Genomic DNA, 53843 nt, shown 5'->3' with positions numbered 1-53843 from the left:
GACCTGCGCCGGTTCAATGTCGGCCGGCTCCAGGAAGCGGGTGAAGATGTCCAGCCGATCGCGTTCCACCGGGTAGGTGATCAGGGTTTCGCTGAGCAAATCTTCCGGGACGATGTACGGCTTGTTCGCCAACCGATGCTGGTTGGCCACTGCGAGCATCGCTTCGTAAGTGAACAACGGCACGTAGGTAATCCCGGCCAGTTCCAACGGGTCGGACGTCACCACCAGGTCCAGGTCGCCACGGGCCAGGGCCGGCAGCGGAGCGAAGGAAAAGCCCGACGCCAGGTCCAGCTCGACTTCCGGCCAGGCATCGCGGAACTGGTCGATGGTCGGCATCAGCCACTGAAAGCAGCTGTGGCATTCGATCGCCATGTGCAGCCGTCCGGCGGTGCCACCGGCCAGGCGTGCGATGTCACGTTCGGCACCGCGCAGCAGCGGCAGGGTCGCGTCGGCCAGTTGCAGCAGGCGCAGGCCGGCGCTGGTGAACCGCACCGGTTTGGTTTTGCGCACGAACAGCGGCATGCCCATGCGCTCTTCCAGCTCTTTGAACTGGTGGGACAGGGCGGACTGGGTCAGGTGCAGACGGTCGGCGGCGTCGACCAGGCTGTCGGCCTCGCGCAAGGCGTGCAGGGTTTTCAGGTGACGTATTTCGAGCACCGGGGGGCTCCATGAGTAAATTTTGTGATCAACACGAAAAGGTTGAGTTTGTCTCATGTTGGGTTGGCTGTCGACAATAGGGCCATCTTTTATAGGGAGAAACTCACCATGGCCTTGGCCCACACACTCGGTTTTCCACGCATTGGCGCCGACCGCGAGCTGAAAAAAGCCCTTGAATCCTACTGGAAAGGCGACCTCGATCAGGCCGGGTTGCAAAGCGTCGGCCGTGAACTGCGGGCCAGACACTGGCAAGTGCAGAAAGACGCCGGCATCGACCTGCTGCCCGTGGGCGACTTCGCCTGGTACGACCAGGTGCTGACGCACTCGCTGACCTTTGGCGTGATTCCCGAACGCTTCGACAGCACCAAGGATGCGCAAGGCCTGCCGACCCTCGACACCTTGTTCGCGATGGCCCGTGGCGCCAGTGCAAAGTGCTGCGGCGGTGAGCCAGCCAAGACGCACCATGCGCAGGAACTGACCAAGTGGTTCGACACCAACTACCACTACCTGGTCCCGGAATTCAGCGCTGACCAGCCGTTCAAACTGAGCTGGGAGCAGCTGTTCGACGAAGTCGACGAAGCCCACGCCCTCGGGCACAGCGTCAAGCCGGTGATCATCGGCCCTTTGACTTATTTGTGGCTGGGCAAAACCAAAGGTAACGACTTCGACAAGCTCGAGCTGCTCGAACGCCTGCTGCCGCTGTACGGCGAAATCCTCAATCGGCTCAAGGCCCAAGGTGTGGAATGGGTGCAGATCGATGAGCCAATCCTGACCCTCGACCTGCCTCAAGCCTGGAAAAACGCTTTCGAACGCGCCTATCACATCCTTCAGTATTCGCCGCTGAAGAAACTCGTGGCCACCTACTTCAGTGGCCTGGAAGACAACCTCGGGCTGGCCGTGAGCCTGCCCGTGGACGGCTTGCACATCGACGCGGTACGGGCGCCGGAACAACTGGGCCAGGTACTCGATCGCCTGCCGACTTACAAAGTGCTGTCGGTGGGCCTGGTCAACGGTCGTAATGTCTGGCGCTGCGAGCTGGAACAGGCACTGGCGCAACTGAAACCGGCGCAAGAGCGTTATGGCGACAACCTGTGGGTCAGCAGTTCGTGCTCGCTGTTGCACAGCCCGGTGGATCTGGACCGTGAAGACACACTCGACGCCGAGCTGAAGAGCTGGCTGGCGTTCGCCGTACAAAAGTGCGGTGAAATCGCCGTGCTGCGGGATGCGCTCAACGACCCGCAAGCGCCGAAGGTCCAGGCTGCGCTGGCGCAGAACCGTGCCGTGCAGGCCAGTCGTGCGCAGTCGCCACGCATCCACAAAGCCGAGGTGCAGGCCCGCGTCAGAGCCATTTGCGACACCGACAGCCAGCGTCATTCGGTGTTTGCCAAGCGTATCGAGTTGCAACGCGAACGTCTGAATTTGCCGGCTTTCCCGACCACCACTATCGGCTCGTTCCCGCAGACCGCATCGATCCGTCTGGCGCGCCAGTCGTTCAAACAGGGCAAGCTCTCGGCCAACGATTACACCGACGCCATGCACAGCGAAATCCGTCATGCGGTGCAAATCCAGGAACGTCTTGGTCTCGATGTGCTGGTGCACGGTGAAGCCGAGCGCAACGACATGGTCGAGTACTTTGCCGAACAACTCGACGGCTACCTGTTCACCCGTTTCGGCTGGGTTCAGAGCTACGGTTCGCGCTGTGTGAAGCCGGCGATCATCTACGGTGACCTGAGCCGTCCGAAAGCCATGACTGTCGACTGGATCAGCTACGCGCAGAGCCTGACCGACAAGGTCATGAAAGGCATGCTGACCGGGCCGGTGACGATGCTGATGTGGTCGTTCCCGCGTGAAGACGTGTCGCGCAAAGTCCAGGCGCAACAATTGGCGCTGGCCCTGCGCGATGAAGTGGTCGACCTGGAGCAGGCCGGGATCAAAATCGTCCAGATCGACGAAGCGGCGTTCCGCGAAGGTTTGCCGCTGCGCCGGGCGCAATGGCCGGAATACCTCGACTGGGCGGTGCAAGCGTTCCGCTTGAGCGCGTCCGGCGTGCGTGATGAAACCCAGATCCACACCCACATGTGCTACAGCGAATTCAACGACGTGATCGAATCCATCGCGGCGATGGACGCGGATGTGATCACCATCGAGACCTCGCGTTCGGACATGGAATTGCTGGAAGCCTTCAAGGCCTTCGACTACCCGAACGACATCGGTCCGGGCGTCTACGACATCCACTCGCCACGGGTGCCGGACACCACCGAGATGGTCAAGTTGATGAGTAAGGCGGTGCAGCGGATCCCGGCCGAACGGCTGTGGGTCAACCCGGACTGCGGCCTGAAAACCCGCGCCTGGCCGGAGACTGAGGCGGCGTTGGTGAATATGGTCGCCGCCGCGCGGCAGTTGCGTAATCAGTTGGCTTAAGGACGCCATCGCGAGCAGGCTCGCTCCCACAGTTGATCGGTGTCGTACACAAACTCTGTATCCGACATAAATCCTGTGGGAGCGAGCCTGCTCGCGATGAACGATAACGCGGTCTACGAATCGACCGCTCGGCACTCTTCATCAAACTGTCACGTAACTGTGGCAGCGCGCTTTAACAAAGTTCATCAGACTCGCTCTCTACTGGGGTTCTGCGTTTCGGTGTTTCTTCATGCGGGTACGATTTTTTTCAACTGCGGTTTTTCTGGCCGCGCTGCTGTTCGGCTTACCGTCCTTGGCGGCATCGCGCTGCGATATCAATGTGCCGACCGAACGGGTCGATCTGGCGCAGGTGAGCCTGGCGTATCAGAGCATCGGTCGTGCGTCCGATCCTGCGTTACTGCTGGTGATGGGCTTGGGTGGCCAGTTGATTCACTGGCCGGACGAGGTGGTGGTGGCGCTGTGCGAGCAGGGTTTCCGGGTGATTCGCTATGACAATCGCGATGTCGGACTGTCGACCTGGCGTCAGGCTCCGGCCAACGCCAACCTGACCTTTGAGGTGCTGCGCTACAAGCTCGGATTACCCGTAGCGGCGCCGTATAGCCTGACCGACATGGCGGACGACGCGCTCGGCCTGATGGATGCGCTGCACGTGGAGCAATTCCATGTACTGGGCGCGAGCATGGGCGGGATGATCGCCCAGCACATGGCGGCCATGGCACCGCAGCGGGTCGAGAGCCTGACGCTGATCATGACCAGTTCCGGCGCAGAAGGGCTGCCGGCGCCGAATGCGGCGCTGGTGCAATTGCTCTCACGGCGCAGTGCACCGAACCGCGAGGTTGCACTGGAGCAACAGGCCGATCTGCTGGCCGCGTTGGGCAGTCCGCAGGTGAGTGATGATCGTCAGGCGCTGTTGCATCAGGCCGCGGTGGCGTACGACCGGGCGTTCAATCCTGAAGGCGTGAAACGCCAGATCATGGCGATCCTCGCCGAGCCGAGCCGGGTGGCGCTGCTCAACCAGTTGCGGGTGCCGACGCTGGTGGTGCATGGCACCGCTGATCCGCTGTTGCCGGTGATGCATGGCATTCATTTGGCGGCGCATATCCAGGGCAGTCAGTTGAAGCTGATTCYGGGGCTGGCTCATCGTTTTCAGGAAGCGTTCAAGGCGCCATTACTGGCGGCGGTGTTGCCGTACCTGAAAACCCATCGTGAGGACACCTCGCATTGGGCGCAGATCAATCCGGTGCAGGCACCGAATCTGTTGTAAAACGTTTGTAATGGGCAAGAGCCCTGTGGGAGCGAGCCTGCTCGCGATGACGGAGTATCAGCCGACATCTATGACAATAGTGTCATCGCCATCGCGAGCAGGCTCGCTCCCACAAGGTTGGGGACGTGGCCGATTTCAGCGGACGATTTTGTCCACGTGAATCCCGAGTTTTTTCAGCCGATACCAGAAGCTGCGCTCCGAGATACCGATCAGTTGCGCGGCGGCCGCTTGTACGCCATTGCTTTGTTGCAGGGCGGCAAGAATGTAGGACTTCTCGACTTCCATCAGCGCGGCGTCAAGGTCTGGCGGCACGCCAGTGCCTTCGTTGAGGGCCACGCGGGCGCCGTCGACGGTGGGCCTTGAGGCGAACAGGTACGCCGGCAGATCATCTTCCTCGATGACTGAACCCGAGGCCACGATGGTTGCTCGTTCAACGCAGTTCTGCAGTTCGCGGATATTCCCCGGCCATGAATAATTGGCCATGGCCTGCAAGGCTTCCGGGCTGAAACCGGTGATCCGCTTGCCGGCGGTAGCGCCCAGGGTATGAGCGAAGTGTCGGGCCAGTGGCGCGATGTCTTCGACCCGTTCACGCAGGGCGGGCAGGGGGATCGGGAACACATTGAGGCGATAGTAGAGGTCTTCGCGAAACTCTTTGTTGGCCACCGCTTCCAGCAGGTTCTTGTTGGTGGCGGCGATCACTCGCACATCGACTTTGCGCTCGCGCGGGTCGCCTACCGGCTCGATCACTCGCTCCTGCAAGGCCCGGAGGATTTTTGCCTGCAAGGCCAGCGGCATGTCGCCGACCTCATCGAGAAACAGCGTGCCCTTGTCGGCCTGCATGAAGCGCCCGACCCGGTCCGTCACGGCGCCGGTGAAGGCGCCTTTGCGATGGCCGAACATTTCACTTTCCAGCAACCCTTCGGGGATCGCTGCACAGTTCACTGCGACGAAGGGTTTGTCAGCGCGGTTGCCATGTTTGTGGATGGCCCGGGCGACCATTTCCTTGCCAGTACCGCTTTCGCCGGTGAGCAGAATGGTCGCATTGCTTTCGCGTACCGAATCCACTGCTTGCAGCACTCGACGGAAGGTCGGGCTGTCGCCCACCAGGCTGTCGATCTGCTGGTGTTCTTCAAGCTCGGCGCGCATGCGCTGGTTGTCTTTGAGGATGTCGCGAAATTGCAGGGCCTTGTTGACGGTGATGTCCAGCTCATCGATGTCGAACGGCTTGGCAATGTAGTCGAAGGCGCCATTGCGCATCGATTGCACGGCATTTTTCACCGTGCTGTAGGCCGTCATGACGATCACCGGCAGTTGCGGATAACGCACTTTGATTTCCGCCAGCAACTGCGGCCCGTCCATTCCAGGCATGCGCCAGTCGCTGATCACCAGGTCGATGTTTTCCTGTTCCAGCACCTTGAGCGCATGCAGGCCATTGCTGGCGGTGAACACCTGGATGTCGTTCTGGCTCAGGGCTGAGGCCAACAAGTCGCAAAGCTTGGGCTCATCATCGACCACCAGAATGTTATGCGTCATCACTGTCCTCGTCGTCGCTGTCGTCTTCACCGTTGGCCGGAATGTACAGGCTGAATGTGGAGCCGGCATCTTTTTCACTGATGCATTCGACCCGTCCGTCATGGTTTTCCATGATCGAGAAGACTTTTGCCAGCCCCAAGCCTGTACCTGAAGCCTTTGTGGTGACGAACGGTGTAAAAATCCGTTCGAGCATGTCCGGTTCGATGCCCTGGCCGGTGTCGGAAACACTGATGACGGTGTATTCCTTATCGGTGGTTATGCCCAGGGTCAGGCGGCCGCCGTCAGGCATTGCGTCTATGGCATTGATCACCAGGTTCAGGCAAGCCTGTTTGAGCTGTCGTGCGTCGGCATAGATGGTCGCGCCGGGGGCGGTATCTTCGATTCGGGCGTCGATGTTGTGAGTCGCCAGTTCCGGGGCGCAGAACCCGACCAACTCATCAATCAGCGGTCGCACCGGTTGGGTGGAGCGCATGGGCGCGTTGGGCTTGGCAAAGTCGAGGAAGTCGGTGATCAGGTCGTTGATTCGGGTGACCTCGYTGACCACGTATTCAAGATGCCGTTTGTCGGTTTCGGGCAGGTCGGCGCGACGGTGCAACAATTGGGTCGCGGTCTTGATGATGCCCAGCGGGTTGCGGATTTCATGGGCCAGGCCCATGGCCACTTCACCCAGGGCGTGCAAGCGATCGCGGCGGCGCAGTTGCGACTCCAGGTGCTGCAACTCGCCGAGACGTTCGGTCATGTGGTTGAAGGTGCTGCTCAGTTCGGCCAGTTCGTCGCTGCCATAAACCGGCACTCGCTGACGATAATCGCCGTCGATCACCGCCCGAACGCCTTTGGAGAGCGCGCGCAGGGGCTGGGTCAGGCGTTGCGAGACCAGCCAGCCGACACCCAGCGACAGCGCCGAACTGAGGATGAAAATCAGGATGAACAGGTTGCTCTGGTTCACCAGCCCGACCAGGCTGTTGTGGCGCAGCAGGCCACTGAAGATCACCCCCTGAAGTTCACCGCTGTCATTGAGGATTGGCCGATAGATGCCGCTGTAGTTTTTGGTGAACTGTTCGATCGGATTTTTCGTGGTGCGCAGGATCTGCTCGATGTCTTCGGGCACCTTCATGGGGTGATCTTCGAAGCGCTGGGTCGCGAAAATTTCCGAGAAGTCATCGGCCTTGGCCAGGTACAACCGCAGGTCAAGGGAATGCACATCGGCGACGCTGGTGAGAAAGCTGCTGTCCAGGTAGTTGGCGAGGACCAACTGATAATCGACCCCAGCCTGGGTTGTCTGGAAGGTCGAGACCAGGATGCCGGTGGACGCGCCCGTGACCTGAATGGTTTGCAGGACGGCTTTGGGCGCGGTGTTGATTTGCTGGACGATGTCGTCGGCCACGGTACTGAACAGCACTTTGTGATCGCTGGTGCGCACCAGCGCCACGACGTCGATGCCCATGGCTTCGGCAATGTCGGCGCTGAGGCGGTCCTGCCGGGCCGAGAGCTGGTCGTTGATCGGGCGGATGTGGCGCAGTAACAACTGGGCGACCCGCGTGTTTTCGCGGAGGATTTCCCGGACCTCGTCTTCGACGATCTTGGTCGACTCCTGCAACCAGATGCGCACGTTGCTATCGAAGATCTGTGACAGCGTGGTGGCCGCCAGTTCCGCTGCGATCATGGTCGGGATCACGCTGACCAGCCAGAATGCCAATACCAGCTTGCGTTGCAGGCTCCAGCGGGAGATGGCGAAGGGCAGGGCTTTACGGCGTCGGACTTTGATCATCAGGTTTCGCTTATCGCAGCAGCCATGGCAGGGTCGGATTTATCCGGTCGGACAAACAGTTTCACGAGTTTCAATACTGTATTGAGCAACCCGTTGCGGTGGTGAAAAAACAGCGTATTGCCTTCGAATTTACAACCGAGCCGCAGCTTACTGGCATAACCGGCCTGGCCGCACTCATACAGCGGGATTTTGTGTTGAATACAATAGTCGACATTGGTCAGCCAGCTTCTGAAGTACAGGTTGTACTCACGGGTCTGTTCCAGGTCGTGGGCAAAAAATTTGTCCACCAGTCGATGTTCGTCCAGCAACACCAGGTTGAACGCCACCAGTTGCTCGCCCACCCAATACAGCACGCACGCGGCACGTTGGTCGAGGTGTTCGAGGATACTGGTGAAATACGCTGCGGACAGTCGTTCGAACTCCAGATCACTGCGCGCCAGGGTGGCTTCATACAAACGCATCATCTGGGGCAATACATCGTCGACCGAGCGTCGCCATTCGATTCGCGGGCCTTGCGCCCGAAGTTTTCGGCGCAAGTCCTTGCGGGTGGATTTGCCCAGTGTGCCGAGATAGGCATCGAGTGAGCCGAACGTGATCGGCAATACCGCACTCGGTAAACCAGGCATGGTTTGCAGCCCGGCCTCGCGGCAGACGTCAATCCACTGCTGATCGTGGCTGGGTGCATCCTTGACCGCCAACAGGCCGATACCCGCCTGGTTGGCATCGTTACGAGCCAACGTCAGTAACTGACGCAGCAGCGCCGGACGTCGGTCTTCGGTGATGTGGCTGGCGGTGCTTGCGTGGCATTGCTCGGTCACTGGCGAGCCCAAGGCATACAAGCGAATATCCAGCACGCCCGGCAACCATTGGCGCAAGCGTTGCGTGATGCGTTTGCCGATGCCCTGCACCGTGGTGTCGAGCGAGTACTGGGTGGTAAATGCCGCGGCTGCGGCAATCAATGCGCTGCCTTCATAGAGTGCAAGGTAGCGCCACTGGAAGTCGGTGACCCCCGCCTGTTCAACGGCCCGGTAATAATCCCAGTCCTCCAGTTCCCCTGGGAAACAGTCATTCCAGGCGCAGCGTTCAATGGCCTCGATAGTTGAAAAGGCTTGGGCGGTAATCACGTCTTGTCCTTAAGCTACGCCAGTTGTCGATACTCTTCACGCTCGCCGGGCTTTATGGAGAGCTGATGGACAAAGTCCGCGCTCAGGTCCACGACACGGCGGTATTCCAGGTCAACTGTGATCATGTGATAGCAGTTGTCCAGCAGGATCTTGGTGACCGGGCCGCCGAGATGGCGTTCGACGTAATCGGCGTTCCAGCGGCTGGTGATGTCGTCTTCGATGGAGTGCAGCACCAGGGCCGGCGTCTTGATCGACGGCATGCGTTTCTTGACCACGGCATTCATCCGGTGCAATTCGCGCACGGTGACGCCTTCCATGGTCAACAGACCGGCATTGCTGCTTTCGCCGTCCTTCATCTGACGTTCGACGATTGCCCGCAGGCGCTCGTTCTTGATGCCATAAGGTGGCTTCTCTTCGAAGCTGCACATGCGCACGCCATACGGAATCTTCATCAACAAAGGCGTCAGGAACGCCAGTTTGTGGATGCTCCAGCCGTCGTAGCGCAGGGTGGTTGAATACATCAGCAGGCCGGCGACCTGTCCTGGATGCTCGGACGCGACGTACATGGACATGACCGCGCCCATGGACAGACCGCCGACGAACACCTGTTCGTGCTTCTGGCGAATGCCCACGAATGTCTTGCGTACACCTTCGTACCAGTCCTGCCAGCCAGTGGCTTGCAGGTCGGCGTTGTCACCGCAGTGCCCGGCCAGGGTTGGCACGTACACCGTGCAACCCGATTTGGCCAGGCCAATGGCAACCCGACGCAACTCCGTCGGGGTGCCGGTCAGGCCGTGGATCAACAACACCGCGACCTCGCCACTGCCGAGAACGAAACCGGTACTACCTTCGCCGAGATCGATCTCTGTTTGGTTCATCGTTTCATGGCCCGGTTCAGCAATTGCTCGAGCAGTTTCAGGCCCAGGTCGATTTCCGCGTAGCTGATTTCCAGCGACGGGGCCAGGGTGATCACGTTCTTGTAGTAGCCGCCCACGTCGAGGATCAGACCCAGTTTCTGACCGTCAACCACCATATCGCCCTTCATGCCTTCCTCGACCATGTAGTCCAGGGTCGCCTTGTCCGGGGTGAAGCCGTCAGTGGTGCAGATTTCGCAGCGCAGGGCCAGGCCCAGGCCGTCGACGTCGCCGATGATCGGGAAGCGTTTCTGCAGCTCTTGCAGGCCTTCGAGGAAGTACTTGCCCTTGGCCATGACCATCGAGCCGTAGTCGACTTCGTGGGTCATCTTGAACATTTCCAGACCGACTGCAGTGCCCAGCGGGTTGGAGGCGAAGGTGGAGTGAGTCGAACCTGGCGGGAAGAGCTTAGGGTTGATCAGCTCTTCGCGAGCCCAGATGCCGCCCAGTGGGTTGAGGCCGTTGGTCAGCGCCTTACCGAAGACGATCACGTCCGGCTTGACGTCGAAGTGTTCGATCGACCACAGCTTGCCGGTACGCCAGAAACCCATCTGGATTTCGTCGACGACCATCAGAATGCCGTGCTGATCCAGCACTTGCTTGAGTTCGCTGTAGAAGTTCATTGGCGGAATCACGTAGCCGCCGGTGCCCTGGATCGGCTCGACGTAGAAGGCTGCGTATTCGCTCTGGCCGACTTTAGGGTCCCACACGCCGTTGTATTCGGTTTCGAACAGGCGGGCGAACTGCTGCACGCAGTGGCTGCCGTATTCTTCCTTGGTCATGCCTTTCGGGCCACGGAAGTGGTACGGGAACGGGATGAAGTTGGCGCGTTCACCGAAGTGACCGTAGCGACGACGGTAGCGGTAGCTCGAGGTGATCGACGAGGCGCCGAGGGTACGGCCGTGGTAGCCGCCTTCGAAGGCGAACATCAGGCTCTTGCCGTTGCTGGCGTTACGTACGACTTTCAACGAGTCTTCGATGGACTGYGAACCGCCGACGTTGAAGTGCACGCGGCCGTCGAGGCCGAACTTGTTCTTGGCGTCGACCGCAATCATTTCCGACAGCTCGATCTTGCCTTTGTGCAGGTACTGGCTGGCGATTTGCGGCAGGGTGTCGATCTGTTGTTTCAGGGCGTTGTTCAGGCGCGGGTTGGCGTAGCCGAAGTTGACCGCCGAGTACCACATTTGCAGGTCGAGGTAGGCCTGGTCGCTGGTGTCCCACACGTACGAGCCTTCGCAACGGCTGAAAATGCGCGGTGGTTCGATGTAGTGAACTGTGTCGCCGTAGGAGCAGTACTTGGCTTCTTTTTCCAGAAGAATCTGGTCTTCTGGTGTAGCAATGCGGATATCAGACATGGTGGAAGAGTTCCTGATTTTGTAGCGAGAGTTCAGAAGAGGTTTCAAGCGTGAAGGAGGTGGCGTTAGCCGCATTGCCGGCCGGCAGCTTGGCCAGCAAGGCCGGAAGTTCGGCGAAGCTGTCGAAGCGGGCATAAGCGATGCCATTGCGTTCGCAATGTTCGGCCAGGCGGTCCTTGGCAAAGACGAAGTCGGCGGTGGACGCCACGCACATGTCGGACTGACCGTCACCGATCACCAGCACGCGTTTGCTGCTGGGCGTGGATTTGCATTTGCAGTTGCCGGAGGCCGCACGACAGGCGTCACTCGAATACGGGAAGTCGATGCGCCAGCTGTTGTTGTCGACCTGGCGCAGGCGGTTGGCGAGGATCGGCAGGAGGCTGACGTAGTTGCGTGCCAGAATCCGCGCGATACCTTGTTCGATGCCGTCACTGACGACTTCGATGGAAGCACCCAGGCCGACCACGTGGTCGACAAAGTCCGGGAAGTCGGCATCGATTTCGACGCTGTCGAAGAACCCGAGCAGTTCATCGGGAGTTGCCTTGACCAGCGAAAGCTGGCGGCTGAGGCATTCACGCGAACCGATAGCACCGCTCAGCCACTCGTCTTCGATCGCTTCCCAGCTCGGGTCGGCGAAACGTTGGAGAATGCTGTCGATTACGTCGGTTCGGGTGATGGTCCCGTCGAAATCACACACGATATGCCAATCAATCATCTGCATTACCTATTGGGCAGGGGCGCGCTGATGCGCTTGCAACGGGGTAGAGCAGGGACTGTRCCAAGTTGTTTCAAGCCCTGTGGGCTAGGGCTCTGAGATATGCTGGGCAGGAAATATGTCCGGCTAGCTACAATTTTTGTAGGTTGCTACAAACAACATGAGTKCTTGCGCAGCAAAGTCGACCTGGGAGTTGATGCGCGCCTGTACTGATAAGGAATCGCTTTATGTTCAGGATTACCTCTGCTGTATTCACTGCCTTGCTGGGCCTTGGCGGCTTTTGCGCCACCGCGCAGGCTGCCGGGATAACCGGTGAGGCGGGGCTCGGCATGAGCAATCAGCCCTATGACCCGACGGGTAGCCGTTATGAAACCGTGCCGGTGCCTTACTTCGATCTGGACTGGGGCGATGTCAGCCTCAGCACCGACGACGGTTTGACCTGGAGCGCCTTGAAAGCCAATGGTTTCAGTGCCGGGCCGTTTCTCAACTACATTCCGGGCCGCAACTCCAATGGCACGCTGCGGGGCCTGCACAATGTGTCGGCCATGGGCGAGGCCGGTGGTTTCGTTCAGTACAGCCCGGCTGATTTCTGGCGCATTTTCGCTTTCGTCGGCCATACCGTGGGGGCTAATCGCGGCCAGGGTGGTGTGCTCGGTCGGGTGGGCGGGGAAGTGGGTTATCCACTGGGGCTGGGGATCATTGGCAGTAGCGAATTGAGCGCCAGTTTTGCCGATCGCCAGCAGACTCAGACGTTCTTTGGTGTTTCCGCAAAAGACGCCCGGGATTCGGAGTTCCGTCCGTACAAGGCCAGTGGCGGCATGCAGAATGTGGCGTTGACCCAGAACTTCGAGTTCCCGCTGGCCGCAAAGTGGTCACTGGTGACAAGTGCCACCTGGAAGCACCTGACCAATTCCGCGGCGGACAGCACTATCGTCAAACAAGAAGGCCGCGTGAACCAGGGCGAAGTACAGGCGGCGATCAGCTACAAATTCAATTGACCATCCCCTGTAGCAGCCTTCGACAGCTGCTACAGGTAAGTTTGGTCTGCCGTTTGCAATAGTTATGGAGAACTCAATTTCTCAGGAGTGCTTCATGGCTCGTCCCGTGTATCGTTTCCTTGCCTATTCGCTGTGGGACCTGGTCCCGATTGCGCTGGGTGTGGCTCATCTGGCGTTTGTCCTGTGGTTGGTGCTGGCCTTCCATGACCTGTCGTGGTGGGCCATTGTGCCGCTGGCGCTGGTCTATGCCGTGAGCCTGTCGTGGAGCATCAACAGCATTTCCCACAATCAGATCCACAACCCGTACTTCACCCTTGGCTGGATGAATCGGGCATTCGATCTGTTGTTGTCGGTCACCATCGGTTTCTCGCAGACGCTCTACCGCGACATCCACAATCGCCATCACCGTGGTAATTCAGACTTGCCGGATGCGCACGGAAAAACCGTCGATCCGCTGTCGATCTACCTGCGTGGCAAGGATGGGCAACCCGAGAACCCCTGGTCGTACACCTTTCTCAGCTTTTTCCGCGATGATCCCAAGCCGTTCTACGAAGAAATGCAGCGCAAGCGGCCGAGCGATGCGCGCTGGGTCAAGGTCGAGATCTATGTGACGGTGGCGGTGTATGTGGCGCTGGCGTTCTATGACTGGCATGCGGTGTTGCTGTTGCTGCCGTTCTGGTATCTGGGCCAGGCACTGTCGTCGCTCAATGGGTATTACGAGCATTTTGGCGGCAATCCGGACTTGCCGATCGCCTGGGGCGTGAGCAGCTACAGCGTGCTTTACAACCTGATCTGGATGAACAACGGCTATCACGCCGAGCACCATTACCGGCCGAAAATGCACTGGACCCAGGTCAAGGCATTCCACCGCGAAATTGCCGAGCAGCAACGTGCGGCAGGGGTGAAGGTGATCCCGGTGTCACACGGTTTGGGCTTTCTGACGGCCCACCGCAAAGGCTGACCCAAAAGCACTTTTGTGGCGAAGGGGTAAGTTAAGCCGCGACACGATCCGTAGCAGTTGGCGAAGCCTGCGTTCGGCTGCGCAGCAGTCGTAAAATCAGACACCACATTTTTTCAGGTTAACCGTGGTGGCAGGGTTTGCGGCCGCTTCGCGGCCGAACGCAGGCTTCGCCAGCTGCTACAGGGAGTGTGCTAAGCCTGAATAGGGTGAGCCCCTCGCCACAGGGAAATGCGTTGTTCTTAGGCCTCTTCGCCTTCCGCCAGCAACGCTATCCCGCCCATGATCACTGCCACGCCCAGCCAGTGCAGCAGGCTGATATGTTCGCCGAGGCCGAGCCACGAGCCGAGCAGCACGCCGACAAACACCAGTGAACTCAGTGGAAACGCCAGCGACAGGCTGCTGCGCCGCAGGATCAACATCCAGACGAAAAACGCCCCGATGTAGCAGGCGATGGCCGTCAGCACCCCAGGATTACCGGCCACGGCGGCCAGCCATTGCAGGTTGAAGTCCATCTGCCCCAGTTGATCGCCACCGACTTTGGTGGCGATCTGACCGCCACTTTCAAAACCGATCAGCAGCATCCAGAGCACCACAGTGCCCAGACGTCCGTGCAACCAACCCATAGTGCTGTTCCTTTCCATCATCGATTGAGCGTCAGACATGGGCGACACACACGAGCATCACGCCCGCCGTAATCACCACGGTGCCCAGCCAGCGCCGGCGGCTGACGGTTTCACCGAGCACCACTTTGCCCGCCAGTACCACGCCGCAATAAGCCAATGCCGCGGATGGGAACAACAGGCTCAGCGGCGCGCGGGACAGGGCTTCGAGCCAGACAAAGAACTCGATGGCGTAGGCGCCGATCCCGCACCAGAGCAACGGCGCGTTGAACACCTGGCCCCAGAATGCATTCAGTCGAAAGCCGCCTTCGAGCTCCGGTAAACGGTCCAGGCCCAGCTTGAAACAAAGCTGGCCGATGACGTCCAGAACAATCGAAAACGCTACCAGTAACACCACGGTCAAGGTCACGGGAATAACTCCTCGAACAGGCTGATCAGCGCCTGGTTGGTTGCCGCATTTCGCAGCAGATCGTCTTCGCTCCAGCGCTCGGGGGACGGCTGGTCGGATTTGGCTTCCCAACGCTTGAGCGCGTTGCTGAAGGCTGGTTGGGCGAACTCGCCGCAGACATCGATGCCGAGGATTCGCTTGCTCGCGGCCAACATCCGCAGGGCTTGCAGCAAGTGCGTCAGCCGCATGCCACCCTGATCCCAGTTGGTCGCGGCGTCTTCGCTGGCCAGCACATCCTTGTCGATGGTAATCCACACCGCTTCGGTCGGCAGGCTCTCGATCAGTTGCTGGAGAAACACCGGCCAGTCGAGGTCGGCCAGGTTACGCCAGTGCAGCAGGTTTTCCCGCTGTTGATGCCCGGCACCATCGCCGATGAAACCCCAGACCTGGGACGGCGGATGCTGCCAGGGGAACAGCTGCAAGTCGCCACGCTTCAGCGCGCCGACGTTACCGCCACGCAGTTGCGGGTTATGCAGGTCATCGCTGCACGGTCCGAGGGTGACGATGCGTTTGATGTTCGGCAGCTTCAGTGCCCGGTTGACCCATGAACCGCAATGCCGACGCGGCGCGAAACGCACCCAGTCGGGATGGTTGTCGAAATGAATCAGGCTGACTGGCTCGGTAATTTCGGCGAGAAAAGCCGGAGTCAGGTGGTGGTAGTCACCGGAACCTATAAAGAAAATTTCCGGCTGCGGCCCCGTATGGCGGGGCCGTTCGCGCAGGCGTTCGGAAAAGCGTCGATAGTTTTTCTCGCTGGACCACAAACGCAGTTTGGGGCCCAGATCGAGCAGGTCCAGACGTTTCGCGCGCCCGCTTTCCAGCAGGCGGGCAATCGGCGCCTGGGCTGTCAGGCTATGGTCGAGGTCCAAGATATTCAAAACGTATTTTTACCCATGGCAGCGCCCCTCCAAAGCCGGTGCAGTCGATCGCGAGCGCAGGCCGGGCGGGCTTTAGGGGTTAAATGCAAGGGACGGGCCAGCCACGATCGGAACGCTGTTCCATTGTGGTCAGGCGTGAACGCGGACCCAAACGGAAACCAACACCGTTGCCGCCATCAGCCACGCAAGCGCAGCCACCGCCAGCGAGGCCTCCAGTCGCAGCCGATCCACCATCACATACAACGTCGCCAGATAAACGAAGTACGGAATGATCGACCACATGCCAAATACGATGGTGGTCTTCAGATCGTCCAGCGAGCGGCCCTTGCCGACGATGTAATGGGCAATCAGGGCAAAGGTCGGAAACAGTGGCACCAGGCCTGCGATGTAATAGTTTCTGGTTTTGGCGAGGAAGGCGAGGATCACCACCACCGCGGCGCCCAGTGCAGCTTTTAACAGTAGATCCACGAAAACTCTCGCAGTGGGTTAGTGGCTCAAGCCGTATTTTTTAACTTTGTCGAACAGCGTGGTCTTGGCCATTCCCAGTTCCTGGCTGGCCTGGGTCAGGTTGCCGCCGCTGCGCTGCAAGGCATCGTTGAGCAGGTTGCGTTCGAAGGCTTCCACCGCTTCGGAGAACGCCAGGCCCTGGGCGGTGCCGCCGGTGCCGGACTTCTTGAAAGCCGGCAAACCCAGGGCAAATCGCTCGGCGACGTTGCGCAGTTCGCGCACGTTGCCGGGCCAGTCGTGGCTCATCAGGTTCGACAGGGTCTGGTTGTCCAGTTCAGGCAGCGCACGGTCAAAGCGCAGGGACGACTGCTGCAAGAAGTGTTCGAACAATTGCAGGATGTCTTCGCGACGCTCACGCAGCGGCGGCAACTCCAGCGTCACTACGTTCAAGCGGTAATACAGGTCGCTGCGAAACTGACCGGCGCGGCTCAAGTCGTCGAGGTCGGACTTGGTCGCCGCGATCACCCGGCAGTCGACCGCGACGCTCTGGTTCGAGCCGAGCCGCTCCAGCGTGCGCTCCTGCAATACCCGCAGCAGTTTGATTTGCAGCGGCAATGGCATGCTTTCTACTTCGTCGAGGAACARCGTGCCGCCRTCGGCGTGTTCGATCTTGCCGATCCGSCGTTTKCCGGCACCGGTGAATGCATTCGCTTCGTGACCGAAGATTTCACTTTCGAACAGGTTCTCCGGCAGGCCACCGCAGTTCAGCGCGACGAATTGCTTCGACTGACGGCGGCTGAAGTCGTGCAGGCAACGCGCGACCAGTTCTTTGCCGGTGCCGGTCTCGCCTTCGATCAACACGTTGGCCGAGGTGTCGGCGACGTTGGCGATCAGCTCGCGCAGGTGCTGCATGGCGGGCGAGCGCCCGATGATCCGCCCCTCCAGGGAATCACGCTCGGCCAGTTGCCGGCGCAGTGAGGTCACTTCGCGGGCGAGGCTGCGTTGCTCCAGGGCGCGGCGTGCGACGTCGACCAGGCGTTCGGGGGAGAACGGTTTCTCCATGAAGTCGTAGGCGCCTTTTTGCATCGCGCCAACCGCCATCGAGATGTCGCCATGGCCGGTAATCAGCACTACCGGCAGGCTGCGATCGCGGGCCTTGAGGCGGTTCAGCAGTTCCAGGCCATCGATGCCCGGCAGGCGAATGTCGCTGATGACGATCCCGGCAAAGTCGTCGCCGACCCGCGCCAGGGCCTCTTCTGCGCTGCCAACGCCTTCGCAGGGGATATCTTCCAGCGCCAGCGCCTGCTGGCAACCGAGCAGGACATGGGGATCGTCTTCGACGATCAGCACACTAAGGTCGTTGTTCATATCGGCTCGGCGGGAAGGGGGCTTACCAACGGTAAGCTGAGGACGAAAGCGGTACCACCGCTGGCCGGGTGCTCGACGCCGAGATGACCGCCGGTGGCGGCCGCCAGGCTCGCCGACAGGGTCAGGCCAAGGCCCAGGCCCTGCTCGCCGGGTTTGGTGGTAAAGAAAGGTTCGAACAAATGCTTGCGGGCTTCGGCGTCGATACCGTGGCCGTTATCGCGGACGCGCAGGCGATATTTACCGTCGACAACCTCACCTTCCAGCCATAGTTCGGGCAATGGCTGCGCTTGCATAGCGTCCAGGGCGTTGCCGATCAGGTTGACCAGGATCTGTTCCAGGCGGGTCTGGTCGATCTGTACTTGCACGTCGCTGAACTCGCGGTGCAACAGCAAACGAGCGCTTTCAAGGCGTGCGCCGAGCAACTGCAAGGCGGCATCTACCGCTTTACCGAGGCTGGCCTGGCCCTGATCGTCGCCGCGCCGGGCAAAGGAGCGCAGGCTGGCGGTGATCCGGCCCATGCGGTCGATCAGATCGTTGATGGTTTTCAGGTTGGCACTGGCGATGTCCAGCTGACCGCGCTCGAGAAAGCGCACGGTATTGCCGGACAAGGTGCGCAACGCGGCCAGCGGCTGGTTCAATTCGTGGGCAATGCTGGTGGACATCTGGCCGATGGCCGCGAGTTTACCGGCCTGTACCAGTTCGTCCTGAGCCCGACGCAAGGTTTCTTCAGCCTGGCGCCGTTCGCGGATCTGGCTTTTCAGGCGCTCGTTGCTGGCCCGCAGGTCGGTAGTGCGTTCGGTAATCTTGCGTTCGAGCTGATTGTTGGCTTCTTGCAGCGCTTCGCGGGCGGCGAGGCGGGTGGCGATGACTTTGCGCCGTTCGTTCCAGGCAATCAGCAGGAACGCCACCAGCGCGAAGGCCACAGCGACCAGGATGCCCTGGTTGATCGCTTCCCGACGCAAATCCCCGAGCGGTGTGAGCAGGGTGAAATTCCACGGTGTATCGCTCAAGGAGCGGGTCTGCGACAGGTAACTGATTTCCTGCTCATCCGAGACCAGCTCGGCGTTGGCCGGGAAGGTGATTTTCTCCACGCCTTCGGACAGCCGCTCGCGGGCCAGCGGTTCCAGTTCGTTGAGCGGGTACCAGTAATATTGCAGGCTGCGGGCCAGGCGTTCCTTGGTGTCGTCGCTGAGCGGGCGAACCGACTTGAGCCGCCGCGCCGGGTCGCTGGACAGGATGATGATGCCATTCTCGTCGCTGACGAAGGCTTCCAGGCGTGCCCGCTGCCAGCGTTCTTCCATGGCTTCGAGGCGGACTTTGACCACTGCGACGCCGATGATTTTGCCTTGTTCCTCCAGGCCGTGGGCCAGGTAGTAGCCGGGCTCGCCGTTGGTGCTGCCGATGCCGTAGAAACGACCGGGCTGACCGCGTACGGCATTCTGGAAATACGCACGGAAGGACAGGTCTTCGCCGAGGTAGCTGTCGACATCGCGCCAGTTACTGGTGGCCAGTACCCGACCGGTGGTGTCCATCACGTAGATTGCCCGACTGCGGCTGCGCCGGTTCAGGCCTTCGAGGTAATTGTTGACCGCTTGCCGGTGCTCTGGCGTAGGGTCGGTCAGCAGCTCTGAAACACCCGATTCGAGTTCCAGCAGGCTGGGCAAGTAGGTGTATTTGCTGATCTCGCTTTCGACCGCGCGGGCGTGCAGTTCCAGCTGACGTTGACCGTTCTCGCTCAGGCTGCGAATACCGTAGTGCTCACTGACCCAGAACCATCATCGTTGACTGTTATACCGTCTTCGCGAGCAAGCCCGCTCCCACATTGGGCGGCGGTGGTATTGAGCTTGTACTCGATCCCGGTTTTTTAGTGCTGCAGAATCTTGTCGAGGAAGTGCTGCGCACGGTCGGAGCGGGCGTTGATGTCGCCGAAGAACTCTTCCTTCTTGCAGTCTTCGATGATTTTGCCCTGATCCATGAAGATCACCCGATCCGCCACTTTACGGGCGAAGCCCATTTCGTGGGTGACGCACATCATGGTCATGCCTTCGTGGGCCAGTTGCACCATCACGTCGAGTACTTCGTTGACCATTTCCGGGTCGAGCGCAGAGGTCGGTTCGTCGAACAGCATGACGATCKGGTCCATCGCCAGTGCACGGGCAATCGCCACACGCTGTTGCTGACCACCGGAGAGCTGGCCCGGATGCTTGTGGGCGTGAGCCGAAAGGCCGACGCGCTCAAGCAGTTGCAGACCCTTTTTGGTGGCTTCTTCCTTGCTGCGGCCCAACACCTTGATCTGCGCGATGGTCAGGTTTTCGGTGATGGTCAGGTGCGGGAACAGTTCGAAATGCTGGAACACCATGCCAACGCGCGAGCGCAGTTTCGGCAGGTCGGTCTTCGGGTCGGCGATGGAGGTGCCATCGACCACCACGTCGCCTTTCTGGAACGGTTCCAGGGCGTTGACGCATTTGATCAGGGTGGATTTGCCGGAGCCGGACGGCCCGCACACCACAATCACTTCGCCTTTTTTGACCTCGGTGCTGCAATCAGTCAGTACCTGGAAGTCGCCATACCACTTGTTGACCTTCTTGATAGAAATCATACGGCAAACCTTTTTTGCAGACGCTTGACCAGCCGTGAGGCGGCAAAGCTGATTGTGAAGTACACCAGACCTGCGACGATCAGGAACTCATTGGCGCGGCCGATGATGTCGCCACTGGCCCGCGTAGCATTGAGGAAGTCCACCAGGCCGACCGTGTAGACCAGCGAGGTGTCCTGAAACAGGATGATGCTTTGTTGCAGCAACAGCGGGGTCATCTTGCGAAACGCTTGCGGCAGGATGATCAGGCGCATCATCTGGCTGTAGCTCATGCCCAACGCCTTGGCTGCACCCATCTGACCTTTGGGAATCGACTGCACACCGGCCCGGACGATTTCGCAGAAGTACGCCGCTTCGAACATCATGAAGGCCACGATGCACGAGGTGAACGCACCGATCGGCGTGTCTTCGCCGGTGATCCAGCGCAGCACGAACGGTACCGCCAGGTAGAACCAGGTGATCACCAGCAGCAGCGGGATCGAGCGGAAGTAGTTCACGTAAGCGCCGGCAATGTTCGACAGCAGCTTGCTGTGAGACAGCCGCATCAGCGCCAGGAGAGTGCCGAGGATGATCCCGCCGACGACGCCGAGCACCATCAGTTGCAGGGTCATGACCATGCCGTTCCACATGCCGGGGACGGCCTGGACGACGCCACTGAAATCGAGATCCATTATTTACCCCCCACGGAAATCAGGCCGGGCACCGCAACTTTCTTCTCGACCATGCGCATCAGCAGCATCAGGCTCATGTTCAGGGTGAAGTAGATCAGGGTGGCCAGGGTGAAGGCTTCGAACAGGTTGGCGGAGAACTCTGCGGTCTGTTTGGTCTGCGCGAGCAGCTCCATCAGGCCGATCAAGGAGGCGACGGAGGAGTTCTTGAACACGTTCAGGAATTCCGAGGTGAGCGGCGGAATGATGATCCGGTAGGCTTGGGGCAGCAGCACATTCCAGTAGATTTGCGGCAGCTTGAAGCCCATGGCACGGGCAGCCGATTCCTGGCCACGCGGCAGCGCCTGGATACCCGTGCGCACTTGCTCGCACACTCGGGCGGCGGTGAACAGGCCCAGGCACACGACGACGCTCAGGTAGGCCGAGGTGGTCGGGTTCAGGTCCTGCTTGTACCAGTCCTGCAGGTTTTGCGGCAACAGGTCGGGCACCAGGAAGTACCAGATGAACAGCTGAACCAGCAGCGGTACGTTACGAAAGAGTTCCACATAGCAGGTGGCGATGCCCGATACCAGGCGATTCGGTACGGTACGCATGACGCCGAGCACCGAGCCCAGCGTCAAGGCGACGATCCAGGCCACGATGGCGATGGCGATGGTCCAGCCCAATCCCGTGATGAACCAGTCGAGATAGGTCTCGCTGCCCACGCCGGTGGACTTGAAGAACACGCCCCAATCCCAGTTGTAATTCATTAGGGTCTCCCCTCAGATCAATCGATGTACAAGTGCCCGCCTGGGGAAACTCCGTCTTGCGGACCATGCAGCCGTAGATTTCATAGGACTGAGCAGTACCGGTCACGGCCCAGTCAGTCGGATTCTTGGCCTTGGCCATTTCACCGGCCAGCAAGGCGTCGTCCATCATGAAGGCGACAGCACGGCCCGATTCCAGCATCTGGAAGGATTCGCCATGGTCTTTGGCGGAGATGACGTTCATGCCCATCTGCTTGTCGGCGTTCATCGACTTCAGAATGCGCTCGGACGTGGTGCCGGCGGTGGTCACGACATTCTTGCCTTTGAGTTCGGCGAAGTCTTTGTAGGTCGAGTCTTTTTTCGACAGCAGCTTGGTGCCGATTTCGAAGATGCCAACGGAGAAATCAACTTGTTGCTGACGCTCGGTGTTGTTGGTGGTGGAACCGCACTCGACGTCCACAGTGCCGTTTTGAACCAGTGGAATACGGGTTTGCGAGGTGACCAGGTTGTACTTGACCTTCAGGTTTGGCATATCCAGGTCTTTCTTGATGGCTTCGACGATTTTCAGCTGAATATCGTGGGAGTAGCCGACCGGTACACCGGAAGCATCTGCAATGTAGGAAAACGGAATAGAAGCGTCACGATGCCCCAGGGTAATGGTGCCGGACTCTTTGATCTTTTTCAGGGTGCCGGTGAGTTCGGCGGCGAAAACTGGCGAGCTGATCAGAGCGGCCGCAATGGCTGCGCCCAGGATATGGGGAACGATGCGCATCAAATTTTCCTCTACATTGTTTTTATATGGAGCCAGTTTATCGGCCCTTTTGTACTGCGGAATGCCTTGACGGCTCCTGAAGTGTTGGCACATCAGACATTCGTCCCAAGTTGTAGAGCATGAGTCGTGCCAGTCCAGAATTAATAAGTTAACTTATTGATTTTAAAAGATATTTAATATTTATAGGGTTGGATTCAGGACTCGATAATCCGGTTAACCGAATCGACTGATGGGTCGCGTTCGGAAAACCGAATGCAAAAAATCGCAGCCAGCGGCAGCACCTGCGCTGGAATGCGATTCCCTGTGAGTTGCCGCAGACCACGATGCCGATGATCTGAATGGCAGCGGAATTTTTCACCTTCATTGCGGAGTTTCAACGGATGAAAGTCCTCGGCATCCTTTGCCTTCTCCTGACCCTCGGCGGTTGCAGCTCCTTGCTGTTCTACCCCGATCCCGGCCTGCCGTTTACCCCGCAAAAGGCCGGGCTTGAATACCGTGACGTCACCTTGACCACCGCCGACGGCGTGAAACTCAACGGTTGGTGGCTGCCGGCCAAAAAAGGCGTAGCGGTCAAGGGCACGGTGCTGCACTTGCACGGCAATGGTGGAAATCTCGCCGGGCATCTGGGGGCCAGTTGGTGGCTACCGAAGCAGGGTTACCAGGTGCTGCTGGTGGACTATCGCGGCTATGGGCTGTCGCAGGGTAAACCCGGCCTTCCTGCTATCTATCAGGACATCGACGCTGCATTCAAATGGCTGGACCAGGCGCCAGAAGTTCAGGGCAAACCGTTGATCGTCCTGGGCCAGAGCCTTGGCGGTGCGCTGGTCGTGCATTATCTGGCTGAACACCCCGAGCGTCAGCCCCGGCTCAAGGCTCTGGTCCTCGACAGTGTGCCGGCCAGTTACCGGGATGTCGGGCGGTACGCACTGAGTTCGTCGTGGATGACCTGGCCGTTTCAGGTGCCGTTGTCCTGGCTGGTGCCGGACGCCGACAGCGCGATCTACGCCATGCCGCAGCTCAATGGCGTGCCAAAACTGATCTTCCACAGTATCGACGATCCGCTCGTGCCTCTTTCCAATGGCATCCGACTGTATCAAGCTGCGCCCGCGCCCAGGGTTCTGCAACTGACCCGAGGCGGGCACGTGCGGACCTTCAGCGTCCCGACCTGGCGCACTGTCATGCTGCGTTACCTCGATGACCCGCAGCATTTCAACGGTCTGCGCCGCCTGGGCGAAACGCCCAATTACCCGGCACCCCCGAATTCAGAAGTTGAACCTCCAGAGAGTCCGCAATGAGTGAAGAACGTAACGCCATCCCGCTGATCATCACCGGTATCTGCAGCATCCTCGGCACGGTCGGGGCCTTGTGGTACTACGGCTACCTGCACTTCGCCAAACCGGAAGACGCGTTGCTGCTCAACGACTTCACCATGCTCAAGACCGTACCGGGCGAAGACTACAAGGTCTCCCTGGAGCCGGCCGCGCAAGTCGCCCAGTGTGTCGATGGCGTGCTGGTGCTGTTCGACACCGAACAGAAAGGCCTGACCGGCGTGCTGGTCAACAACAAGAAGAAGGCCGTGCGTTGCATGGGGCAGGAAACGCCGCAGCTCGAACAGTAATCCCGGCGACGTGAACCTTTGTGGCGAGGGAGCTTGCTCCCGCTGGCCTGCGAAGCAGGCCTGAAAGCTGTCACCTCGTTGTTTCAGATAGACCACCTCAGTCGAGTTACGACTGCTGCGGGTCCCGGCGGGAGCAAGCTCCCTCGCCACAGGTCCTCAGTGTTTTTGCTTGCCGTTCTGCGCCGATAAATCATGCAGATGGCGCCGCGACAATTCGAGAAAACGCGGTGTCGGGCCAACGTCTTCGTAGAGCGGGTCGCCTTCCTCATCGGTTGCGACCACATGCTGACCCTTGATGTAAGGGAAACTCGCTTCGAGCTCTTCCAGGGCGGCCCCGATCAGTTCGCCCAGCAGTTCTTCGGGGTGGCGTTTGGGGTACATCTCGGTAAGCGCCGCCAACCGCGCCGCGGCTTCGACGTCCAGGTGAATGGTGTAGCCGGTCTTGGTCAAACGGCCTTTGGCGGTTTCTTCCCAATGTTGGGCTAGCTCACGGATTTTCATAATGACCTCAATAGGCACCTGCGGGTGGCAGGGGAGATGAGTGTCCGGCCGTGGCCGGTGGCAAGCCTTTGTACGGCTTATTCTTCAGACTAGCCCCAACCTTCGGGATTTACCGTCGATTTGTCGTCTGACTTGTAAGAACCCGCTGTGGACGGCACTCTTGGAGTCGACCGCCATTCGCTGGAGAACTGCTGATGACTGATATCGATGCACGCTTGCGCGAGGATGTTCACCTGCTGGGTGAGTTGTTGGGCAACACCATTCGTGAGCAGTACGGGGATGGCTTTCTCGACAAGATCGAGCTGATCCGCAAGGGTGCCAAGGCGGACCGTCGTGGCTCGACCGACGCTGAACTGCGCGCCAGTCTCAACCAGTTGACTGAAGATGAACTGCTGCCAGTGGCGCGAGCGTTCAACCAGTTCCTGAACCTGGCGAACATCGCCGAGCAATATCAGYTGATTCACCGCCGCGAAGAGTCMCAACCGGCRCCGTTCGAGGCGCGGGTGTTGCCCGAACTGCTCGCCCGCCTGCGGGCTGAAGGACATGGCAGCGACGCGCTGGCGCGGCAATTGGGGCGGTTGGAAATCGAGCTGGTGCTGACGGCGCACCCGACTGAAGTCGCCCGCCGGACCTTGATCCAGAAATATGATGCCATCGCCGCGCAACTGGCGGCGCTGGATCACCGTGACCTGACCCGCGCCGAGCGCGAGCAGATCAAGTCGACCTTGCAGCGCCTGATCGCCGAAGCCTGGCACACCGAAGAAATTCGCCGCACCCGGCCAACCCCGGTCGATGAAGCCAAGTGGGGCTTTGCGGTGATCGAGCATTCGCTGTGGCAGGCGATTCCCAACTACCTGCGCAAGGCCGACCAGGCCCTGCACGCGGCCACCGGTCTGCACTTGCCGCTGGAGGCAGCGCCGATTCGCTTCGCCTCGTGGATGGGCGGCGACCGTGATGGCAACCCGAACGTCACCGCCGAGGTGACCCGTGAGGTCTTGCTATTGGCGCGCTGGATGGCGGCCGACCTTTACCTGCGCGATGTCGATCAACTGGCCGCCGAGTTGTCGATGCAGCAGGCCAGCACCGAGTTGAGAGCCAAGGCTGGGGACAGCGCCGAACCTTACCGTGCAGTGCTTAAACAGCTGCGTGAACGCCTGCGCGCGACCCGTAACTGGGCGCAGGCATCCTTGACCGCAAGCACCCCGGCGCCGGCCGATGTGCTGCAAAACAACCGTGAGCTGCTGGATCCGCTGGAGCTGTGCTATCAGTCGCTGCATGAATGCGGCATGGGCGTGATCGCCGACGGCCCGTTGCTTGATTGCCTGCGTCGGGCAGTGACGTTCGGCCTGTTCCTGGTGCGACTGGACGTGCGCCAGGACTCGTCGCGGCATGCGTCGGCGATGACCGAAATCACCGACTACCTTGGGCTCGGTCGCTATGAAGACTGGGACGAGGAAGCGCGCATCAGCTTCCTGATGAGCGAGCTGAACAATCGTCGGCCACTCCTGCCGGCCTATTTCAAACCTTCGGCCGACACCGCCGAAGTCCTGGCGACGTGTCGTGAAATCGCAGCGGCGCCGGCGGCGTCGCTCGGCTCGTATGTGATCTCCATGGCGGGTGCCGCGTCGGACGTGCTCGCCGTGCAACTGCTGCTTAAAGAATCTGGCGTGTTGCGACCCATGCGCGTCGTGCCGCTGTTCGAAACCCTGGCTGACCTTGATAACGCCGGCCCGGTGATCGAAAAGCTGTTGCTGTTGCCAGGTTACCGCTCGCGGTTGCAGGGCCCGCAGGAAGTGATGATCGGCTATTCCGACTCGGCCAAGGACGCCGGCACCACGGCAGCGGCCTGGGCTCAGTACCGGGCGCAAGAGCGCCTGGTGGATATCTGCCGCGAGCAACAAGTCGAGCTGCTGTTGTTCCATGGTCGCGGCGGCACCGTAGGCCGTGGCGGTGGCCCGGCGCATGCGGCGATTCTGTCGCAGCCACCGGGGTCGGTGGCCGGGCGTTTCCGCACCACCGAGCAAGGGGAAATGATTCGGTTCAAATTCGGTCTGCCGGACATCGCTGAGCAAAACCTCAACCTGTATCTGGCGGCGGTGCTCGAAGCAACGCTGTTGCCGCCGCCACCGCCGGAACCCGCGTGGCGCGGCCTGATGGACGAATTGGCGGCCGATGGCGTCAGCGCTTATCGCGCCGTGGTGCGGGAGAATCCGCAGTTCGTCGAGTATTTCCGTCAGTCCACCCCCGAGCAGGAACTGGGGCGCTTGCCGCTCGGCAGCCGTCCGGCCAAGCGTCGTGCTGGCGGGATCGAAAGCCTGCGGGCGATTCCGTGGATCTTCGGCTGGACCCAGACCCGCCTGATGCTGCCGGCCTGGCTCGGTTGGGAAGCGGCGTTGAGCAACGCCTTGGCGCGCGGTGAGGGCGAGTTGCTGGCGCAGATGCGTGAGCAGTGGCCGTTCTTCCGCACGCGCATCGACATGCTGGAGATGGTGCTGGCCAAGGCTGACGCGGACATCGCCCAGTCCTACGACGAGCGATTGGTTACGCCTGATTTGCTACCTTTGGGTGCGCATTTACGCGACCTATTGTCGCAGGCGTGTGCCGTGGTCCTTGGCTTGACCGGTCAGTCGCAGCTGCTGGCACATAGCCCTGACACCCTGGAGTTCATCCGTTTGCGCAACACCTACCTCGATCCGCTACATCTATTGCAGGCTGAACTCCTGGCTCGCTCGCGACAGCCGGATGTGGTGCAGGGCAGCCCGGTGGAGCAAGCGTTGCTGGTGTCTGTGGCGGGGATTGCCGCCGGTTTACGGAATACCGGCTAAGGTATTTTGCGGAGTGTCGCAGGCAATATTACTGCGACAAGCGACCGGTCCGCGGGGGCCGGTCGCACTTGTCAGGCGACACTTTGTTATGGGGTTGCGACTTGGATCGCCTCCTCGCCAGGGCGTAACAGGCACGGGTTGCTCCGACTTTCGGCGGCTTGTGTGGTCAGGGCCTGCTGTGTATCTTGATCAGCCTTTGGCCGTTTGGGCGGCCCACGACCCTATTTTTGAGATTGGCCCCACGCGGCAAATCCGATCGTTATCTAAATAAGAAATTGAGGAGCACATCGATGCGCGTCATTCTGCTGGGAGCTCCCGGGGCCGGTAAAGGTACTCAGGCTAAGTTCATCACTGAAAAATTCGCTATTCCACAGATCTCCACCGGCGACATGCTGCGTGCTGCCGTCAAGGCCGRCACCGAGCTGGGCATTAAAGCCAAGAGCATCATGGACGCAGGCGGYCTGGTCTCCGACGACCTGATCATCGCACTGGTCAAGGATCGTATCGCCCAGCCTGATTGCGCCAACGGCTTCCTGTTCGACGGTTTCCCGCGCACCATTCCTCAGGCTGAAGCCCTGGTCGATGCCGGTGTAGAACTGGATCACGTGGTTGAAATCGCCGTTGATGACGAGGAAATCGTCCAGCGTATCGCCGGTCGTCGTGTACACGAAGCCAGCGGCCGCGTTTACCACACCGTCTACAACCCGCCGAAAGTCGCGGGCCAGGACGACGTCACCGGCGAAGCGCTGGTGCAGCGTAAAGACGACACTGAAGAAACCGTGCGTCATCGTCTGTCGGTCTACCATTCCCAGACCAAGCCACTGGTGGATTTCTACCAGCAACTGTCGGCTGCCCAAGGCAAGCCGAAGTACAGCCACATTGCAGGCGTCGGTTCGGTTGAAGCGATCACCGGCAAGGTGCTTGAAGCGCTGAGCTGAGAAAGCTGCATGACGGCAAGGTCACGAGTCATTACGAGGTGATCCCGCGCCTGCATGCGCAGAAGTTGTTGCCGATGATCCAGCAGTTGCTGGCGGATGCAGGCACCACCTTGCAAGCGGTCGATGCGATTGCCTTTGGTCGCGGCCCGGGTGCGTTCACTGGCGTGCGAATCGCCATTGGCGTGGTTYAGGGCCTGGCATTTGCGCTGGATCGTCCGGTGTTGCCGGTGTCCAACCTGGGGGTACTGGCGCAGCGCGCATTGCGCGAGCACGGTGCACATCAGGTCGCGGCGGCCATCGATGCGCGGATGGATGAAGTCTATTGGGGGTGCTACCGCGAAACCGCCGGCGAAATGCGGCTGGTGGGGGCTGAGGCGGTGTTGCCGCCAGAAGTCGCGGCATTGCCGGCAGAGGCCTCGGGCGACTGGTTCGGCGCGGGTACCGGTTGGGGCTATGGCGAGCGCATCGCGGTCAACCTGATCGGCCAGGATGCCAGCATGTTGCCTCACGCCGAAGACTTGCTGACCCTGGCCCGTTTTGCCTGGGAACGCGGCGAAGGCATCCCGGCGGACGACGCGCAGCCGGTTTACCTGCGCGACAAAGTGGCAACTCCCAAAGCCCGGTAATCCGCAGTAATGTGGGAGCGAGCCTGCTCGCGAAAGCGGTGTGTCAGTCAACATCACTGTTGAATGTGAAACCGTCTTCGCGAGCAGGCTCGCTCCCACAGGGTTGAACACGCTTCCCACCATCAGCATTCCAATCCCGGCCAATGGTCAGTTTCTAACGCGCGCTTTTAAACCTTTTCCGGTTTCTGTGCTCTAGTTATCACTTGGGAATTTGCGCACACCGGTAAGTGCCGCTAAATTGCCATCATCGATAGCGAGTTTGTAACTATGCGCATAGACGGCTTTGCCTCTCAGTCCTACCCCATCAAGCGCAAGCCACGCAAAGGCGATGTGTCGGTGGACGAGTCCCTCGAGGATATCGATGGCGAGCAGGAGTTTCCTTCTGAGGAGCAACTGGCCGCCCGCGCCGCCAAGGCTTCTGCGCAACGCCTGAGCAATCTTCCCGCCCGTCAGCAGGACATGATCTACCACCGTGCCATGAGCAAAAGCGTGGCGATGGCCCTGGCCAGCTATCTGAGTACCGCAGCTTTCGTCGATTGGGATATGGAAGTGCTGGGTCTCGACCTGCACATCTGATGCGGTTGCCTTATTACCTCGGTTGCCCGTCCTGGAGCGAAAACGCCTGGCGCGAGTACCTGTATCCGCAAAACGCCCGCCCTAATGAATTTCTCGGCCTGTACTCACAGGTGTTCAACGCCGTTGAAGGCAACACCACGTTCTACGCACGCCCTGCGCCGGCGACGGTAGAGCGCTGGGCGCAGACGATGCCCGAAACCTTTCGTTTTACCGCCAAATTCCCCGGCGACATCAGCTATGGCGGCGACCTGCGCGAGCAACTGAGCGCCGCCGAAACCTTCGTGCAATTGCTCAGCCCGCTCGGTGAGCGGGTTTCACCGCTCTGGTTGCAACTGTCGGCAGCCTTTACCCCGCAACGGCTGGGCGAGCTGGCCGGGTTTATCGATGGGGTGCAGCGGCCGTTGGCCGTTGAAGTGCGGCATCGGGACTTCTTCGCCAAAGGCGATGCCGAGCGCAGGCTCAATCGGCTGTTGCTGGATCGTGGTGTGGAGCGCATTTGCCTTGATCCACGGGCGCTGTTCAGTTGCACGTCGACTGAACCTTCAGTGCTTCATGCGCAATCGAAAAAGCCCAAGGTGCCACCGCGTCCGGCGGCTTTTACTCAATTCCCGCAGGTGCGTTTCATCGGTCATCCGCTGCTTGAAGCCAACGATACGTTCCTGACGCCGTGGGTCGAGAAAATCGCCGAATGGATCGAGGAGGGCCGCACGCCGTACATCTTCCTGCACACCGCCGACAACCTGCTGGCCGCCGCGTTGGCGCAACGCTTTCATACTCGGTTGATGGCGCGTTTGCCTGGCTTGCCGGCGCTGCCTGAGCTATACAGAGAACCCGCCGCCGAGCAGCTTGGGTTGCTCTGACGACGGGTCTTTCCCTTCTGCAGGAGTGAGCCAATGGATGTGCAAACCCTTAAAGCTCAGGCCTTCAAGGCCTTACACGAAGGTGCCGGAGCTTTTGTGATCCCCAACCCGTGGGACGCCGGTTCGGCAAAAATGCTGGCCGGCCTGGGTTACCAGGCGCTGGCAACCACCAGTGCTGGCTATGCTTTTTCGCTGGGCCGCCCGGATGGCGCGGTCAAACTCGAAGAGACACTGGTCAACGTTCGGGCGATTGTCGCCGCGAGCGATCTGCCGGTCGCAGTCGATCTGGAAAACGGTTTTGCCGACAGCCCGCAAGAGTCCGCCGGGAGCCTGCTGCGTGCCGCCGCTGCCGGCGCGGTCGGTGGCTCGATCGAAGACGCTACCGGCCGTGAAGACGGCCCGATTTACTGCTTTGAACACGCCGTCGCGCGGATCGAGGCGGCCGTTGCGGCGGCGCGCAGTTTGCCGTTCCCGTTCACCCTGACCGCGCGTGCCGAGAATTACCTGCACGGTAATCCGGACCTGGACGACACCATTCGCCGCTTGCAGGCCTTTGCCGAGGCGGGCGCCGATGTGCTGTATGCGCCGGGCCTGCGCAACGCTGAAGAGATACTGGCGGTGGTCCGCGCCGTGGCGCCGAAACCGGTCAATGTGCTGATGTCCGGCGGTCTCAAGTTGAACGTTGCGCAGCTCAGTGAAATGGGCGTCAAACGGATCAGCGTCGGCTCGGCCATGGCCCGTGCCGCCTACGGTGCGTTCTATCAGGCCGCTCAGGAAATTCAGTCGCACGGCACCTTCGATTTTGCCGACCGCGCGCTGCCGTTCGGGCAGATCAATCAACTGTTCAAAGGCTGACCCACAGGGAGTTGTCGTGCGGTTTCTGAAAGTGCTGTTGGCGGTGGTGTTGGTGATGGGCGGGTTGCTGGTGGGTGTCTGGCGCGGTTGGCTGCCGTTGCCGGCGGCCTGGAACCCTTGGGCGCCGCTGGATGTCCGGGCCACGCCGAACCTGCTGACCCGCTTCAAATTGATGAGACTGCGCGATAACCCTGAACTCTGCGACCAGGTGCTCAACGGTGCCGGGTTGAAGTACAGCCGCCAGGCCGACAGCAACCCGGACGTCGATTGCCCGCTGAACAACACCCTGCGCGTGCAGGGCGGCGAGGTGGCGCTGAGCAGCAGCTTCCTCGCCAGTTGCCCGCTGGCGGTGGCGTTTGTGCTGTTCGAGCGGCATGCCCTGCAACCGGCGGCGCAGGCCATGTATGGGCAGGCGGTAGCGCGGGTCGATCACCTCGGCAGTTTTGCCTGCCGCAACATGTACAACCTCGAAAACGGCTCGCGCAGCCAGCACGCGACGGCCGATGCACTGGATATCGCCGGCTTTCGCCTGGCGGACGGGCGCAGTATCAGCGTGCTGCGGGACTGGCCGAAGGACAATGACGATGCGCGTTTTCTACGCAAGGTTCGCGATGGCGCGTGTGACATGTTCAGCGTGGTGTTGAGCCCGGACTACAACACCGCTCATCGCAACCATTTTCATCTGGATGTCGGGCCGTGGTGGGTGTGTCGCTGAGGCTGAAGTTGAGGCTCAGGCGGCGATGCGCAGGTTTTGCAGGACGATCGGGCGGGCCCAGCCGTTATCGAAGTCGAATTGCTTCTGTTGCTCGACCAACTCTTCATGCGGGTAAGGGGTTGCCGGTTTATCCAGCAGATCGAGTTCGAACTCGGCAATCGGCAGATGCAACGGACGCGGTTGCGGTGCCGGGCCTGGCGCGGGCAATGGCTGACCGGCAGCCAGGACGATCGGGCGCACCCAGGCGCTTTCGAAGTCTTGTTGCTTCTGTTGCGCGAGAATTTCTTGCGGCGGGAACGGCGGGAATGGTTTATCGGCCAGGTCCATTTCGAACTCGGCAATCGGCAGGAACAGCGGCTCAGGCGGACGGACTTCGGTGTCCTTCACGTCGCAGGTGCGCTGCGTGACGATGTGTTCGAGCAATTCCGCGCCAACGGTCGGTTCGACCGGGCCATCGATGGCGACGGGGGTGTAATTGCCAGGCTCCGGTGCAGCATCGCCCAAATGCTCGGCCAGTGCCTGGGCAAAAAAATCCTGCCACAGGTGACTGACGCCGCTCAGTGCTTGGGAATTACGCAGGCCATAATCGCCGTGGGGCGAGATGTAGCCTACTGATGTGCGTTGAATGTCTGACATTTCTCTCGGTCGACGCTCAGCTCTGGCAAAATGCTCGATAGTTTTGTTATCGGCCGTTTTTGCCGATCATTAATTTTTTGAGTGTGTTTTCTGATGAGTGAGCAACCCGCGGCCAGCCGTATCAAAGTCCAGGCCCTGGCCGAAGCGTTTCAGGCTCGCGCCGAGCACTGGGCCGAGCGATTGAACTTGCCGTTGCTGCTGGACGATGCCGAGTTTGCATTGCAAGTGGGTGAGCATGGTTTGCAGCTGCAACAGCTCGGCCCGGACGCACCGGGCCCGGTGCGGGTGGACTTCGTCGAGGGCGGCGCGGCCCATCGCCGGTTGTACGGTGGTGGCAGCGGCCAGATGATCGCCAAGGCTGTCGGTGTCGCTCAAGGCGTGCGGCCAAAGGTACTGGATGCGACGGCAGGGCTGGGCAAGGATGGTTTTGTATTGGCCAGTCTTGGCTGTGAAATGAGCCTGATCGAGCGTCAGCCGTTGATTGGCGCGTTGCTCGAAGACGGTCTGGCCCGCGCGGCGGAAGATTTTGAGGTGGCGCCGATTGTGGCGCGGATGACCTTGCTCAAGGGCAACTCGATCGAGTTGATGCGCAATTGGGAAGGTGAGCCGCCGCAGGTGATCTACCTCGACCCGATGTTCCCGCATCGTGAGAAAACCGCGTTGGTGAAGAAGGAAATGCGCCTGTTTCGCCCGTTGGTAGGCGATGACCCGGACGCACCGGCACTGCTCGCAGCCGCACTTGCACTGGCCAGCCACCGGGTGGTGGTCAAACGCCCGCGCAAGGCGCCCTGCATCGAAGGGCCGAAGCCGAGCCATGCGCTGGACGGCAAATCCAGCCGCTACGACATCTACCCCAAGAAAGCGCTCAAGCCTTAAGACCGTGTTGCTCCCATCGCGAGCAGGCTCGCTCCCACAGTTGACCGCGTTCTTATTTAAAGACGTTGGCCTAATGTGGGAGCGAGCCTGCTCGCGATAGCGTCCGCCCAGACGCTACCTATCTATCAGACCGAATCCGGCCGATACGCCCGCATAAACAACCCCACCACTTCCTGTATGTGAGCCTCGGCCGCGTCCCCGGTCAAGGGTTCGCCGCAGCCGTAGAGCAAGCGGAAATTCGCCGCGCCTTTGAGCAGGCAGAAGAAGTGCTCGGCGGCATTCAGCGGTTTGTCGATGCTCAAGGCGCCGATCTGGTCGATCTTCGTCAGCAAGCGCTCCATGCCCTGCAACATCCGCTGCGGACCTGCCTCGAAGAAGATCAGCGAGAGTTTCGGGTCCTGACTCCCCAGCGTCATGATCAGGCGATGCAGGTTCACCGATTCATCGCTGTTGATCAGTAGATGAAAGCCTCGGGCGATGTTCAACAGCACGTTCTCGATCGGCATGCCGTCGGGCAGTTCGAAGAACAGCGTGGGCAATTGCTCTTCGCATTTGGCCATCACGGCAGAGGAGAACAGCGTCTCCTTGTCGTTGAAGTGACTGTAAACGGTCAGCTTTGATACTCCGGCCTCAGCCGCCACCGCGTCCATGCTGGTGCTTGCGTAACCATTGCTTAGAAAAAGACGCTTTGCCGCCTCGAGGATCGCCTGGCGCTTGGCGAGATCCTTCGGGCGGCCGGGGCCGTTGGGTGCAGGAAGATTGTTGGACATTTTTCGCTTTAATACTGGACTGGTGAGTTTGCTATTAATAACATGCCGGCCAGTATAAATATTCCAAGCTCCATTAGCGAAAGGTCGTTCACCATGTTCCGCTATGCCTTGCCAGTCAGCCTGGCGTTCTTGTTGTCTGCGTGCGGCCATGAAGAGCCGGCGCAAGTCACCGTGCGTCCGGCCATGGTGGTTCAGCCAGAGCCTTCCGCGCAGGCGATGGACAGCTATCCCGGCGAAGTTCGCGCGCGTTACGAGCCAGACCTGGCCTTCCGTATTGGTGGCAAGGTCAGCCGACGACTGGTCGAGGAAGGTGAGCGGGTCAAGGCCAACCAGCCGCTGGCAGAACTCGATCCCCAGGACGTGCGCCTGCAACTGGAAGCGACCCGAGCGCAGGTTGCTGCCGCTGAGGCCAACCTGAACCTGGTGCGTGCCGAGCGTGATCGCTACAAGACCCTGATGGACCGTCAGATGGTCAGCCGCTCGCAGTACGACAATTCTGAAAATCTCTACCGCTCCGGCGAAGCACGGCTCAAGCAGATCAAGGCCGAATTCGACGTGGCCAGCAACCAGGCCAGCTACGCCGTGCTGCGCGCCCCGCATGACGGTGTCGTGGCCAAGCGCTCCGTGGAAGTCGGGCAAGTGGTGGCCGCCGGGCAAACCGCCTTCACCCTGGCCACCGACGGCGAGCGTGAAGTGCTGATCAGCCTGCCGGAGCAAAACTTCGGCCGTTTCAAGGTGGGCCAGCCGGTCACCGTTGAACTCTGGACCCAGCAAGACCAGCGGTTCGCCGGGAGCATTCGTGAACTGTCGCCGGCCGCCGATCCAAAGTCGCGGACCTTTGCCGCGCGCATCACCTTTAGCGCTGGCAWGGTGCCGGCCGAGCTTGGCCAAAGCGCCCGGGTATTCATTCAACTGGCTGACGTGGTGCCGCTGTCGGTGCCGCTCTCGGCGCTCACCGCAGAAAACGGCGCGACGTACGTCTGGGTCGTCGGTGCCAACAACACCCTGAAAAAGGCCCCGGTTCGTGTCGGCGCCTTCGGTGAGAAAACCGTGCCGGTGCTTGACGGCCTCAACCCCAGCGACTGGGTGGTAGCCGCTGGCGTTCATGTGCTCCACGAGGGTCAGCAAGTACGGCCGGTGGATCGCTCCAACCGCGTGGTCAATCTGGCGGTCAAGGAGTAATCCCCGATGCGTTTCAACCTTTCCGAATGGGCGCTGCATAACCGCCAGATCGTACTGTTCCTGATGATTTTGCTGGCGGTCGTCGGCGCGTTGTCCTACACCAAGCTGGGCCAGAGCGAAGACCCGCCGTTCACCTTCAAAGCCATGGTGATCAAGACCAATTGGCCGGGCGCGACGGCCCAGGAAGTCTCGCGGCAAGTCACCGAGCGCATTGAAAAGAAGCTGATGGAAACCGGTGAGTACGAGCGGATTGTTTCGTTCTCTCGCCCCGGTGAATCCCAGGTGACCTTCATGGCCCGGGACTCGATGCATTCGGCGCAGATCCCCGAGCTCTGGTATCAGGTGCGCAAGAAGATCAGCGACATCCGCCAGACCTTGCCACCGGGGATCCAGGGACCGTTCTTCAACGATGAATTCGGCACTACCTTTGGCAATATCTATGCGCTGACCGGCGAGGGTTTCGATTACGCGGTGCTCAAGGATTACGCCGACCGTATCCAGATCCAGCTGCAACGGGTCAAGGATGTGGGCAAGGTCGACTTGCTCGGGCTGCAGGACGAGAAGATCTGGATCGAACTGTCCAACGTCAAACTCGCCACCCTGGGATTGCCGTTGGCCACGGTGCAGCAAGCGCTGGAAGAACAGAACGCAATGTCCAACGCCGGGTTCTTTGAAACCTCCAGTGAGCGTTTGCAACTGCGGGTGACGGGCAATTTCCAGACGGTCGAGCAGATCAGGAATTTTCCGATCCGTGTCGGCGACCGGACCTTCCGTATCGGCGATGTGGCGGACGTGCGCCGTGGCTTCAACGATCCACCGGCGCCGCGCATGCGCTTCATGGGCGAGGACGCAATCGGCCTGGCCGTGGCGATGAAGGATGGCGGCGACATTCTGGTGCTCGGCAAGGCGCTGGAGCTGGAGTTCGAGCGTATCCAGAAAAACCTGCCGGCCGGTATGCAACTGCGCAAGGTCTCCGACCAGCCCGCCGCTGTGAAAAGCAGCGTCGGCGAGTTCGTCCAGGTGCTGGTAGAAGCGTTGGCGATTGTCTTGCTGGTGAGCTTCTTCTCCCTCGGTGTGCGCACTGGCATGGTGGTCGCCCTGGCGATTCCGCTGGTGCTGGCAATGACGTTTGCCTGCATGTATTACCTCGGAATCGGCCTGCACAAGATCTCTCTCGGCGCGTTGGTGCTCGCCTTGGGATTGCTGGTGGACGACGCGATCATCGCCGTGGAAATGATGGCGATCAAAATGGAGCAGGGCTACGACCGGCTCAAGGCTGCCAGCTTTGCCTGGACCAGCACCGCCTTCCCGATGCTCACCGGGACGTTGATCACCGCGGCCGGCTTCCTGCCGATTGCCACCGCGCAATCCGGCACCGGTGAATACACCCGCTCGATCTTCCAGGTGGTGACCATCGCGTTGCTGGCCTCGTGGGTCGCCGCCGTGATGTTTGTGCCCTATCTCGGTGAAAAGCTCCTGCCGGACCTGGCGAAAATTCACGCCGCCAAACACGGTGCCGGTCAGCCGGACCCTTATGGCACGCCGTTCTATCAACGCGTCCGGCGTCTGGTGGAGTGGTGCGTGCGCCGTCGCAAAACCGTGATTGCGTTGACCATCCTGCTGTTTGTGGCTTCGGTGCTGCTGTTCCGTTTTGTGCCGCAGCAGTTCTTCCCGGCTTCTGGGCGCCTGGAACTGATGGTTGATCTGAAACTGGCCGAAGGCGCCTCGTTGAGCAACACCAACGAGGAGGTCAAGCGCCTGGAAGCGATGCTCAAGGAGCGCGCGGGCATCGACAACTATGTCGCCTATGTCGGCACCGGTTCGCCGCGTTTTTACCTGCCGCTGGACCAGCAATTGCCGGCAGCGAGCTTCGCGCAATTTGTGGTCCTGGCAAAAACCATCGAGGAGCGCGAAAGCCTGCGCACCTGGCTGATCGAAACCCTGAACGAACAATTCCCGGCCTTGCGCTCGCGGGTCACGCGCCTGGAAAACGGTCCGCCAGTGGGGTATCCGGTGCAGTTCCGGGTCACTGGCGAACACATTGAAGAAGTCCGCGCCCTGGCACGTAAAGTCGCGGCCAAGGTGCGTGAGAACCCGCATGTGGTCAACGTGCACCTGGACTGGGAAGAGCCGAGCAAAGTGGTGTACCTGAACGTCGATCAGGACCGCGCGCGAGCCTTGGGCGTGAGCACGGCAAACCTGTCGAGGTTCTTGCAAAGCTCACTGACCGGTTCCAGCGTCAGCCAGTACCGTGAAGACAACGAGTTGATCGAGATCCTCTTGCGCGGCACCTTGCACGAACGCACCGAACTGTCGCGGCTGTCGAGCCTGGCGGTGCCGACCGACAACGGCAAAAGTGTCGCGCTGTCGCAGGTGGCGACCCTGGAATACGGCTTCGAAGAAGGCATTATCTGGCACCGCAACCGCTTGCCAAACGTGACGATTCGCGCCGACATCTATGACAAGGAGCAACCGGCAACCCTGGTTAAGCAGATCCTTCCGACACTCGAGCCGATTCGCGCCGAATTGCCTGACGGTTATTTGCTGGACGTCGGCGGCACGGTAGAAGACTCGACCCGTGGCCAGGATTCGGTGAATGCCGGTGTGCCGTTGTTCATCGTGGTTGTACTGACCTTGCTGATGCTGCAACTGCGCAGCTTCTCACGCACGGCGATGGTATTTCTGACGGCGCCGTTGGGATTGATCGGTGTCACCTTGTTCCTGATGGTGTTCCGTCAGCCGTTCGGTTTCGTGGCCATGCTCGGGACCATCGCGCTGTCGGGGATGATCATGCGTAACTCGGTGATCCTGGTCGACCAGATCGAACAGGACATCCTCGCCGGGCTCAAACCCTGGCAAGCGATCATCGAAGCCACGGTGCGGCGCTTCCGGCCTATCGTGCTGACTGCACTGGCCGCCGTGCTGGCGATGATTCCGTTGTCACGCAGCGTGTTCTTCGGCCCGATGGCGGTAGCGATCATGGGCGGCTTGATCGTCGCGACGGCGCTGACCTTGCTGTTCCTGCCGGCGCTGTATGCGGCGTGGTTCAGGGTCAAGAAAGAACCGGTTTGACACAGGAACCGTAGGAGCAAAGCTTGCTCGCGATGGCATCAACGCGGTCATCAGGTCGACCGCGTCGCCTGCATCGCGAGCAAGCATTGCTCCTACAGATATCTCAGTTTTGGCTGATATTGAGACATGGGCGTCGTTATGTTGTACTCATAACTCAGTTTCTCGAGTTTTTGAGACAGCGATGATAAAAAGCCCTCCAGCCATAGACCCGAGTCTTTTCGACGCACTCGGCCAATCGCCTCACAAGGAAAAGCTGGTCGACTATCTGGCACTGCTCAAGCCGCTGGATGATCAGGGGCGTTACTTGCCGTTCGATGATCTGCGTTTTCGCTGGCCGCCCGGTCTTGATCCGACCTTATGCTGGGCCTTGGTGAAAAAGGCCCGCGTGGCGCAATACGTGCGTTTGTTGCCGCTGGGCGAGCCGAGCCAATGGGGCCAGTTCGTCCTGACACCGCTGGCACAGAAAACCCTCTCGACGGTTGATCGTCAGGCCACGACCGCCGCGCTGGAATACATGACTCATCATATCGGTGAGACGGCGCATTTCAGTTACCTGCTCAATGACCTGATCGAAGACGAAGCCATCAGCAGCAGCCAGCTCGAGGGCGCCGCGACCACCACGCTGGTGGCCAAGGACATGCTCAAGCGCAATCGCCTGCCGCGTACCCCGGACGAGCGAATGGTTATCGGCAACTACAAAATGATGATCTTCGCCTGGGAGAAGCGTCACGAGCCATTGAGTGTCGAACTGATCCGGCAACTGCATCGTGTCGGTGTCGAAGGCATTGATGACGCGCTGTATTCGCCGGGACTTTTTCGCAGCAATGATCAGGTCGTGGTACAGGATGGTGAAGGCCATACCGTTCATACACCGCCGCCATCCACGGGCATCAGCGCTCGGCTCGATGGATTGGCGAGCTGGATCAACCAGCCCCACGACGACCCTCTACGCGTTGATTATGTGCACCCGATGATCAAGGCCATCGCCCTGCATTTTGCCCTGGGCTACGAGCATCCGTTTCGCGATGGCAATGGCCGGGTGGCGCGGGCGTTGTTTTACTGGTTCATGTTCAAGAATGACTTCTCGGCATTTCGCTACATCGCGATCAGCATTCTGCTGCGCAATGCGCCGGTGAAGTACGGTCGGTCTTATGTGCATACCGAGAGCGACGCGCTGGACCTGACGTACTTCATCGATTACCAGTGTTCGGTGATTTTGCGGGCCGTGACCGGGTTCACGGCGGCTTATCAAAAAAGCCTGGTTGATGCCGAAGGTTTTGATCGCTGGCTGGAGGAATCCGGGCTTTTCGAGCAGTTGACCGAGAAGCAGCGCACGCTGTTTCAGATTGCCAAGAGCGGCAGGGCCAAGGAATTCACCGCGGTCAATGTGAAGGAAAACCTGGATTGCTCCTACAACACGGCGGCCACGACCTTGAACGGTTTGGTTGAGTTGAAGCTGTTCGAGAAGAAAAAGATGGGCCGTGAGTGGGTGTTCTTTTTGCGCGAGTCATCACACATCAAAACGGACTGGTCGTAGGCTGCGATCCAAACATCAAAAAATCGCAGCCTGCGGCAGCTCCTACGCGGTGGTGGTGTTAAGTCTCTGGCTGATCAACGTTATCCAGCGCGCGGTTCACCGCCAGTTCTGCCAGGGCCACCATCTGCTGAATCGCCAGTGCGCTGTTGCGCTTGGGGCCGTCGAGTTCAAACGCCAGGTCGCTGGCCATGACATTGGCCGAGGCCAGGGTTTCGCAGGCGTGGGCCAGCAGGGTTTCGCTGTCGACCTCTGGGGCGATGACGAAGATGCAGCTGGGCCGGCGGTCGGTCAGCAACTTCTTGGTTTCAGGTAACAGCAGGTAATGATCGAGCGCCCGGTGGGCGGCGGCGTGGAGTTCTTTCGAGTCGAGGGACGCGTAGGGGGACACGCTTTCGGCGTCGGCTTCGGGGGGATTGGGTGTGGGCTTGAACATGGCGAAACTCCTCAGTGTACGGAGTCGCAACCTATGGGCTACCAACCAATAGGGTGGCGACTGAACGCAGGTTGGTAGCCCGGCCACCAAGGAAACCGGTGCGCCCGAAGGCGCCCTGCGCACAGCCGCCATAACAAACAGTAGGCCAAAAGAAACCGCCCACCGTGTGGAAATGTCGGCGCTGTGCGCCTTGGAAAAAAACCGGGCTACCAAACCCGATCGCTGATTTTCAGCGACCCGGAGACGATAGAGCCCAGTGCCCAAGCGCACAAGCCGGCGGATTCTGGCGTAGGTGTAGGGCGCAACGCAAGACGCTGTGGCTTGTGACGAACGCAGTCGCCATGCAATTAAACACCACAAACCTAATGTGGGAGCGAGCAAGCCCTAATCCCCGTAGTCAAGCCGTTACGCGACCCTGTAGCAGCTGGCGACGCTTGTATTGATCGTTCCCGCGCGTGGGAACGATCAGCGGGGGGAGGGTTACAGCGCGCCGAAGACTTTCTTCGCCAGGCTGGTCGCGGCTTCCGCCGGGTTGGCGCGGATGCCTTCTTCCTTCTGGGCGATCATCTTGAACAGGCCGTCCAGGGCCYTTTCCGTCACGTAGCCTTCAACGTTGGCACTCTTGGCATCGAGCACGCCGAAGGTTGCCGCCTGGCTGGCGAACGAGTTGTACTGCTTGGCCAGGCCCACCTGGTCGGTGGCTTGTTTGACGATCGGCAGGAACTTGGCGCGGATTTGTTCGCGGCTGGTCTTGTCCAGGTACTGGGTGGCCGAATCCTTGCCGCCGGTGAGGATGCCCTTGGCATCGGTCACGGTCATCTTTTTCACCGCATCCACCAGCAGCGCCTGGGCCTGCGGCATGGCCGCTTCCGCCGCCTTGTTCATGCTGGTTTCCAGTTGATCGACCTGGTCCCCCATGCCGAACTGTTTCATCTTGCTGGCGACCTTGCCCAGTTTGCCCGGCAGTTCGATCTTTACTTCAGGGTTGTTGCTGAAACCGCCCGGTTTGCCGAGCGTGGTGACGGCCGCTACGGCCCCTTGGGCCAGGGCGTCCTTGAGACCGCCCGAGGCTTCTCCCTGGGAAAGACTGCCCAGCGACAGGGCCAGCGCGTTGGCGGAGATCAGCAGGCCAGCACAGAGGCCGGCGAAGCGAAGGGTAGAGCGGAGCATGGCAGTTTCCTTGTTCGATAAAAGCAATTAACGGACCGCGGACGGCTTTAAATCAGTTAGTCGGCTTGCAGCGCAGGTGCGGGTTGATCCGCCGCATCTTCGCTGCGATGCAGCGCCACCTGACGGATCGACAAGCGAATCTCTGCCGGCAATACCCGTTTGGCCGCGCCTTCAGCCAGTTCGCCGAGCAGTTCGTGGTGGCTCAGCTTGCCGGCTTCGTCGCGCTTGAGCACGTCGAGGTTCAGCAGGGTCTGGATGAAGTGGCGGAACAGGCTCTTGTCGAAGAACTCCGGGGCGTTCAGGCCATGCAGGATCGACAGGCGCTGGGCCATGACCGTGCACAGGTCTTCCAGTTCTTCGGCGGTGAGGGTGTTCTGGCCGCTGTTGAGCAGCAGGGAAACGGTCATGTAGAAGCGCTGCAAGGTCTGCGCGATGCTCTTGGACAGCAAGGTCAGCAGCACGAAATGCCGGGAGCTTGGCGCCGGGCGCAAGTACACGTTGTTCTCGAAACGCAGCAGGCCTTGTTCGACAAAGGCCTCGAGCCATTGGTCGATCACCGCATCCAGTTCGTCCAGYGWCCARCGAATGAACARCTCCGATTGCAGGTACGGATACAGCGCGCGCGCGTAGCGCAGGATTTGTTCGCGGCTCATGCGCGAGGCGCTCTGGAAGAAGCTCGCAAGCAACGCCGGCAGGGCGAAAATGTGCAGCACGTTGTTGCGGTAGTAGGTCATCAGGACGGCGTTTTGCTCGTCCAGGTAAAGAATCTTGCCCAGCGCATCGCTTTGCTCAGAGAGCAGGTCCATGTCCTTGACGTGTTCGATCAGCGCCCGGCCGTCGCCTTCCGGCAGCGTGGTGTGTGGTGAGTAAGGCACTTTGCGCAGCAAGGCCAGATACAAATCAAGCACCCGCGCCATGGCGCGATCGTCCAGCGCCAGACGGCTGGTGGAAAGCAGCGCCAGCGCCACCAGGTTCACCGGGTTGATCGCGGCCGCTTCGTTCAAATGCCGCGCTACGCGCTCGCCGAGACGGTTGGTGGTCGCGTTGAGCCAGGCCGGCTTGAACTGTGGGCCCAGCTCCTGGGTGCGCCAATCCGGTTGTTCGCTGTCGAGGAACTCCGCCAGTTTGATCGGCTCGCCGAAGTTCACCGCCACCTGGCCGAAGCGCTGTTTGAGCGCGCCGATGACTTTGAAAATGTCGAAGATCGACTCTTTCTTCTTGCTCGCGCCACGCAGTTCGCCGAGGTAGGTCCGGCCTTCGAGTACCCGCTCGTAACCGATGTACACCGGGATGAAAACGATCGGCATGCGCGACGAGCGCAGGAAGCTGCGCAGGGTGATCGCCAGCATCCCGGTTTTCGGTTGCAGCATGCGCCCGGTGCGCGAACGGCCGCCCTCGACGAAGTACTCCACCGGAAAGCCTTTGGTGAACAGCGTGTGCAGGTATTCGTTGAACACCGAGGTGTAGAGCGGATTGTCCTTGAACGGCGGGGTCAGGCCGTTGCGAAACAGCAGGTAGGAGAGCAGCAGGTAATCGATGTGGCTGCGATGGCACGGCACGTAGATCACTTCGTGACCTTGGGCGACGTTCTGCACGCCTTCGATGTGGTTGACCTTGATCCCGTCGTAGATCTTGTTCCAGAACCAGCTCAGCACCACTTCCAGAAAACGGATCGCGGTGTAGGTGTAGTCCGAGGCAATTTCGTTGCCGTAACGCAGGGCCTGCGCCTTGGCTTTCTCGGGCGAAATGTTTTCGCGCTCGGCTTCGTCGAGGATCGCCTGTTTGACCAGTGGCTGATTCAGCAGGCCTTTGACCAGGTTGCGACGGTGGGAAATGTCCGGGCCGATGACCGCGGCTTTGAGGTTGCGAAAGTGCACCCGCAAAATGCGTTGGGCCATGCGCACGGTGCGTTCATGGCCCTTGTTGTGCTCGATCAGCTCGCGCAGGTGGATCGGCGCGGAGAATTGCACGCGGGTCTTGCGCCCCAGAATCATGATGCTCAGCAGTCGGCGCAGGCGCCCGGTCACCGCCCAGCTGTCAGCAAAGAGCAATTTCCACGGGCTCGATTCGCTGTCCGGCGACTGGCCCCAGAACACGCTGACCGGGATGATCTGCGCGTCTTCGGCGCCATTCTGGCTCAAGGCGCTGACCAGCCGGGTGAGGGTGGGCGGTGCGCCGCGCTTGTCCTGGCGGCCGAGCCAGTCGGGCTCAGGTGTCAGGTAGAAGAACGCGGCAGGCTCCACCAGGTTGCCCACCGATGTCGGCAGCACCGGGCGTGGCAGTCCGGCCTTGCGGCATTCGGTATCGACCACGGCGAGGTCGGTCAGCGAAGGATTTTGCAGGACGTAGAACACCGGACGACTGCGGTCGAGGTTGAGGGTGAAGGACGACTGATTGATCGTCTCCGAGCGAACCCAGAGGTACAACAGTCGGCGCAAGGCGCCAAACACCAGACGGCGGAACGGGGAGCGGGTCATACGGCTTCTGCTTTAGTTGAAAAAACCGAGCAAGCGCTCGGGGCCGGTAGTGTGCCGTATTCGTCGAAAATCGGCAAAAAAGCGCCGAAGTAATCTTGAGTTGAGAGTTTTTGTGGCTGTCATATACTCGGCCAGTCGTTTGCCACTATCGGCGCTGTTTCTTACAGAAAACCGAGCGCTGGCAAACGTTCTCAAGGCTTGTCCGTGAACAGGCCGACCAATAATAAAAAAAGGGGGATTGATTGATGGCAACGCGCGAGACCGGCAACGTGAAGTGGTTCAACGACGCCAAGGGCTACGGCTTCATTCAGCGTGAGGACGGGGCAGACGTGTTCGTGCATTACCGCGCGATCCGTGGTGAACGCTCCCACATTAGATCTTTGTTGGGCATGCCATCGCAGGTTCAGGTTTTAAGCGGTTTTCCAGGTGATCTCTTCTTCACCGTCGACGCTGATCCGAATCCAGCGATCAGCCGTCTCTTCACCTTCTTCCTCGACCCAGGTCCCTGGCGCGCAGCGCACTTCGACGTTCAGCGCGGCAAAGGCGGCGCGGGCGCAGGCGATGTCGTCGTCCCACGGCGTCTGGTCGCTTTCCAGGTACAGGCTGTTCCACTTGCCCACGGCTTTTGGCAGCCAGGTCACAGGCACGTTGCCGGCCTTGCACTTGTAGGTCTGACCTTTCTGAACCCAGTCGGTGCAAGGGCCCAGCGCCGCGCCGAGCCAGGTGGCGATGGCCTTGTAGTCGACGTCGGCGTCTTTCAGGTAAATCTCGATATCGGGTTGGCGCATGGATGTTCCTCACTGCGGGTTTCGAAAAATCCATTCGCGGATTTAGCCGGCCTCAAGCCACTGCTCAAGGCCAAAAGTTTAAGGGTTGCTCTGAAATAATTACTGCAGAACGAAGTAATCGTAGCGCATCGACACACTGACCTCGAACGGCTCGGTCTGTTCGATGACGGCCGCCCGGCGTTCGGCACTTGCGCGCCAGCCGTGAGGCGTCATGGCCAGCAGGTTGGCGCGGTCCTGGCCATTCACCAGATTCAGTTTGAATTCGAGGGTTTCGCTGTGTTGCAGCGTCATGCCTTCTGGCACCAGGGCCAGGTGTTTGTCATCGGTGTATTCACGCACTTCGTCGTACAGACGCTCACGCAGTTCCATCAGATGGCCGCTGGTCGGCCCGACTTTCATCAAGCCGCCACCCGGGCTGAGCAGGCGTTTGGCTTCCTGCCAGTCGAGCGGGCTGAACACGCTGGCAAGGAACTGGCAGCTGGCATCGGCCAACGGTACCCGGGCCATGCTGGCGATCAACCAGGTCAGCTGCGGGTTACGTTTGCAGGCGCGTTTGACCGCTTCGCGGGAGATATCCAGCGCGTAGCCATCGGCATTCGGCAGGGCGTCGGCGATTTGCGCGGTGTAGTAACCCTCGCCACAACCTATGTCCAGCCAGCGCTGTGGCGCACGTTCAGCCGCCAGCTCGGCGAGCCGCTTGGCCACTGGCGCGTAATGCCCAGCGTTCAAGAAGTCGCGACGGGCTTCAACCATCGCCTGGTTGTCGCCTGGGTCACGGCTGTTCTTGTGCTGCACCGGCAGCAGGTTCAGGTAACCCTGGCGGGCGCGGTCGAAGCGATGCCCGGCCGGGCACGCGACGCCGTTGTCGACCGCGTTCAGCGGCGCGCTGCAGATAGGACAGGCGAGCATCAGGCGAGCAACTTGATCAGGGTCTGGTAGTAGATTTCGGTCAGCAGGTCGAGGTCGCTGGCCAGCACGCGCTCGTTGACCTGGTGAATCGTCGCGTTGACCGGGCCAAGCTCGACCACTTGCGTACCCATGGTGGCGATGAAGCGCCCGTCCGACGTACCACCGCTGGTGGATGCCTTGGTTTCGCGACCGGTGATGGTCTTGATGCTTGCCGACACCGCATCGAGCAGGGCGCCCGGCTCAGTGAGGAACGGCAGGCCGGACAGCGCCCAGTCGATGTGCCAGTCCAGGCCATGTTTGTCGAGGATATCGGCCACCCGCTGTTGCAGGCCTTCGACGGTCGACTCGGTGGAGAAACGGAAGTTGAACACCGCCACCAGATCACCGGGAATGACGTTGGTCGCGCCGGTGCCGGAGTTGACGTTGGAAATCTGGAAACTGGTCGGCGGGAAGAAATCATTGCCGTGGTCCCAGTGCTCGGCGGCCAGTTCGGCCAGGGCCGGGGCGGCGAGGTGGATCGGGTTCTTCGCCAGGTGCGGGTAGGCCACGTGACCTTGCACACCGCGCACGGTGAGCTTGGCGCCAAGGGAGCCGCGACGGCCGTTCTTGACCACGTCACCGACCAGGGTGGTGCTCGACGGTTCGCCGACGATGCACCAGTCCAGACGCTCTTTGCGCGCTGCGAGGCGTTCGACCACTGCTTTAGTGCCGTGATGCGCCGGGCCTTCTTCGTCGCTGGTGATCAGGAAGGCGACCTTGCCCTTGTGGTCCGGGTAGTCGGCGACAAAACGTTCGGCCGCCACGGTCATGGAGGCCAGGCTGCCTTTCATGTCTGCCGCGCCACGGCCTCAGAGCATGCCGTGTTCGTCGATCACCGCGTCGAACGGATCGATCTGCCAGGCCTGCACCGKRCCGGTCGGCACCACATCGGTGTGACCGGCGAAGCACAGCACCGKACCGTCGTGTTTGCCGTGGGTGGCCCAGAAGTTATCCACATCCTCGATGCGCATCGGCTCAAGCGCAAAACCGGCATCGCCCAGGCGCTGCATCATCTGCTTCTGGCAATCGGCGTCGACCGGCGTCACGGACGGACGACGGATCAGGTCGATAGCGAGTTGGAGGGTCGGCGAAAGGTCGGCGTGGGCCGTCATGGGATGCTCCAGAAACATGAAATATGGGCGCGGACTAATGTGGGAGCGGGCTTGCTCGCGAAGGGACCCCCGCTCCCACAGGTATTGAGTTCGGCCGTTGGATTGTGACCGGCCAAGCCCTGCAAAATGGCAGATATCTTAAAGCAAAACGGCGGCCAGAGGCCGCCGTTTAGTGGTTTGCGCAGATTTAAGCGGCAGGTGCCGGCTCGGTTTCTGGCGCAGGTTTTGGCAGCGAAGACAGGAAGGCCATGATCAGCGCAGCCAGATACGGCAGCGACTGCACCAGCAACATGGTCACCCAGAAGCGCATGTCGTTGCTCGGGAGGCCTTGCACCAGGTAAATCCCCAGTGCCGCGCCCCACAACAGCAGCATGATGAACAGCTCTTCGCGCGCTTCCGAAATCGCTACCCAGAAACCGTGGTTATCGGCATTTTTCGGGGTGCGGAAAAACGGAATGCTGCTGGTGAAGAAACCGTACAGCACCGCTTTGGCGATGGTGTGCGACAACGCCAGGCCGGCCAATGCCGCGCAGAATGCATCCTTCAGGTTGACCCCGACCGCGCGGCGGTAGAGGAAAATGATCTTGCCGACCTTGAACACAAACAGCGCCAGGGGCGGGATTGCGAAGATCAGCAGCGGTGGATCGACCCGTTGCGGCACGATGATCATCGCCGCCGACCAGAGCAGGGCGCCGACGGTGAAGAAGATGTTCATGCCATCCGCGACCCACGGCAACCAGCCCGCGAGGAAGTGGTAACGCTGGCCACGGGTCAGCTCGGTGTCCTTGCCGCGCAACAGGCTGGCGGTGTGCCGCTTGATGATCTGAATCGCTCCGTAGGCCCAGCGGAAACGCTGTTTCTTGAAGTCGATAAAGGTATCGGGCATCAGGCCCTTGCCATAGCTGTTGTGGTAGTACGCCGCCGACAGGCCTTTTTCGAACACCCGCAGACCCAATTCGGCGTCTTCGCAGATGCACCAGTCAGCCCAGCCGAGCTCTTCGAGCACCGAGCGACGGGTCATGGTCATGGTGCCGTGCTGGATGATCGCGTCACGGTCGTTACGGGTCACCATGCCGATGTGGAAGAAGCCTTTGTATTCCGCGTAGCAGAGCTTCTTGAAGGTGCTTTCGTTCTGGTCGCGATAATCCTGTGGCGACTGCACCACGGCGATTTTCGGATCGGCGAAGTGCGGCACCATGTGCTTGAGCCAGTTCGGGTCGACGCAGTAGTCCGAGTCGATCACCGCGATGACTTCGGCATCCTTGGCGGTGTGCGGGATCAGGTAGTTCAGTGCACCGCCCTTGAAACCGGCCAATGGCGAGACGTGGAAGAACTTGAAGCGCGGGCCGAGGGTTTCGCAATAGGCCTGCACCGGTTCCCAGACGGCCGGGTCCTTGGTGTTGTTGTCGATGATCAGGACTTCGAAGTCCGGATAGTCGAGGTTGGCCAGGGCGTTGAGGGTCTGTTTGACCATCTCCGGCGGCTCGTTGTAGCACGGCACATGGATCGAGACTTTCGGACGGTAGTCCGAGTCGCCCACCACCGGCAGGAATTCACGCCGACGTTTGTGGGTCCAGACGGTCTCGGCCAGTTCGTGGGCTTCGGTCAGCAGTACGATAAATACCCCGAGCGCACCGAGGGCGAGCAGAAAGCCCACCGTCAGGCTGAACCAGGTGCTGTATTGCTGGCTGTAGTCGTAACCGATCCACACCAGTGCCGAACCGCCGAGGAACGCGGTGAAGGTCAGGAAGGTCCGACCGCGCTGGCGCAGGGCCGAGCCGTCGATCATCAGCAGGGTCAGGGACAACAACGCCAGGACCACGGAGCCGACCGCCAGTACCCGCCATTGCGGAATCGCTACGACCGGGCCTTCGAAGTTGAATTTCTGCTGACGCGCGGCGTTGAACACGCCCCAGTAGGCACCTACCGAACCTTCGTCGCTGGCTTTCCATGGCTGGTCAAATGCTTCGATCACGAAGTAGTTGAAGCCCTGGCGGTTGAGCTTGTTCACCAGCGTACGCAGGTAAATCGCCTGGTCCGCCGGGGTCGCATCAGCACCACCGCGCATGCGGCCATTGCTCGGCCAGCCCACTTCGGACAGCAGCAACGGCTTTTTCGGGAAGAGTTTTTTCAGGTCGCGGGCACGGTCCAGAACAAACTGGCCGGCCTGGTCCACCGGAATGAATTCCCAGTACGGCAGGATGTGAGCCGCGATCAGGTCGACGTGCTTGGCCAGCATCGGGTTTTCTTCCCAGACGTGCCATTGCTCGGACGTGGTCACCGGAACCTTTACCGCTGCGCGCACGCGATCGAGGATCACGCTCAATTGCTCGGCGGTGATTTCCTTACGGAAGATCGCTTCGTTACCGACCACCACGCGCACGACGCTGCGCGAGCTGTTGGCCAGCGCGATGGCGCGCTGGATCTCGCGTTCGTTACGCTCAAGATCGGGGCTGATCCAGATCCCGAGCGTTACGCGCAGGCCGAATTCTTCCGCCAGTTTCGGGATGTCCTCCAGCGTACCGTCGACGGAGTAGGTCCGGATGTTGTCGGTCAGCTTGCTCATGATCTCCAGGTCGCGACGCATTTCATCGTCGGACGGGAACTGGCTTTTCTGTGGGAACTGGCCTTGCTGGAACGGCGAGTAAGAAAAACCGGAGATCTGCTCAGGCCAGTTGGGGGTCGTGACGGGGCGGTTGATCAGCGCCCAGAAACCGGTGAACAGCGCGGCAATCGCCAGCACTACCACCAGATTGAGTCCAAATTTACGCGATGACATAGCTATATCGGGTTCCAAAAGGTGTGGAACGAGGGGACGGTTGGCACGCGCCAATCGGCGCGCATCCTACACTGGCCTTCAACTGAGCGTACAGCAGACAGAAAAAAGCCGGACATTGGGCAAGCCATCTTCGCTTAAGTTCTTTTGTGTGACAAAAAATGTACAAATGCGGGCACAAATAAAGCACGACCCGCTGCCGTTTATAGCGCAAAGATGTTCTTGGCACGCATCGGCCCTATAATGCGCGCCGGTTTTTAGGGTAGTGGTCATGAGTACAGAAGATCCGCGGTTTGCTGGCATTGCCCGCTTGTATGGCATCGAAGGCCTGGCGCGTTTGCGCGCGGCCCATGTGGCGATTGTTGGCGTCGGTGGCGTCGGTTCCTGGGCGGCGGAAGCCATGGCCCGTTGCGGTGTCGGCGAAATCTCGCTGTTCGACCTCGATGACGTGTGCGTCAGCAACGCCAATCGCCAGTTGCATGCACTGGACAGCACTGTCGGCAAACCCAAGGTCGAGGTGATGGCCGAGCGCCTGCGCGGGATCAACCCGGAATGCACCGTGCACGCGGTGGCGGATTTCGTCACCCGCGAGACCATGGCCGAGTACATCACGCCAAATATCGACTGCGTGATCGACTGCATCGATAGCGTCAACGCCAAGGCTGCGCTGATCGCCTGGTGCAAACGTCGCAAGATCCAGATCATCACCACGGGCGGTGCGGGCGGGCAGATCGATCCGACGCTGATCCAGGTGTGTGACCTGAACCGGACCTTCAATGACCCGCTGGCTTCGAAAGTGCGTTCCACGTTGCGTCGCGATTATGGTTTCTCACGCACCGTGACCCGTCACTACAGCGTGCCGTGCGTATTCTCCACCGAGCAGCTGCGCTATCCGAAACCCGATGGCAGCATTTGCTTGCAGAAGAGCTTCGTCGGCGATGGGGTGAAACTCGACTGCGCTGGCGGTTTTGGCGCGGTGATGATGGTGACCGCGACGTTCGGCATGGTTGCCGCGACCAAGGCTGTGGATAAGATTGTGGCGGGTGTGCGGCGCCCGGCGGATCGGGTCAAGCCTGAGGTTTGACAGGTGTGGCTGATGGCCTCATCGCGAGCAGGCTCGCTCCCACAGTGAACGCATTCCAATGTGGGAGCGAGCCTGCTCGCGATGGCGATTAACCCGCCAACTCATTCATTCGCTGTAACACCGCATTCAAGCCATTGCTGCGCGACGGCGACAGTTGTCGCGATAACCCCAGTTGATTAAACCAATCGGGCAAATCCACCTGTTGCAACTCGGCGGCGGTCAAGCCGTTGACCCGCGCCAGCAGCAGCGCCACCAACCCGCGAATCAACCGCGCATCGCTGCTGGCAGCAAACTGCCAATGACCGTCTTGCAGCGCGCCCACCAGCCATACCTGACTTTCGCAGCCATGTACGCGATTGGCCTCGGTCTTGTCTGCATCGCTCAATGGCGGAAGCCGTTCGCCCCATTGCATCAGCAAGCGAGCGCGTTGTTCCCAGCCGGCAGCGGCCTGAAAGGTTTCCAGTGCCGTAATGGCATCCGCCGGCAGGCTCATCGCAACAACTCCAGCGCTTGATCAAGGGCTTCGAAAAAGCGCTCAAGGTCTTCCGAGTCGTTGTACAGCGCCAACGAAACCCGAATTGCCCCCGCCAGCTCGAAGCTCTTCAACAACGGCATGGCGCAATGGTGTCCGGCACGTACGGCGATGCCCTGTTCGGTGAGCAGATGCGCCAAATCGGCGTTGTGCACGCCTTCGACGACAAAACTGGCCAGTGCCAGTTGCGGCTTGCCCAGCAGGCGAATGCCATTGCGCGCCTGCAAGCCCTTCAACAGGTAATCATGCAGCGCGGCTTCGTGGGCGCACACGGCGTCCTGGTCCAGACCGGCGAGATAGTCGAGGGTCGCGCCCAGGCCAATCACGCTGGCAATCGGCGGTGTGCCGGCTTCAAAACCCAGYGGAGCCGGGCGGAAGCGCGCGTCGTGGTAGTTGGCGTCCAGCACCATCTCGCCGCCGAACTGCCATGGGCGCAGCTGTTGCAGGGCTTCGTTGAGGCCATACAGCACGCCGAGACCGTCCGGGCCATAGAGTTTGTGGCTGGAAAAAACGTAAAAGTCGCAACCCAGCGCCTGCACGTCATGGCGGCCATGGACCACGCCTTGGGCGCCATCGACCACGGTCAAGGCGTTTTGCGCCTTGGCCAGCGCCAGCAACGGCGCTAACGGTTGCCACGCGCCGAGCACGTTGGACAACTGGCTGACCGCCAGCAACCGTGTGCGTGGGCCGATCAGTTGGGAGGCGGCGTCGAGATCGATCAGACCGTCCGCGTCCAGCGGTAACACCACCAGTTTCAGGTCGCGACGGTGTGCCAATTGCTGCCACGGCAACAGGTTGGCGTGGTGTTCCAGGGCGCTGATGACGACTTCATCGCCGGGATTGAATAGGTGTTCCAGGCCATAGGCCAGGAGGTTCAGCGCAGAGGTTGCGCCGTGGGTAAAGATGATTTGCCCGCTGTTGCCAGCATTGAGCCAGTGCGCGACTTTGCTGCGGCTGCCTTCGAACGCCTGCGTGGCGTGGGCGCCGGGCAGGTRTTGCGCACGATGGACGTTGGCCGCGCCGTTGGCGTAGTAATGCGCCAGTGCGTCGAGCAGGGCTTGGGGTTTCTGGGTGGTGGCGGCGTTGTCCAGATAGGTCTGGTCTTGCCGTTGCAGAGCGGCGATGGCCGGAAAATCGGCGCGCCAGGGAGAGGGAATCATCATGTTGTTCGGCCCATGCGCATGACCCTGTGGGAGCGAGCTTACTCGCGATGGCGTCCTTGAGGCCGCCAAAAAGCTTCGCGAGCAGGCTCGCTCCTACAGGTGATCATTTGAGGCTGCTTAGTTGTGAGCGTGCAGCGCTTCGTTCAGTTCGATGGCCGATTTGTGGGTTTTGCATTCCACGGCACCGGTCTCCGAATTGCGGCGGAACAACAGGTCAGGCTGGCCCGCCAGTTCGCGGGCCTTGAGCACTTTGACCAGTTTGTTGTTCTCGTCCAGCAGTGCCACCTTGGTGCCAGCGGTCACGTACAGGCCCGACTCGACGGTGTTGCGGTCGCCCAATGGAATGCCGATACCGGCGTTGGCGCCGATCAGGCAGCCTTCGCCAACCTTGATCACGATGTTGCCGCCGCCCGACAGGGTGCCCATGGTCGAGCAGCCGCCGCCCAGGTCCGAACCCTTGCCGACGAACACGCCCGCAGAGACGCGACCTTCGATCATGCCCGGGCCTTCGGTGCCAGCGTTGAAGTTGACGAAACCTTCGTGCATCACGGTGGTGCCTTCGCCGACGTAGGCGCCCAGACGGATCCGCGCAGCGTCAGCAATACGCACGCCAGCCGGTACCACGTAGTCGGTCATTTTCGGGAACTTGTCGACCGAGAACACTTCCAGCAGCTCGCCACGCAGGCGCGCTTCCAGTTGATGTTCGGCCAGTTCATTCAGGTCGATTGCGCCCTGGCTGGTCCAGGCCACGTTCGGCAGCAACGGGAAGATCCCGGCCAGGTTCAGGCCGTGTGGCTTGACCAGGCGATGGGACAGCAGGTGCAGCTTGAGGTAGGCCTCAGGGGTGGAGCTCAGTTGTGCGTCTTCGGCCAGCAGGGTGGCAACCAACGGCTTGTGGCTTTCGGCCAGGCGGGTCAGCAACGCCGCTTGAGCAGCATCGACTGCTTTCAGGGCTTCAGCCAGTTGCGCGGCCTGGGCGGTAGTGAAAGCGATGGCCTGATTGCCTTCGGTGTAGCCCAGAATCGGCGCGACAGCGGCGACGAGCTCAGCCGATGGCTTGAGAACCGGAGCTGCGTAAAACACTTCCAGCCATGCACCTTGAYGGTTTTGAGTGCCGACACCAAAGGCCAGGCTGAACAGGGTAGTGGACATGTTTATACCTCTAACAAAATTGAACGGGCTGGCTTACTTGAGCGCTGCCGCGTAAATGTCTGGCTTGAAGCCAATCAGGGTTCGGTCACCGAGATCGAGCACCGGGCGCTTGATCATCGAAGGTTGTGCGAGCATCAATTCGATAGCTTTCGCCTGGTCGAGATCGGCTTTGCGTTCGTCGTCGAGTTTGCGAAAGGTCGTGCCTGCACGGTTGAGCACCACTTGCCAGCCGTGCTCGTTGCACCACTGGGTCAGGTGTTCACGGTCGATACCGGCCGTTTTGTAATCATGAAAGTCAAAATGGACAGCGTTTTCATCGAGCCAGGTGCGCGCCTTTTTCATGGTGTCGCAGGTCATGGTGTCGCAGG

General features: G+C 60.4%; 46 protein-coding genes and 4 pseudogenes. 19 read left to right on the top strand and 31 right to left on the bottom strand.

The window, feature by feature from the left end; translation table 11 throughout:
* Positions 1–657, bottom strand: a 657-nt coding sequence (gene metR, locus AC1DH9_RS03155; RefSeq protein WP_477807787.1) for a transcriptional regulator MetR, incomplete at its 3' end; no start/stop codon positions are given.
* 108 nt (positions 658–765) lie between these two features.
* On the opposite strand from metR, the gene metE reads away from it, so the two are divergent.
* Positions 766–3078, top strand: a complete 2313-nt coding sequence (metE, locus tag AC1DH9_RS03150) for a 5-methyltetrahydropteroyltriglutamate--homocysteine S-methyltransferase (RefSeq protein ID WP_427541117.1) — start codon at positions 766–768, stop codon at positions 3076–3078.
* 229 nt (positions 3079–3307) lie between these two features.
* A complete protein-coding gene (locus tag AC1DH9_RS03145) occupies positions 3308–4342 on the top strand; it encodes an alpha/beta fold hydrolase (protein WP_477807786.1) in 1035 nt (344 codons plus the stop codon).
* 135 nt (positions 4343–4477) lie between these two features.
* Here the strand turns inward: AC1DH9_RS03145 and AC1DH9_RS03140 are convergent, their stop codons facing one another.
* The 6 genes from AC1DH9_RS03140 to AC1DH9_RS03115 are packed head-to-tail and all read right to left on the bottom strand — an operon-like array spanning position 4478 to position 11751.
* A complete protein-coding gene (locus tag AC1DH9_RS03140; protein WP_427541111.1) occupies positions 4478–5875 on the bottom strand; it encodes a sigma-54-dependent transcriptional regulator in 1398 nt (465 codons plus the stop codon).
* Positions 5865–7643: a sensor histidine kinase gene (locus tag AC1DH9_RS03135; RefSeq protein ID WP_477807785.1), complete on the bottom strand. Its 1779-nt coding sequence runs from the start codon at positions 7641–7643 to the stop codon at positions 5865–5867. The genes AC1DH9_RS03140 and AC1DH9_RS03135 overlap by 11 nt, the downstream gene beginning before the upstream one ends.
* The gene (locus AC1DH9_RS03130) at positions 7643–8767 is read right to left on the bottom strand and encodes a GNAT family N-acetyltransferase (protein WP_427541105.1); all 1125 of its coding nucleotides are present in this window, start codon (positions 8765–8767) and stop codon (positions 7643–7645) included. The genes AC1DH9_RS03135 and AC1DH9_RS03130 overlap by 1 nt, the downstream gene beginning before the upstream one ends.
* 14 nt (positions 8768–8781) lie before the next feature.
* Positions 8782–9645, bottom strand: coding sequence for an alpha/beta hydrolase (locus AC1DH9_RS03125; protein WP_427541102.1), 864 nt, complete (start codon positions 9643–9645; stop codon positions 8782–8784).
* A complete protein-coding gene (locus tag AC1DH9_RS03120) occupies positions 9642–11036 on the bottom strand; it encodes an aspartate aminotransferase family protein (protein ID WP_427533429.1) in 1395 nt (464 codons plus the stop codon). Before AC1DH9_RS03120 ends, AC1DH9_RS03125 begins: the two co-directional genes overlap by 4 nt.
* Entirely contained in the window at positions 11029–11751 is a 723-nt protein-coding gene (locus AC1DH9_RS03115) for an MtnX-like HAD-IB family phosphatase (RefSeq protein ID WP_427541099.1), read from the bottom strand. The genes AC1DH9_RS03120 and AC1DH9_RS03115 overlap by 8 nt, the downstream gene beginning before the upstream one ends.
* A 227-nt stretch (positions 11752–11978) precedes the next feature.
* Between AC1DH9_RS03115 and AC1DH9_RS03110 the strand changes: the two genes are divergently transcribed.
* Together AC1DH9_RS03110 and AC1DH9_RS03105 are read left to right on the top strand one after the other, a co-directional pair.
* A complete protein-coding gene (locus AC1DH9_RS03110; protein WP_427541096.1) occupies positions 11979–12749 on the top strand; it encodes a MipA/OmpV family protein in 771 nt (256 codons plus the stop codon).
* A 94-nt stretch (positions 12750–12843) separates the two neighbouring features.
* A complete protein-coding gene (locus tag AC1DH9_RS03105; RefSeq protein WP_427541093.1) occupies positions 12844–13710 on the top strand; it encodes a fatty acid desaturase family protein in 867 nt (288 codons plus the stop codon).
* 239 nt (positions 13711–13949) lie between these two features.
* Here AC1DH9_RS03105 and AC1DH9_RS03100 read toward each other — a convergent pair whose 3' ends face one another.
* The 10 genes and pseudogenes from AC1DH9_RS03100 to AC1DH9_RS03055 all read right to left on the bottom strand — a co-directional run.
* Positions 13950–14354: a DMT family transporter gene (locus AC1DH9_RS03100; RefSeq protein WP_427541211.1), complete on the bottom strand. Its 405-nt coding sequence runs from the start codon at positions 14352–14354 to the stop codon at positions 13950–13952.
* 10 nt (positions 14355–14364) lie between these two features.
* Complete coding sequence (locus tag AC1DH9_RS03095; RefSeq protein ID WP_019693380.1) at positions 14365–14739, bottom strand: DMT family transporter; 375 nt, start codon at positions 14737–14739, stop codon at positions 14365–14367.
* Positions 14736–15656: an arginase family protein gene (locus tag AC1DH9_RS03090; protein WP_427541090.1), complete on the bottom strand. Its 921-nt coding sequence runs from the start codon at positions 15654–15656 to the stop codon at positions 14736–14738. Before AC1DH9_RS03090 ends, AC1DH9_RS03095 begins: the two co-directional genes overlap by 4 nt.
* A 129-nt stretch (positions 15657–15785) precedes the next feature.
* A complete protein-coding gene (locus tag AC1DH9_RS03085) occupies positions 15786–16115 on the bottom strand; it encodes a GlpM family protein (RefSeq protein ID WP_173859969.1) in 330 nt (109 codons plus the stop codon).
* A gap of 27 nt (positions 16116–16142) precedes the next feature.
* Positions 16143–17471: a two-component response regulator AauR gene (gene aauR, locus AC1DH9_RS03080; RefSeq protein WP_427541087.1), complete on the bottom strand. Its 1329-nt coding sequence runs from the start codon at positions 17469–17471 to the stop codon at positions 16143–16145.
* Positions 17468–19243: pseudogene (gene aauS, locus AC1DH9_RS03075) on the bottom strand (two-component sensor histidine kinase AauS); the annotation flags it as partial. The gene aauR and the pseudogene aauS, both read right to left, overlap by 4 nt.
* Positions 19244–19335: 92 nt before the next feature.
* Positions 19336–20070, bottom strand: a complete 735-nt coding sequence (locus AC1DH9_RS03070) for an amino acid ABC transporter ATP-binding protein (protein ID WP_477807784.1) — start codon at positions 20068–20070, stop codon at positions 19336–19338.
* On the bottom strand, positions 20067–20738 hold the full coding sequence (locus AC1DH9_RS03065; protein WP_427541078.1) for an amino acid ABC transporter permease: 672 nt from the start codon (positions 20736–20738) through the stop codon (positions 20067–20069). Before AC1DH9_RS03065 ends, AC1DH9_RS03070 begins: the two co-directional genes overlap by 4 nt.
* The gene (locus tag AC1DH9_RS03060) at positions 20738–21484 is read right to left on the bottom strand and encodes an amino acid ABC transporter permease (protein WP_427541075.1); all 747 of its coding nucleotides are present in this window, start codon (positions 21482–21484) and stop codon (positions 20738–20740) included. The genes AC1DH9_RS03065 and AC1DH9_RS03060 overlap by 1 nt, the downstream gene beginning before the upstream one ends.
* Before the next feature lie 55 nt (positions 21485–21539).
* Positions 21540–22253 (bottom strand): annotated as a pseudogene (locus tag AC1DH9_RS03055) (transporter substrate-binding domain-containing protein); the annotation flags it as partial.
* Between the two features lie 380 nt (positions 22254–22633).
* Between AC1DH9_RS03055 and AC1DH9_RS03050 the strand changes: the two are divergent.
* Together AC1DH9_RS03050 and AC1DH9_RS03045 are read left to right on the top strand one after the other, a co-directional pair.
* Positions 22634–23548 (top strand): alpha/beta hydrolase, encoded by a 915-nt coding sequence (locus AC1DH9_RS03050; RefSeq protein WP_427541208.1) that lies wholly within the window; start codon positions 22634–22636, stop codon positions 23546–23548.
* Complete coding sequence (locus AC1DH9_RS03045; RefSeq protein ID WP_427533443.1) at positions 23545–23871, top strand: PA3694 family proteiin; 327 nt, start codon at positions 23545–23547, stop codon at positions 23869–23871. The genes AC1DH9_RS03050 and AC1DH9_RS03045 overlap by 4 nt, the downstream gene beginning before the upstream one ends.
* Positions 23872–24027: 156 nt before the next feature.
* Here the strand turns inward: AC1DH9_RS03045 and AC1DH9_RS03040 are convergent, their stop codons facing one another.
* A complete protein-coding gene (locus AC1DH9_RS03040; protein WP_054595881.1) occupies positions 24028–24372 on the bottom strand; it encodes a hypothetical protein in 345 nt (114 codons plus the stop codon).
* A 194-nt stretch (positions 24373–24566) separates the two neighbouring features.
* Between AC1DH9_RS03040 and ppc the strand changes: the two genes are divergently transcribed.
* The 7 genes from ppc (at position 24567) to AC1DH9_RS03005 (ending at position 31767) form a co-directional block, all read left to right on the top strand.
* Positions 24567–27197, top strand: coding sequence for a phosphoenolpyruvate carboxylase (ppc, locus tag AC1DH9_RS03035; protein ID WP_427541069.1), 2631 nt, complete (start codon positions 24567–24569; stop codon positions 27195–27197).
* 290 nt (positions 27198–27487) lie between these two features.
* Positions 27488–28135, top strand: coding sequence for an adenylate kinase (adk, locus tag AC1DH9_RS03030; RefSeq protein ID WP_477807783.1), 648 nt, complete (start codon positions 27488–27490; stop codon positions 28133–28135).
* On the top strand, positions 28132–28761 hold the full coding sequence (gene tsaB / locus AC1DH9_RS03025) for a tRNA (adenosine(37)-N6)-threonylcarbamoyltransferase complex dimerization subunit type 1 TsaB (protein ID WP_477807789.1): 630 nt from the start codon (positions 28132–28134) through the stop codon (positions 28759–28761). The genes adk and tsaB overlap by 4 nt, the downstream gene beginning before the upstream one ends.
* Before the next feature lie 267 nt (positions 28762–29028).
* Complete coding sequence (locus AC1DH9_RS03020) at positions 29029–29337, top strand: hypothetical protein (RefSeq protein WP_427541063.1); 309 nt, start codon at positions 29029–29031, stop codon at positions 29335–29337.
* Positions 29337–30197, top strand: coding sequence for a DUF72 domain-containing protein (locus AC1DH9_RS03015; RefSeq protein WP_427541060.1), 861 nt, complete (start codon positions 29337–29339; stop codon positions 30195–30197). Before AC1DH9_RS03020 ends, AC1DH9_RS03015 begins: the two co-directional genes overlap by 1 nt.
* A gap of 33 nt (positions 30198–30230) precedes the next feature.
* A complete protein-coding gene (locus tag AC1DH9_RS03010; RefSeq protein WP_427541058.1) occupies positions 30231–31052 on the top strand; it encodes an isocitrate lyase/PEP mutase family protein in 822 nt (273 codons plus the stop codon).
* Positions 31053–31068: 16 nt separating this feature from the next.
* The gene (locus AC1DH9_RS03005) at positions 31069–31767 is read left to right on the top strand and encodes an extensin-like domain-containing protein (RefSeq protein WP_427541055.1); all 699 of its coding nucleotides are present in this window, start codon (positions 31069–31071) and stop codon (positions 31765–31767) included.
* A 15-nt stretch (positions 31768–31782) separates the two neighbouring features.
* Here AC1DH9_RS03005 and AC1DH9_RS03000 read toward each other — a convergent pair whose 3' ends face one another.
* A complete protein-coding gene (locus AC1DH9_RS03000) occupies positions 31783–32403 on the bottom strand; it encodes an energy transducer TonB (protein ID WP_427541052.1) in 621 nt (206 codons plus the stop codon).
* A 93-nt stretch (positions 32404–32496) separates the two neighbouring features.
* On the opposite strand from AC1DH9_RS03000, the gene AC1DH9_RS02995 reads away from it, so the two are divergent.
* A complete protein-coding gene (locus AC1DH9_RS02995) occupies positions 32497–33279 on the top strand; it encodes a class I SAM-dependent methyltransferase (protein WP_103315531.1) in 783 nt (260 codons plus the stop codon).
* A gap of 125 nt (positions 33280–33404) precedes the next feature.
* On the opposite strand, the gene AC1DH9_RS02990 is transcribed toward AC1DH9_RS02995, so the two are convergent.
* A complete protein-coding gene (locus AC1DH9_RS02990) occupies positions 33405–34049 on the bottom strand; it encodes a TetR/AcrR family transcriptional regulator (protein WP_427541049.1) in 645 nt (214 codons plus the stop codon).
* A gap of 93 nt (positions 34050–34142) precedes the next feature.
* On the opposite strand from AC1DH9_RS02990, the gene AC1DH9_RS02985 reads away from it, so the two are divergent.
* From AC1DH9_RS02985 to AC1DH9_RS02975, 3 genes are all read left to right on the top strand, one after another.
* On the top strand, positions 34143–35231 hold the full coding sequence (locus AC1DH9_RS02985) for an efflux RND transporter periplasmic adaptor subunit (protein ID WP_477807782.1): 1089 nt from the start codon (positions 34143–34145) through the stop codon (positions 35229–35231).
* Between the two features lie 6 nt (positions 35232–35237).
* Positions 35238–38303 (top strand): efflux RND transporter permease subunit, encoded by a 3066-nt coding sequence (locus AC1DH9_RS02980; RefSeq protein ID WP_427541043.1) that lies wholly within the window; start codon positions 35238–35240, stop codon positions 38301–38303.
* Positions 38304–38484: 181 nt separating this feature from the next.
* Entirely contained in the window at positions 38485–39840 is a 1356-nt protein-coding gene (locus tag AC1DH9_RS02975; RefSeq protein WP_442114452.1) for a Fic family protein, read from the top strand.
* A gap of 58 nt (positions 39841–39898) precedes the next feature.
* Here AC1DH9_RS02975 and AC1DH9_RS02970 read toward each other — a convergent pair whose 3' ends face one another.
* From AC1DH9_RS02970 to plsB, 3 genes are all read right to left on the bottom strand, one after another.
* Positions 39899–40273 (bottom strand): DUF6124 family protein, encoded by a 375-nt coding sequence (locus AC1DH9_RS02970; RefSeq protein WP_427533458.1) that lies wholly within the window; start codon positions 40271–40273, stop codon positions 39899–39901.
* 480 nt (positions 40274–40753) lie between these two features.
* Positions 40754–41443, bottom strand: coding sequence for a DUF4197 domain-containing protein (locus AC1DH9_RS02965; RefSeq protein ID WP_477807781.1), 690 nt, complete (start codon positions 41441–41443; stop codon positions 40754–40756).
* A gap of 56 nt (positions 41444–41499) precedes the next feature.
* Positions 41500–43920: a glycerol-3-phosphate 1-O-acyltransferase PlsB gene (gene plsB, locus AC1DH9_RS02960; RefSeq protein WP_477807780.1), complete on the bottom strand. Its 2421-nt coding sequence runs from the start codon at positions 43918–43920 to the stop codon at positions 41500–41502.
* Positions 43921–44165: 245 nt separating this feature from the next.
* Between plsB and AC1DH9_RS02955 the strand changes: the two are divergent.
* Positions 44166–44348, top strand: a pseudogene (locus AC1DH9_RS02955) (cold shock domain-containing protein); the annotation flags it as partial.
* On the opposite strand, the gene AC1DH9_RS02950 reads toward AC1DH9_RS02955, so the two are convergent.
* From AC1DH9_RS02950 to AC1DH9_RS02935, 4 genes and pseudogenes are all read right to left on the bottom strand, one after another.
* Positions 44331–44708: a hypothetical protein gene (locus AC1DH9_RS02950; protein ID WP_054595899.1), complete on the bottom strand. Its 378-nt coding sequence runs from the start codon at positions 44706–44708 to the stop codon at positions 44331–44333. The pseudogene AC1DH9_RS02955 and the gene AC1DH9_RS02950 sit on opposite strands and share 18 nt — an antisense overlap.
* A 99-nt stretch (positions 44709–44807) precedes the next feature.
* The gene (locus AC1DH9_RS02945; protein ID WP_427541031.1) at positions 44808–45617 is read right to left on the bottom strand and encodes a putative RNA methyltransferase; all 810 of its coding nucleotides are present in this window, start codon (positions 45615–45617) and stop codon (positions 44808–44810) included.
* Positions 45617–46768 (bottom strand): annotated as a pseudogene (gene dapE / locus AC1DH9_RS02940) (succinyl-diaminopimelate desuccinylase). Before dapE ends, AC1DH9_RS02945 begins: the two are co-directional and overlap by 1 nt.
* A 187-nt stretch (positions 46769–46955) precedes the next feature.
* Positions 46956–49547: a glycosyltransferase gene (locus AC1DH9_RS02935; RefSeq protein ID WP_427541025.1), complete on the bottom strand. Its 2592-nt coding sequence runs from the start codon at positions 49545–49547 to the stop codon at positions 46956–46958.
* 268 nt (positions 49548–49815) lie between these two features.
* On the opposite strand from AC1DH9_RS02935, the gene tcdA reads away from it, so the two are divergent.
* Positions 49816–50628 (top strand): tRNA cyclic N6-threonylcarbamoyladenosine(37) synthase TcdA, encoded by an 813-nt coding sequence (tcdA, locus tag AC1DH9_RS02930; protein ID WP_427541022.1) that lies wholly within the window; start codon positions 49816–49818, stop codon positions 50626–50628.
* Positions 50629–50716: 88 nt separating this feature from the next.
* Here the strand turns inward: tcdA and AC1DH9_RS02925 are convergent, their stop codons facing one another.
* The 4 genes from AC1DH9_RS02925 to AC1DH9_RS02910 form a co-directional block, all read right to left on the bottom strand.
* A complete protein-coding gene (locus AC1DH9_RS02925) occupies positions 50717–51121 on the bottom strand; it encodes a SufE family protein (RefSeq protein ID WP_427541019.1) in 405 nt (134 codons plus the stop codon).
* Entirely contained in the window at positions 51118–52323 is a 1206-nt protein-coding gene (locus AC1DH9_RS02920) for an aminotransferase class V-fold PLP-dependent enzyme (RefSeq protein WP_477807779.1), read from the bottom strand. Before AC1DH9_RS02920 ends, AC1DH9_RS02925 begins: the two co-directional genes overlap by 4 nt.
* Before the next feature lie 117 nt (positions 52324–52440).
* Positions 52441–53475 (bottom strand): 2,3,4,5-tetrahydropyridine-2,6-dicarboxylate N-succinyltransferase, encoded by a 1035-nt coding sequence (gene dapD, locus AC1DH9_RS02915; protein ID WP_477807778.1) that lies wholly within the window; start codon positions 53473–53475, stop codon positions 52441–52443.
* A gap of 33 nt (positions 53476–53508) precedes the next feature.
* Positions 53509–53832: an arsenate reductase gene (locus tag AC1DH9_RS02910; RefSeq protein ID WP_477807788.1), complete on the bottom strand. Its 324-nt coding sequence runs from the start codon at positions 53830–53832 to the stop codon at positions 53509–53511.
* Positions 53833–53843: the final 11 nt, after the last annotated feature.

The organism is Pseudomonas sp. 05T35 (assembly GCF_056396605.1).
Note: the sequence above shows the minus strand (reverse complement) of the source record. Positions and strands in the feature narration are given on the sequence as shown.

What these genes read in the sequence shown, in the direction of transcription:
- AC1DH9_RS02910 (WP_477807788.1), bottom strand. Translation starts at nt 53,832, where the DNA reads ATGACCTGCGACACCATGAAAAAGGCGCGCACCTGGCTCGATGAAAAC.
- AC1DH9_RS03100 (WP_427541211.1), bottom strand. Translation starts at nt 14,354, where the DNA reads ATGATGGAAAGGAACAGCACTATGGGTTGGTTGCACGGACGTCTGGGC.
- AC1DH9_RS02990 (WP_427541049.1), bottom strand. Translation starts at nt 34,049, where the DNA reads ATGTCCAACAATCTTCCTGCACCCAACGGCCCCGGCCGCCCGAAGGAT.
- AC1DH9_RS03045 (WP_427533443.1), top strand. Translation starts at nt 23,545, where the DNA reads ATGAGTGAAGAACGTAACGCCATCCCGCTGATCATCACCGGTATCTGC.
- AC1DH9_RS03040 (WP_054595881.1), bottom strand. Translation starts at nt 24,372, where the DNA reads ATGAAAATCCGTGAGCTAGCCCAACATTGGGAAGAAACCGCCAAAGGC.
- AC1DH9_RS02975 (WP_442114452.1), top strand. Translation starts at nt 38,485, where the DNA reads ATGATAAAAAGCCCTCCAGCCATAGACCCGAGTCTTTTCGACGCACTC.
- AC1DH9_RS02980 (WP_427541043.1), top strand. Translation starts at nt 35,238, where the DNA reads ATGCGTTTCAACCTTTCCGAATGGGCGCTGCATAACCGCCAGATCGTA.
- AC1DH9_RS02950 (WP_054595899.1), bottom strand. Translation starts at nt 44,708, where the DNA reads ATGCGCCAACCCGATATCGAGATTTACCTGAAAGACGCCGACGTCGAC.
- metE (WP_427541117.1), top strand. Translation starts at nt 766, where the DNA reads ATGGCCTTGGCCCACACACTCGGTTTTCCACGCATTGGCGCCGACCGC.
- AC1DH9_RS03000 (WP_427541052.1), bottom strand. Translation starts at nt 32,403, where the DNA reads ATGTCAGACATTCAACGCACATCAGTAGGCTACATCTCGCCCCACGGC.
- AC1DH9_RS02935 (WP_427541025.1), bottom strand. Translation starts at nt 49,547, where the DNA reads ATGTCATCGCGTAAATTTGGACTCAATCTGGTGGTAGTGCTGGCGATT.
- AC1DH9_RS03105 (WP_427541093.1), top strand. Translation starts at nt 12,844, where the DNA reads ATGGCTCGTCCCGTGTATCGTTTCCTTGCCTATTCGCTGTGGGACCTG.
- AC1DH9_RS02925 (WP_427541019.1), bottom strand. Translation starts at nt 51,121, where the DNA reads ATGAGCCTGCCGGCGGATGCCATTACGGCACTGGAAACCTTTCAGGCC.
- AC1DH9_RS02995 (WP_103315531.1), top strand. Translation starts at nt 32,497, where the DNA reads ATGAGTGAGCAACCCGCGGCCAGCCGTATCAAAGTCCAGGCCCTGGCC.
- AC1DH9_RS03015 (WP_427541060.1), top strand. Translation starts at nt 29,337, where the DNA reads ATGCGGTTGCCTTATTACCTCGGTTGCCCGTCCTGGAGCGAAAACGCC.
- AC1DH9_RS03065 (WP_427541078.1), bottom strand. Translation starts at nt 20,738, where the DNA reads ATGGATCTCGATTTCAGTGGCGTCGTCCAGGCCGTCCCCGGCATGTGG.
- AC1DH9_RS02945 (WP_427541031.1), bottom strand. Translation starts at nt 45,617, where the DNA reads ATGCTCGCCTGTCCTATCTGCAGCGCGCCGCTGAACGCGGTCGACAAC.
- AC1DH9_RS03115 (WP_427541099.1), bottom strand. Translation starts at nt 11,751, where the DNA reads ATGATTGATTGGCATATCGTGTGTGATTTCGACGGGACCATCACCCGA.
- AC1DH9_RS03110 (WP_427541096.1), top strand. Translation starts at nt 11,979, where the DNA reads ATGTTCAGGATTACCTCTGCTGTATTCACTGCCTTGCTGGGCCTTGGC.
- AC1DH9_RS03060 (WP_427541075.1), bottom strand. Translation starts at nt 21,484, where the DNA reads ATGAATTACAACTGGGATTGGGGCGTGTTCTTCAAGTCCACCGGCGTG.
- AC1DH9_RS02970 (WP_427533458.1), bottom strand. Translation starts at nt 40,273, where the DNA reads ATGTTCAAGCCCACACCCAATCCCCCCGAAGCCGACGCCGAAAGCGTG.
- tcdA (WP_427541022.1), top strand. Translation starts at nt 49,816, where the DNA reads ATGAGTACAGAAGATCCGCGGTTTGCTGGCATTGCCCGCTTGTATGGC.
- AC1DH9_RS03140 (WP_427541111.1), bottom strand. Translation starts at nt 5,875, where the DNA reads ATGACGCATAACATTCTGGTGGTCGATGATGAGCCCAAGCTTTGCGAC.
- AC1DH9_RS03010 (WP_427541058.1), top strand. Translation starts at nt 30,231, where the DNA reads ATGGATGTGCAAACCCTTAAAGCTCAGGCCTTCAAGGCCTTACACGAA.
- AC1DH9_RS03125 (WP_427541102.1), bottom strand. Translation starts at nt 9,645, where the DNA reads ATGAACCAAACAGAGATCGATCTCGGCGAAGGTAGTACCGGTTTCGTT.
- AC1DH9_RS03050 (WP_427541208.1), top strand. Translation starts at nt 22,634, where the DNA reads ATGAAAGTCCTCGGCATCCTTTGCCTTCTCCTGACCCTCGGCGGTTGC.
- AC1DH9_RS03020 (WP_427541063.1), top strand. Translation starts at nt 29,029, where the DNA reads ATGCGCATAGACGGCTTTGCCTCTCAGTCCTACCCCATCAAGCGCAAG.